General features: G+C 65.9%; 52 protein-coding genes, 1 tRNA gene, 2 pseudogenes and 1 riboswitch (2 of these 56 only partly in view). Of the genes and pseudogenes, 32 read left to right on the top strand and 23 right to left on the bottom strand.

The features are described 5' to 3' along the window. The 7 genes from VGT77_RS06755 to tkt form a co-directional block, all read right to left on the bottom strand. On the bottom strand, positions 1–314 hold the 5' portion of the coding sequence (locus VGT77_RS06755; protein WP_327460832.1) for a hypothetical protein. The gene continues 52 nt to the left of window position 1, outside the view; 314 of the gene's 366 nt are visible here — the first part of the coding sequence; it begins with the start codon at positions 312–314; its stop codon lies beyond the left edge, outside the window. Beyond that, complete coding sequence (locus VGT77_RS06750; protein ID WP_327460830.1) at positions 311–1,216, bottom strand: fructose bisphosphate aldolase; 906 nt, start codon at positions 1,214–1,216, stop codon at positions 311–313. Before VGT77_RS06750 ends, VGT77_RS06755 begins: the two co-directional genes overlap by 4 nt. Before the next feature lie 23 nt (positions 1,217–1,239). Continuing rightward, positions 1,240–1,566 (bottom strand): type II toxin-antitoxin system PemK/MazF family toxin, encoded by a 327-nt coding sequence (locus VGT77_RS06745; protein WP_327460828.1) that lies wholly within the window; start codon positions 1,564–1,566, stop codon positions 1,240–1,242. 321 nt (positions 1,567–1,887) lie between these two features. Continuing rightward, positions 1,888–3,069 carry a phosphoglycerate kinase gene (locus VGT77_RS06740; RefSeq protein WP_327460826.1) on the bottom strand — a complete coding sequence of 394 codons (1,182 nt, stop codon included), beginning with the start codon at positions 3,067–3,069 and terminating at the stop codon, positions 1,888–1,890. Continuing rightward, a complete protein-coding gene (locus tag VGT77_RS06735) occupies positions 3,066–3,587 on the bottom strand; it encodes an MOSC domain-containing protein (protein ID WP_327460824.1) in 522 nt (173 codons plus the stop codon). Before VGT77_RS06735 ends, VGT77_RS06740 begins: the two co-directional genes overlap by 4 nt. A gap of 49 nt (positions 3,588–3,636) precedes the next feature. After that, entirely contained in the window at positions 3,637–4,644 is a 1,008-nt protein-coding gene (gene gap, locus VGT77_RS06730; RefSeq protein WP_327460822.1) for a type I glyceraldehyde-3-phosphate dehydrogenase, read from the bottom strand. Positions 4,645–4,760: 116 nt separating this feature from the next. Beyond that, on the bottom strand, positions 4,761–6,731 hold the full coding sequence (tkt, locus tag VGT77_RS06725; protein WP_327460820.1) for a transketolase: 1,971 nt from the start codon (positions 6,729–6,731) through the stop codon (positions 4,761–4,763). A 140-nt stretch (positions 6,732–6,871) separates the two neighbouring features. Here tkt and VGT77_RS06720 point away from each other — a divergent pair, with 140 nt between their 5' ends. The 3 genes from VGT77_RS06720 to VGT77_RS06710 all read left to right on the top strand — a co-directional run bounded on the left by VGT77_RS06720 (position 6,872) and on the right by VGT77_RS06710 (position 8,132). Then, the gene (locus VGT77_RS06720; RefSeq protein ID WP_327460818.1) at positions 6,872–7,063 is read left to right on the top strand and encodes a hypothetical protein; all 192 of its coding nucleotides are present in this window, start codon (positions 6,872–6,874) and stop codon (positions 7,061–7,063) included. A 25-nt stretch (positions 7,064–7,088) separates the two neighbouring features. Then, positions 7,089–7,412, top strand: coding sequence for a cell division protein ZapA (locus VGT77_RS06715; RefSeq protein WP_327460816.1), 324 nt, complete (start codon positions 7,089–7,091; stop codon positions 7,410–7,412). Positions 7,413–7,616: 204 nt separating this feature from the next. Further along, positions 7,617–8,132 (top strand): PepSY-associated TM helix domain-containing protein, encoded by a 516-nt coding sequence (locus tag VGT77_RS06710; protein ID WP_327460814.1) that lies wholly within the window; start codon positions 7,617–7,619, stop codon positions 8,130–8,132. Here the strand turns inward: VGT77_RS06710 and VGT77_RS06705 are convergent, their stop codons facing one another. Further along, entirely contained in the window at positions 8,133–9,008 is an 876-nt protein-coding gene (locus tag VGT77_RS06705) for an SPOR domain-containing protein (protein ID WP_327460812.1), read from the bottom strand. A 5-nt stretch (positions 9,009–9,013) separates the two neighbouring features. Between VGT77_RS06705 and VGT77_RS06700 the strand changes: the two genes are divergently transcribed. From VGT77_RS06700 to VGT77_RS06670, 7 genes and pseudogenes are all read left to right on the top strand, one after another. Then, on the top strand, positions 9,014–9,916 hold the full coding sequence (locus VGT77_RS06700; protein WP_327460810.1) for a histone deacetylase: 903 nt from the start codon (positions 9,014–9,016) through the stop codon (positions 9,914–9,916). 84 nt (positions 9,917–10,000) lie between these two features. Continuing rightward, positions 10,001–11,875, top strand: coding sequence for a 2-oxoacid:acceptor oxidoreductase subunit alpha (locus VGT77_RS06695; protein ID WP_327460808.1), 1,875 nt, complete (start codon positions 10,001–10,003; stop codon positions 11,873–11,875). Between the two features lie 75 nt (positions 11,876–11,950). After that, positions 11,951–12,985 (top strand): 2-oxoacid:ferredoxin oxidoreductase subunit beta, encoded by a 1,035-nt coding sequence (locus VGT77_RS06690; RefSeq protein WP_327460806.1) that lies wholly within the window; start codon positions 11,951–11,953, stop codon positions 12,983–12,985. Between the two features lie 45 nt (positions 12,986–13,030). Next, positions 13,031–13,425: pseudogene (locus VGT77_RS15605) on the top strand (GxxExxY protein). A gap of 40 nt (positions 13,426–13,465) precedes the next feature. Then, on the top strand, positions 13,466–14,845 hold the full coding sequence (locus VGT77_RS06680; protein ID WP_414713363.1) for a cryptochrome/photolyase family protein: 1,380 nt from the start codon (positions 13,466–13,468) through the stop codon (positions 14,843–14,845). A gap of 10 nt (positions 14,846–14,855) precedes the next feature. Beyond that, a complete protein-coding gene (locus VGT77_RS06675) occupies positions 14,856–16,121 on the top strand; it encodes a cyclopropane-fatty-acyl-phospholipid synthase family protein (RefSeq protein WP_327460804.1) in 1,266 nt (421 codons plus the stop codon). 1 nt (position 16,122) lies between these two features. After that, the gene (locus tag VGT77_RS06670; RefSeq protein ID WP_327460803.1) at positions 16,123–17,292 is read left to right on the top strand and encodes a serine hydrolase domain-containing protein; all 1,170 of its coding nucleotides are present in this window, start codon (positions 16,123–16,125) and stop codon (positions 17,290–17,292) included. A gap of 12 nt (positions 17,293–17,304) precedes the next feature. On the opposite strand, the gene VGT77_RS06665 is transcribed toward VGT77_RS06670, so the two are convergent. After that, complete coding sequence (locus VGT77_RS06665) at positions 17,305–17,673, bottom strand: YkvA family protein (protein WP_327460801.1); 369 nt, start codon at positions 17,671–17,673, stop codon at positions 17,305–17,307. A 108-nt stretch (positions 17,674–17,781) separates the two neighbouring features. On the opposite strand from VGT77_RS06665, the gene VGT77_RS06660 reads away from it, so the two are divergent. Then, a complete protein-coding gene (locus VGT77_RS06660; RefSeq protein ID WP_327460799.1) occupies positions 17,782–18,294 on the top strand; it encodes a DUF4236 domain-containing protein in 513 nt (170 codons plus the stop codon). Between the two features lie 125 nt (positions 18,295–18,419). On the opposite strand, the gene VGT77_RS06655 is transcribed toward VGT77_RS06660, so the two are convergent. Together VGT77_RS06655 and VGT77_RS06650 are read right to left on the bottom strand one after the other, a co-directional pair. Beyond that, positions 18,420–22,028 carry an AAA domain-containing protein gene (locus VGT77_RS06655; RefSeq protein ID WP_327460798.1) on the bottom strand — a complete coding sequence of 1,203 codons (3,609 nt, stop codon included), beginning with the start codon at positions 22,026–22,028 and terminating at the stop codon, positions 18,420–18,422. Then, positions 22,028–22,990 carry a hypothetical protein gene (locus tag VGT77_RS06650; RefSeq protein WP_327460796.1) on the bottom strand — a complete coding sequence of 321 codons (963 nt, stop codon included), beginning with the start codon at positions 22,988–22,990 and terminating at the stop codon, positions 22,028–22,030. The genes VGT77_RS06655 and VGT77_RS06650 overlap by 1 nt, the downstream gene beginning before the upstream one ends. 202 nt (positions 22,991–23,192) lie before the next feature. Here VGT77_RS06650 and VGT77_RS06645 point away from each other — a divergent pair, with 202 nt between their 5' ends. From VGT77_RS06645 to VGT77_RS06590, 12 genes and pseudogenes are all read left to right on the top strand, one after another. After that, on the top strand, positions 23,193–23,777 hold the full coding sequence (locus VGT77_RS06645) for a TerD family protein (RefSeq protein WP_327460794.1): 585 nt from the start codon (positions 23,193–23,195) through the stop codon (positions 23,775–23,777). Positions 23,778–23,881: 104 nt separating this feature from the next. Then, positions 23,882–24,922, top strand: coding sequence for a TerD family protein (locus VGT77_RS06640; protein ID WP_327460922.1), 1,041 nt, complete (start codon positions 23,882–23,884; stop codon positions 24,920–24,922). An 11-nt stretch (positions 24,923–24,933) separates the two neighbouring features. Continuing rightward, positions 24,934–26,004, top strand: coding sequence for a DUF475 domain-containing protein (locus VGT77_RS06635; protein ID WP_327460792.1), 1,071 nt, complete (start codon positions 24,934–24,936; stop codon positions 26,002–26,004). A gap of 24 nt (positions 26,005–26,028) precedes the next feature. Continuing rightward, positions 26,029–26,607 carry a TerD family protein gene (locus VGT77_RS06630; protein ID WP_327460790.1) on the top strand — a complete coding sequence of 193 codons (579 nt, stop codon included), beginning with the start codon at positions 26,029–26,031 and terminating at the stop codon, positions 26,605–26,607. Between the two features lie 158 nt (positions 26,608–26,765). Continuing rightward, positions 26,766–27,356: a hypothetical protein gene (locus VGT77_RS06625; protein WP_327460788.1), complete on the top strand. Its 591-nt coding sequence runs from the start codon at positions 26,766–26,768 to the stop codon at positions 27,354–27,356. Next, complete coding sequence (locus VGT77_RS06620) at positions 27,349–27,939, top strand: hypothetical protein (RefSeq protein WP_327460786.1); 591 nt, start codon at positions 27,349–27,351, stop codon at positions 27,937–27,939. The genes VGT77_RS06625 and VGT77_RS06620 overlap by 8 nt, the downstream gene beginning before the upstream one ends. Further along, a pseudogene (locus VGT77_RS15600) lies at positions 27,917–28,935 on the top strand (PGN_0703 family putative restriction endonuclease). The gene VGT77_RS06620 and the pseudogene VGT77_RS15600 overlap by 23 nt, the downstream one beginning before the upstream one ends. 53 nt (positions 28,936–28,988) lie before the next feature. After that, complete coding sequence (locus VGT77_RS06610) at positions 28,989–30,191, top strand: hydrolase (RefSeq protein ID WP_327460782.1); 1,203 nt, start codon at positions 28,989–28,991, stop codon at positions 30,189–30,191. Next, positions 30,188–31,207 (top strand): arginine N-succinyltransferase, encoded by a 1,020-nt coding sequence (locus VGT77_RS06605; protein WP_327460780.1) that lies wholly within the window; start codon positions 30,188–30,190, stop codon positions 31,205–31,207. The genes VGT77_RS06610 and VGT77_RS06605 overlap by 4 nt, the downstream gene beginning before the upstream one ends. A 90-nt stretch (positions 31,208–31,297) precedes the next feature. Further along, positions 31,298–32,545: an N-succinylarginine dihydrolase gene (locus VGT77_RS06600; protein ID WP_327460778.1), complete on the top strand. Its 1,248-nt coding sequence runs from the start codon at positions 31,298–31,300 to the stop codon at positions 32,543–32,545. A 59-nt stretch (positions 32,546–32,604) separates the two neighbouring features. Further along, the gene (locus VGT77_RS06595) at positions 32,605–32,826 is read left to right on the top strand and encodes a hypothetical protein (protein WP_327460776.1); all 222 of its coding nucleotides are present in this window, start codon (positions 32,605–32,607) and stop codon (positions 32,824–32,826) included. 9 nt (positions 32,827–32,835) lie between these two features. Then, on the top strand, positions 32,836–33,576 hold the full coding sequence (locus VGT77_RS06590; RefSeq protein WP_327460774.1) for a DUF72 domain-containing protein: 741 nt from the start codon (positions 32,836–32,838) through the stop codon (positions 33,574–33,576). An 89-nt stretch (positions 33,577–33,665) separates the two neighbouring features. On the opposite strand, the gene VGT77_RS06585 is transcribed toward VGT77_RS06590, so the two are convergent. Both VGT77_RS06585 and alaS read right to left on the bottom strand, forming a co-directional pair. Then, entirely contained in the window at positions 33,666–35,246 is a 1,581-nt protein-coding gene (locus tag VGT77_RS06585; protein WP_327460772.1) for an NAD(P)/FAD-dependent oxidoreductase, read from the bottom strand. A gap of 130 nt (positions 35,247–35,376) precedes the next feature. Then, complete coding sequence (gene alaS, locus VGT77_RS06580; protein WP_327460770.1) at positions 35,377–38,025, bottom strand: alanine--tRNA ligase; 2,649 nt, start codon at positions 38,023–38,025, stop codon at positions 35,377–35,379. 54 nt (positions 38,026–38,079) lie between these two features. Continuing rightward, positions 38,080–38,258: riboswitch (cobalamin riboswitch) on the top strand. Positions 38,259–38,353: 95 nt separating this feature from the next. Between alaS and VGT77_RS06575 the strand changes: the two genes are divergently transcribed. The 3 genes from VGT77_RS06575 to VGT77_RS06565 are packed head-to-tail and all read left to right on the top strand — an operon-like array spanning position 38,354 to position 41,771. Continuing rightward, the gene (locus VGT77_RS06575) at positions 38,354–40,261 is read left to right on the top strand and encodes a TonB-dependent receptor plug domain-containing protein (protein WP_327460768.1); all 1,908 of its coding nucleotides are present in this window, start codon (positions 38,354–38,356) and stop codon (positions 40,259–40,261) included. Positions 40,262–40,275: 14 nt separating this feature from the next. Then, positions 40,276–40,797, top strand: coding sequence for a hypothetical protein (locus tag VGT77_RS06570; protein WP_327460766.1), 522 nt, complete (start codon positions 40,276–40,278; stop codon positions 40,795–40,797). Beyond that, positions 40,797–41,771, top strand: a complete 975-nt coding sequence (locus tag VGT77_RS06565; protein WP_327460764.1) for a cobalamin-binding protein — start codon at positions 40,797–40,799, stop codon at positions 41,769–41,771. The genes VGT77_RS06570 and VGT77_RS06565 overlap by 1 nt, the downstream gene beginning before the upstream one ends. Here the strand turns inward: VGT77_RS06565 and VGT77_RS06560 are convergent. Both VGT77_RS06560 and VGT77_RS06555 read right to left on the bottom strand, forming a co-directional pair. Beyond that, positions 41,684–42,409 carry a 3'(2'),5'-bisphosphate nucleotidase CysQ gene (locus VGT77_RS06560; RefSeq protein WP_327460762.1) on the bottom strand — a complete coding sequence of 242 codons (726 nt, stop codon included), beginning with the start codon at positions 42,407–42,409 and terminating at the stop codon, positions 41,684–41,686. The genes VGT77_RS06565 and VGT77_RS06560 overlap by 88 nt on opposite strands. Next, positions 42,406–43,008 (bottom strand): NAD(P)H-dependent oxidoreductase, encoded by a 603-nt coding sequence (locus VGT77_RS06555; RefSeq protein WP_327460760.1) that lies wholly within the window; start codon positions 43,006–43,008, stop codon positions 42,406–42,408. The genes VGT77_RS06560 and VGT77_RS06555 overlap by 4 nt, the downstream gene beginning before the upstream one ends. Positions 43,009–43,033: 25 nt before the next feature. Between VGT77_RS06555 and VGT77_RS06550 the strand changes: the two genes are divergently transcribed. Further along, positions 43,034–43,900: a CoA ester lyase gene (locus VGT77_RS06550; RefSeq protein ID WP_327460758.1), complete on the top strand. Its 867-nt coding sequence runs from the start codon at positions 43,034–43,036 to the stop codon at positions 43,898–43,900. Positions 43,901–43,992: 92 nt separating this feature from the next. Here VGT77_RS06550 and VGT77_RS06545 read toward each other — a convergent pair whose 3' ends face one another. After that, positions 43,993–45,849, bottom strand: a complete 1,857-nt coding sequence (locus VGT77_RS06545) for an acetyl/propionyl/methylcrotonyl-CoA carboxylase subunit alpha (RefSeq protein WP_327460756.1) — start codon at positions 45,847–45,849, stop codon at positions 43,993–43,995. Between the two features lie 98 nt (positions 45,850–45,947). On the opposite strand from VGT77_RS06545, the gene VGT77_RS06540 reads away from it, so the two are divergent. Further along, entirely contained in the window at positions 45,948–46,496 is a 549-nt protein-coding gene (locus VGT77_RS06540) for a PEPxxWA-CTERM sorting domain-containing protein (protein ID WP_327460755.1), read from the top strand. Between the two features lie 12 nt (positions 46,497–46,508). On the opposite strand, the gene VGT77_RS06535 is transcribed toward VGT77_RS06540, so the two are convergent. The 5 genes from VGT77_RS06535 to VGT77_RS06515 all read right to left on the bottom strand — a co-directional run bounded on the left by VGT77_RS06535 (position 46,509) and on the right by VGT77_RS06515 (position 51,713). Then, on the bottom strand, positions 46,509–48,116 hold the full coding sequence (locus tag VGT77_RS06535) for a carboxyl transferase domain-containing protein (RefSeq protein ID WP_327460753.1): 1,608 nt from the start codon (positions 48,114–48,116) through the stop codon (positions 46,509–46,511). Between the two features lie 76 nt (positions 48,117–48,192). Continuing rightward, the gene (locus VGT77_RS06530) at positions 48,193–49,356 is read right to left on the bottom strand and encodes an isovaleryl-CoA dehydrogenase (protein ID WP_327460751.1); all 1,164 of its coding nucleotides are present in this window, start codon (positions 49,354–49,356) and stop codon (positions 48,193–48,195) included. Next, positions 49,353–50,189: a CoA ester lyase gene (locus tag VGT77_RS06525; protein ID WP_327460750.1), complete on the bottom strand. Its 837-nt coding sequence runs from the start codon at positions 50,187–50,189 to the stop codon at positions 49,353–49,355. Before VGT77_RS06525 ends, VGT77_RS06530 begins: the two co-directional genes overlap by 4 nt. Continuing rightward, positions 50,186–50,644 carry a MaoC family dehydratase gene (locus VGT77_RS06520; protein ID WP_327460749.1) on the bottom strand — a complete coding sequence of 153 codons (459 nt, stop codon included), beginning with the start codon at positions 50,642–50,644 and terminating at the stop codon, positions 50,186–50,188. Before VGT77_RS06520 ends, VGT77_RS06525 begins: the two co-directional genes overlap by 4 nt. Before the next feature lie 10 nt (positions 50,645–50,654). Next, entirely contained in the window at positions 50,655–51,713 is a 1,059-nt protein-coding gene (locus tag VGT77_RS06515; RefSeq protein ID WP_327460747.1) for a YeiH family protein, read from the bottom strand. A 158-nt stretch (positions 51,714–51,871) separates the two neighbouring features. Here VGT77_RS06515 and VGT77_RS06510 point away from each other — a divergent pair, with 158 nt between their 5' ends. Both VGT77_RS06510 and VGT77_RS06505 read left to right on the top strand, forming a co-directional pair. Further along, positions 51,872–53,707: an AI-2E family transporter gene (locus tag VGT77_RS06510; RefSeq protein WP_327460745.1), complete on the top strand. Its 1,836-nt coding sequence runs from the start codon at positions 51,872–51,874 to the stop codon at positions 53,705–53,707. Between the two features lie 19 nt (positions 53,708–53,726). Beyond that, positions 53,727–54,578 carry an OmpA family protein gene (locus VGT77_RS06505; RefSeq protein ID WP_327460744.1) on the top strand — a complete coding sequence of 284 codons (852 nt, stop codon included), beginning with the start codon at positions 53,727–53,729 and terminating at the stop codon, positions 54,576–54,578. A gap of 12 nt (positions 54,579–54,590) precedes the next feature. Here the strand turns inward: VGT77_RS06505 and VGT77_RS06500 are convergent. Next, positions 54,591–54,667, bottom strand: a tRNA-Met gene (locus VGT77_RS06500). Positions 54,668–54,777: 110 nt separating this feature from the next. Between VGT77_RS06500 and VGT77_RS06495 the strand changes: the two genes are divergently transcribed. Further along, a complete protein-coding gene (locus tag VGT77_RS06495; protein WP_414713360.1) occupies positions 54,778–56,007 on the top strand; it encodes an NAD(P)/FAD-dependent oxidoreductase in 1,230 nt (409 codons plus the stop codon). On the opposite strand, the gene VGT77_RS06490 is transcribed toward VGT77_RS06495, so the two are convergent. Then, positions 56,004–56,504, bottom strand: a complete 501-nt coding sequence (locus tag VGT77_RS06490) for a 2'-5' RNA ligase family protein (protein ID WP_327460742.1) — start codon at positions 56,502–56,504, stop codon at positions 56,004–56,006. The two genes, VGT77_RS06495 and VGT77_RS06490, sit on opposite strands and share 4 nt — an antisense overlap. A gap of 23 nt (positions 56,505–56,527) precedes the next feature. On the opposite strand from VGT77_RS06490, the gene VGT77_RS06485 reads away from it, so the two are divergent. Then, positions 56,528–56,850 carry the start of a glutathione S-transferase family protein gene (locus VGT77_RS06485; RefSeq protein WP_327460740.1) on the top strand. The gene runs 343 nt beyond the window's last position, so 323 of the gene's 666 nt are visible here — the first part of the coding sequence; its start codon is at positions 56,528–56,530; its stop codon lies beyond the right edge, outside the window.

The raw sequence follows: 56,850 nt of genomic DNA, 5'->3' as shown, positions 1-56,850 counted from the left end.
GCCCCGGCCAGCATCCAGACGCCGGGAAAGCCCCAGCCGACCGCGCCGCTGACGAGCAGGGCGGCGCCAGCCGGAAGCAGAGCCAGGATCAAGGCGAGCGTCGCGGCCGGTCCCGAGGGACGAGCGGCAACGAATGCCCAGACCAGCGCAACGACCAGCCAGTCGAGCGACGGCAAATACCAGAGCGCCTGCAGCATCTCGCCGCGCTGGCCGGTGAGCCAGCTTGACACCATGCTGCCGCCGCTGCCGTGGAACAGCGCGGTCGCCAGCAGCAGGACGGCCGCCAGCCCGAGCAGCCCCCGGCCCAGCTTCACGCGTCGACCAGGCTTTTGTTGGTTGAGGCCTGATGGATTTCGTCGATGGCGCTGCCCAGCGACGCGCCGAACTCCTCGTCGCTCATCTGGTAGCGCAGGTCCTCGAGCAGCGCGCGGCTGAAGCTTGCGATCATGCCGCGGTTCTTGGCGAGTTCGGCACAGGCTTCAGGGCGGGCAAAGCCACCCGATAGTGCGACCACCCGAAGCACGCGCGGATGATCGACCAGCGCATCGAACAGTCCGGGCTGAGCCGGGATCGACAGCTTCAGCATCACCTTGTCGCTACCGGGCATCGCATCGAGCGCCTTCAGCAGCTCGTCGCGCAGCATCTCGTCCGCCTTGGCGCGCTCCGGGCTCTTGATGTTCACTTCCGGCTCGATGATCGGCACCAGGCCGTGGGCGAGCACCTGCTGGCCGACTTCGAACTGCTGGCGGACGATCGCGGCAATGCCCTCGCGGTTGGCGAGGTTGATCACCGACCGTTCCTTGGTGCCGAACACGCCCAGGCCCTTGGCGCGGGTGAGCAACTGGTCCAGCTCCGGCATCGGCTTCATCAGCTGAACGCCGTTCGCTTCCGCCTCCAGCCCCTTGTCGATCTTGATGAAGGGCACCACGCCTTTCTCGATCAGCGCCTGCGGCACCGGCTTGCCGTCCACCTGGCCGTCCATGGTCCGCTCGAACAGGATCGCGCCGATCACCTTGTCGCCGTTGAAGCACCCGGCCTTGATGATCCGCGAGCGCATGTCGTGGATCAGCGCGAACATCTCCTCGTCGCTCGACCAGGCGCCTTCCTCGATGCCATAGCCCTTAAGCGCCTTGGGCGTGGACCCGCCGCTCTGGTCCAACGCGGCGATAAAGCCATTGCCCGCGGCGATTTTCGCAGTCATCTCGGCAGTGTTCATGTCGTTCGTCCCTGAGTTGATTGTTAGAGCGCCAGCCATCGGCGCAAGGCGATGTCGATTGCCTGCATGGTGGCGACATCGAGGCTTCCAATCACGCCATCGATGCGCTCGACCGGGTGGGTGTAGATAAGGTCCACTTGCACCTCGCTCGGCAGGCGCAGGCCGTTGGCGGCAGTCGGTGCGACAAAGGGCCGCTGCCCCTCCGCACCGCGCAAATGCGACGTAAGCGGGCACCCGGTCACCCTGATCGGCGCGTCGAGGGCACTATCGCGCTGGACGACGACATAGGGGCGCGGCTTGCCCGCCGGCGTGTTCGGTTCCCGCACAAGGATCAGGTCACCTCGCTTCATCGTACTGGCGGTGGACCTTCGGGACCCCAATCATACCCACCGTCCTCAGCGTCAAGGAGCCGCGAAAAGGCATCGCTCGCCGCCTCCGCCACTCGACGATCTGCGTCGGTGGCATGCGCTGCATGGAGCGCTGCGGCGCGACGTATCTGCTCGTCAACCTCTTCACGTTCGAGACGGTCCAAAATCCAGTCTCGCGCGACGACGCTCTTAGGCCGACCGGCCTCACGCGCATGACGAGCCAATCGCCGCTCCGCATCTTCGCTAAGCCTGATCCCCAGCATCTTCGCCTCTGTTAAACATGTTCAACATAAGCATGCGACATCACGGGGTCAACGCCGCAACTCCTGGCAGTTCCTTGCCTTCCATCCATTCCAGGAACGCGCCGCCCGCGGTCGACACGAAGGTAAAGTCGTCCGCCACGCCGGCCTGGTTCAGCGCCGCGACCGTGTCGCCGCCGCCGGCGACCGACACCAGCGATCCCTCCCGGGTCAGCGCCGCCGCCGTCCTGGCCAGGCTGACCGTCGCCGCGTCGAACGGCGGCGTCTCGAAAGCGCCGAGCGGGCCGTTCCAGACGAGCGTGCGGCAGGTCTTCAGCACGTCCGCCAGCGCCTCGGTTGCGGCGGGGCCCACGTCGAGGATCATCTCGTCGGCGCCAACTTTATGGACGTTGACGGTGCGCGTCGGCGGGTTCGGCCTGAACTCGGTCGCGACCACCACGTCGTACGGCAGATGCACCGTGCAGTTGGCGCGCTCCGCCGCCTCGAGGATCTGCTCGGCGGTGCCGGTCAGGTCATGTTCGCACAGCGACTTGCCGACATTCACTCCCCGCGCCGCCAGGAAGGTGTTCGCCATGCCGCCGCCGATGATCAAATGATCGACCTTGGTGACCAGATGCGTCAGCACGTCGAGCTTGGTCGAAACCTTCGCTCCGCCGACCACCGCCGCGACCGGATGTTCGGGATTGCCCAGCGCCTTCTCGAGCGCGGCAAGCTCCGCCTCCATCTGCCGCCCGGCAAAGGCGGGCAACTTGTGCGCCAGCCCCTCTGTCGAGGCATGCGCCCGGTGCGCAGCCGAAAAGGCGTCATTGACGTAGAGGTCGCCCAGCGCCGCGAACCGGTCGATCACCGCCGGATCGTTCTTCTCCTCTCCGCCGAAGAAGCGGGTATTCTCCAGAAGTGCCACGTCGCCCGGCTGCAGGTCCGCCACGGCGGCGGCCGCATCTTCCCAGTCGACATATTGCACCGGCCGCCCAAGCACCGCCTCGAACGGCTTGGTCACCAGCGCGGTCGAGAATTCCGGCACGGGCGCCTTGGGCCGTCCAATATGGGCGAGCACCAGCACGATCGCGCCCTTGTCGGACAGCTCCGCCACGGTTGGCACCGCGGCGCGCAGCCTTGTATCGTCCGTCACCTTGGCTTCGTTGAGCGGCACGTTCAAATCCTCACGGACCAGCACGCGCTTGCCCCGGATGTCGCCCATGTCGTCGAGCGTCTTGTAGGTCATTGCTCACCTTCGATGATGATCGGGTCCCCCACCCGGATTTCCCCGTCGCTCAGCACACGGCCCAGCACGCCGCCGCGCCAGTCGGGCTTCAGCGCTTCCATCAGACCGGACGCGACCTGTTCCATGCGGATGCAGGGATCGCATTCCATCGTGGTCTCGATGCGTGCGGTGTCGCCGATGCGAATGAAGGCGCCGGCGCGCTGCGGCAGGTCGAGGCCGTCAACCAGCAAATTTGCGCGCCTTTCCTGCCAGGGCACATCTGCACCGATCTCCGCCGTCGCCGCTCGCCAGTCGCCAAGCTCCATGAGCGAGACCTGGCGCTTGTTCTTGCCGTTCTTGACGATCCCCCGCGCGTCGCCGGTTACGCCCATGGCGGTCGAGAGAAAGGCCCGCTCGATCACCTCCATGGGCGCGCCTGGATACGCCTTGCGCGCGATACCTTTGAGCGTGCCAACCGCACTCGCTTCGTCATCCCCGCGAAAGCGGGGACCCAGCTCTTTCTCTTCCGTTCCGGTCATAAGCCATTGGGTTCCCGCTTTCGCGGGAATGACGAGGTAGGCAGCATCTTTACCCCAAGCGCGCCATCGCGGTCGCCGTGTCGACCATGCGGTTGGAGAAGCCCCACTCATTGTCGTACCAGCTGACGACGCGGACGAGCTTGCCGTCGATCACGGCGGTTTCCAGGCTATCGACAGTCGACGATGCTGGCGTGTGCATCAGGTCGATCGAAACGAGCGGCTCGTCGGTGTAATCGAGCACGCCCTTGAGCGCGCCTTCCGCAGCCGCCTTCAGCAGCTGATTGACTTCTTCCTTCGTCGTGTCGCGCTTGGGCGTGAAGGTCAGGTCAACCAGGGACACGTCCGGCACCGGCACCCGAATGGCGGAGCCGTCGAGCTTGCCCTTAAGCTCCGGCAGCACCTCGCCGACGGCGCGGGCGGCGCCGGTGGTGGTCGGGATCATCGACATCGCCGCGGCGCGGGCGCGGCGCAGGTCGGAGTGGATCTGGTCGAGGATCTTCTGGTCGTTGGTGTAGGCGTGGACCGTCGTCATCAGGCCCCGTTCGATGCCGATCGAATCGTTCAGCACCTTGGCGACCGGCGCCAGGCAGTTGGTGGTGCAGGAAGCGTTGGACACGATCGTGTGCCCGGCCTCGAGCTTGTCATGGTTGACGCCATAGACGACGGTCAGGTCGACTCCCTTGCCCGGCGCCGAGATCAGCACCTTCTTCGCGCCGGCCGCGATGTGCTTCTCGCACGCCGCACGATCGGTAAAGAAGCCGGTGCATTCCAGCACCAGATCGACGCCATTGTCCTTGTGCGGCAGGTTGGCCGGATCCTTCTCTGCTGTGACGCGGATGCGCTTGCCGTCAATCACCAGGTCATTGCCGTCGGCCGCCACTTCGCCCGGATACTTGCCATGCACGGAGTCGCGCTTGAACAGCCAGGCGTTCGATTTGGCATCGGCTAGGTCGTTGATCGTGACCAGCTCCAGCTCACTCCCGCCGCGCTCCAGCATCGCTCGTGCGACGAGGCGGCCGATGCGGCCGAATCCGTTGATGGCAACTCTGACGGTCATTCACGTTCCTCCAAACCAACTCCGCTCGGCCTGAGCTTGTCGAAGGCCTGTTCTTGTTCTTCGCCCGGCAAAGAAGAACAGGGCTTCGACGGGCTCAGCCCGGACGGGAAAAAGCCTCATCCTTGTTTCAATCGCTCCAAGACTTTGGGCGCGATCGAGTCGGGGGCGAGCCCGAAATGCTTGTAGAGGTCGGCCGCGGGCGCCGACGCGCCGAAGCCGTCGATGCCGAAGTTCAGGCCGTCCGGCCCGGTAAACCGTTCCCAGCCCAGAGTCGTTCCGGCCTCGATAGAGACCTTGAGCGCGACGGCTGGCAGCAGCTCCGCGCGATATTCCGCCGGCTGGGCCATGAAGAGTTCCCAGCTCGGCATCGACACCACATCCGCGCCGACTCCTTCGGCTTCCAGGCGCTCCCGAACGCTGACCGCGACCTCGACTTCCGAACCACTTGCGATCAGCACCACGCGCCGCGGCTTTTCCGCCTGCTGCAGGCGATAGCCGCCCTTCGCTGCCTCCATTCTTCCGCTGGTACGAAGCTGGGGCAGGTTCTGCCGGCTCAGTGCGAGCACCGTCGGCCCATCCTTGCGCCGGACCGCGAGCGACCAGCATTCCGCCGTCTCGACCGCATCGCAAGGGCGATAGACATGGAGGTTGGGGATCAGTCTGAGGCTGGTCAGATGCTCGACCGGCTGGTGGGTCGGCCCATCCTCGCCGAGCCCGATCGAATCGTGCGTCAGCACGTAGATCACCCGCACCCGCTGCAGGGCGGAGAGGCGGATGGCATTCCGCATATAGTCGGCGAACACGAGGAATGTGCCGCCATAGGGTATGACGCCGCCGTGCAACGCCATCCCGTTCATGGCCGCCGCCATCCCGAACTCGCGAATGCCGTAATAGAGATAGCGGCCCGAATAGTCGTCGCGCGTCAGCGGCTTGGTTGCCGCCGTCTTGGTGTTGTTCGAGCCAGTCAGGTCCGCCGATCCGCCGACCAACTCGGGGATGACGACGGTCATCGCTTCCAATGCCATCTCGGACGCCTTCCGCGTCGCGACCTTCTGCGGGTTGGCGAGCAGGCTCTCGAGATAGGCATTGCGCTTTTCGTCGCCGCCCGGAAGGCCGCCGCGCATCCGCCGCTCGAACTCGTCGCGCTGGGAATGCCCGCTTAGGCGCGCGGTCCATTCGCTCCGGACCGCTTCCCCGCGCTTGCCCGCCTGCAACCAGGCGTCGCGGATCGGCTCGGGCACCACGAATGGCTCGTCGGTCCAGCCGAGCGTCTGGCGCGCGGCCGCGACCTCCTCGGCACCCAGCGGCGAACCGTGCGTCTTGGAAGTACCCTGCTTGTTCGGAGCGCCCTTGCCGATGATCGTGCGGCAGCCGATCAGCGACGGCCGCGGATCGGCCAGCGCTTCGTCGATCGCGCGACGAATGTCCGCCGGATTATGGCCGTCGCAGGCGACGAAATGCCAGCCCGACGCCTGATAGCGCGCGCCAATGTCCTCGCTGGTCGACAGCTCGGTGCCGCCGTCGATGGTAATGCGGTTATCGTCCCAGAAGACGATCAGCCGGCCAAGCCCCAGATGCCCGGCAAGGCCGACAGCTTCGTGGTTGATGCCTTCCTGCAGACACCCGTCGCCGGCGATCACCCAGGTGCGGTGATCGACCAGATCGTCGCCGAAGGTCGCGTTCAGATGACGCTCGGCAATGGCCATGCCGACCGCCATGGCAAAGCCCTGTCCCAGCGGCCCTGTCGTGCACTCCACACCAGGCAGCTCGAAATTCTCGGGGTGTCCGGCGCAAGGCGAACCCAGCTGGCGGAAATTGCGGATGTCCTCGATGGTCGGCCGCGCATAGCCGGTCAGGTGCAGCAGCGCGTAGATCAGCATCGATCCATGACCCGCCGACAGCACGAAGCGGTCGCGATCGGCCCAGCCGGGCTCTGCGGAATCGAACTTCAGATATTCCGTGAATAACACGGTCGCCACGTCGGCCATGCCCATCGGCATGCCGGGGTGACCCGAGTTCGCCGCTTCGACTGCATCCATGGCCAAGGCGCGGATCGCATTGGCGAGCTGATCGTGCGAAACGGTCATGTGCGGTCCCGGGGACGTGAAGGAACGAACGCTTGAGTCGCGTCCAGGCGCGGGTGCTTTGCGTCCTTCGCTGCGGTGCGTCAACCGCTGGGCTAGCCGCCAAGTTTGCGCCGGAGCTTATCCGTGCTAGTTAAGATTCCGTGGCAAATGATCGGCTCGCCAAGGCAATCAAGCGGCTCGACGCTGCGCTCGTCCGGGTCGAGCGCGCGTCCGAGCGCGTCGCCGCCAAGCCGGACCCTGAGTTCGCCCGGCTGGCGCAGCGGCACGCGCGACTGAGGGAGCGGGCGCAGGAAGCGATCCGAGCCATCGACCGGCTGACGGGCACAGCCTGAAGCCGAAGCTGATCGCGGGGGGAAGATGGCCGAAGTGACGATCGAAGTCGGCGGGCGCCGCTATGACGTAGCCTGCCGGGACGGTGAGGAAGAGCAGCTCCGCCATCTCGCCCGCCTGTTCGACGAAAAGGCGAACCAGGCGCGCGCCGCGGTCGGCGGGGTCAACGAGGCGCGGCAGCTGCTGATCGCCGGACTGCTGCTGGCGGACGAGTTACAGGACATGCGCAACGCTTCCCATGCGCCACTGTCCGAAGACGCCGACGCGGCGCTGGCCGGCGCCGTCGAGCAGCTCGCCAGCCGGGTCGAAACACTTGCCGAACATCTTGAGAGCCGGGCCGCCAGCGCCTAGATTGAAGGCGACGGGTACTGCTTGGTGCGAGCCTCAGCATTATCCCTGGGCCGATTACGAATCCTCGGGGGCTGTCCCTGGCCGGACCCTGGTCCGATCCATATGGTCCCCACCTGACGTTTGGGCGTCAGAGGATATTCCTGGCCAACGGCCTATGCGGTCCCGTCACTTCCGCCCTTTGCCCGGCTCTGTTAGGCGTCGCGCGTGTCCGCCGCCCGCCTGTTCCGCAAGATTCATTATTGGGCGTCGCTGCCCCTCTTCCTGACCATCTTCCTGATCGCGCTCACCGGTGCGACGCTGGCGCTCAAGAAGGATGTCGCGGCGCTGCAGCCGCCGACGCGCGACGGGACGCGTCCGGGAGACCTGTCGCGGCCGGTCGCCGATCTGGTTGCCGCGGTTCGGACGGTGCCGCGCTATGGCGGCGTCGATTGGCAGGAAGTGGAGCGGATCGACATCCGTCCTGGCGATGGCATTGCCAAGGTCATCCTCCACGACCGCACCGAAGTTCAGGTGGACCTTGCGACCGGCCGCGCGCTGCAGGTCGGCTACCGCACCTCCGACTGGCTGGAGACGATTCACGATTTCAGCTTCCTCGGCGGCTGGGCCAAATATCTCTTCTCGTTTGGATCGGGCCTGGTGTTGCTGCTGATGGCCGGCACCGGCGTCTATCTGTTCCTGCTGCCCATGCTCGCACGACGCGGCAAGCGCCGCGGCCGATAATCAGCCTCTCCTGCGGACTTCCAGGCAGTCGCGATTGCGCCGGCGCTGCTCCGCGCAAAAGCGCCTTGCGGCCGTACGGGAAGGGAATGGTTCGATGCGGAGCCGGGTCAATGCTCCGTCTTTCGGGAAGGAAGCGTGCAACTGCGCCTGTGTTTCCCCCTTGATGGTCCGCCACATCCGCTGAGCATTGGCGGGCACTGAAAAGGCTCCGAGCTGCACCTGCCAAGACGACCTCACCGAATCGACTTGGATTGCTGGCTTCGGAACTCCCGGCTTGACCGGCGCGACGGTGACGATCTCGTAAGGACGCCGAACTTCCGGCTCCGCAGCCGAAGCGCTCTTCATGACCGCCAGAGCCTCGATCGCCGCCGGCAGACCGGACTTGGCGGCCCGCGTCATCCAGAGTCTCGCCTGAGCGGGATCACCCGGCACGATCTTGCCCGCAAAATAGATCGTCCCCAGCGCATATTGCGCGCGGGCGTCGCCGCGCTCCGCCGCCGGCCGCAGCCAGGGCAGCGCCTCCTGCCCCTTACCGTCCTGATACAGCACCAGTCCGAGTTCGGCGCCTGCGCGCTCATGACCGAGCTGCGCCGCCTTTGTCAGCCAGCGCGCCGCTTCGCTGGTGTCGAGCGGCACGCCGTCTCCAAGCTTATAGGCTCTTCCGAGCACGAACGCGGCCTCCCGGTCGCCCGACTGGGCGCTGCGGATCAGCTGTTCCTTCGACAGCGGGCTTGTTTCACCAGGCTGAGCGGCCATGACAGCGAGGATCAAGGCCAGCGAGCGCGCCTTGCGGAAGCTCCCACCCGCCATGATCTGCAGCTTGATCGTCGAGCTCTCCCGCTCCTCGTCGCTGCTCCGCCGAAAGGCTAGGCTCACCTTTGATGCTCCATATCGTTCATCACCCAGGCTATCTCACTGCGCCGCCGCCGTCAGGTGGATTTCCGGCGAGCAAATATCATCTTCTGATCCAAGAGCTGGACGGGCTCCCCGCACCTCAGCAGCGTCACCAGCCGGAGCCGATGCCGCGTAACTGGCTCGATGCCGTGCATGATCCCGCCTATGTCGCCGAGGTGCTCGCTTCTGCCGTGCCGCCCGAGAAGGAGCGCCGCATCGGCTTTCCGGTGACGGAGCTCGTCTCTCGCCGTGCCCAGCTGACGCCCGGCGGCACCTGGCTGGCGGCGAGGCTGGCGCTGGAACATGGCTATGCCGCGAACACGGCCGGCGGCAGCCACCATGCGCTACACGACACGGGCGCCGGCTATTGCGTGTTCAACGATCTCGCCCTCGCCGCGCATCGGCTGCTCGCGGACGGGGACGTACGGCGTGTCCTCATCGTCGATGTCGACGTGCATCAGGGCGACGGCACCGCTTCTCTCCTCGCGGGCCGGGAGGCTGCCGCTACTTACTCGATCCATGCCGAAAAGAACTTCCCCGCACGGAAGGCGCGCTCGTCCTTGGATGTGCCGCTCCCTGACGGTACAGGCGACCAGGCCTATCTGGAGGCCCTCGCCACGACCCTGCCACCCATGATGGAGCGGGTTCGCCCGGACCTGATCCTCTACCAGGGCGGCGTCGACCCGCATGCCGACGACAGGCTCGGCCGCCTCGCGCTCACTGACGAGGGGCTAACAGAGCGCGACCGCTTCGTAGCCACCCTCGCCCGCCGCCACGGCATCCCCCTCGCGAGCACGCCAGGCGGCGGCTATGGACTGGACAAGGCGGTGATCGCAAGGCGTCATGCCAGCACGATCACCACTCTTTATGAGGCGATGTTCGAAGCTTGATTGCGCTTGGCCGCAGATTTTCTACATTGGCCCGATAGCCCCGGCGACCTACCTCGCCCGCTCTGACAGCGTAGGACAGACACAATGGCCACAGCCGCCCATCAGCTTACTCACGAGGAGGCGAGCGCACACCCGCCTGCCGAAAGCGTGGTCGTGCGCTTCGCGGGCGACTCCGGCGACGGCATGCAGCTGACGGGCGGCCAGTTCACGCTCTCGACCGCACTCGCCGGCAACGATCTCGCGACCTTCCCCGACTTCCCCGCCGAGATCCGAGCGCCGCAGGGCACGACCTTCGGCGTCTCCGCGTTCCAGATCAACTTCGGCTCGACCGACATCGAGACCGCCGGCGACGCGCCCGACGTGCTGGTGGCGATGAACCCTGCCGCGCTGAAGGTGAACGTCAACCAGCTGAAGGACGGCGGGCTGATCATCGCCGACGAAGGCGAGTTCGGCGCCCGCAACCTCGCCAAGGCCGGCTATGAGACCAACCCGCTTGAGGACGACAGCCTCGGCCGTTGGCAATTGCTCAAGTTCAACATCTCGCAGCTGACCCTCGACGCCGTGAAGCCGTTCGGGCTCGGCAACAAGGAAGCCTTGCGTTGCAAGAACATGTGGACGCTGGGTCTGGCGCTCTGGATGTTCGACCGCGATCGCGAGCCGCTGATCCAATGGCTCAAGGAAAAGTTCGCCAAGGCGCCGACGCTCGCCGAAGCGAACATCGCCGCGCTCAATGCCGGCCATGCCTATGGCGAGACCGCCGAACTCGCGGGCCCGCTCAAGCAGCACCATATCGCCGCCGCGCCTGCGGAGCCCGGGCTGTACCGCACCGTTACCGGCGCTGAATCCATCTCGCTCGGCCTCGTCGCGGGCGCGCAGCTTGCCGGGCTGCCGATGTTCTTCGGCGGTTATCCTATCACGCCGGCCTCCGCGATCCTCCACCATCTGTCGCGGCTGAAGGAATATGACGTCACCACCTTCCAGGCGGAGGACGAGATCGCGGCGATCTGCTCGGCCATCGGCGCGTCTTATGCGGGCAAACTCGGCGTCACGTCGTCGTCCGGTCCCGGCATTGCGCTGAAGGGCGAGGCGATGGGCCTGGCGATCATCACCGAGCTGCCGCTGGTAATCGTCAATTCGCAGCGCGGCGGCCCCTCTACGGGCCTGCCCACCAAGACCGAGCAATCCGACCTCTACCAGGCCGTCTATGGCCGCAATGGCGATGCGCCGATGCCGGTGATCGCCGCCCGCTCGCCCGCCGACGCCTTCGACTGTGCGATCGAGGCTGTGCGTATCGCAACGCGCTACATGACGCCGGTCATGCTGCTGACCGACGGCTATATCGCGAACGCCGCCGAGCCCTGGCGCGTGCCCGACATGAGCGGCTACACGCCCTTTCCCGTCCAGTTCCTGGAACAAGCGCCCGAAGGTGGCTTCCAGCCCTATGCGCGTGACGAGAAGCTCGCCCGCCCCTGGGTCAAACCCGGCACGCCCGGTCTGCTCCACCGGATCGGCGGCATCGAGAAGGCCAATCTCACCGGCAACATCGATTACTCGCCCGCCAACCACCAGCTGATGACCGACTTGCGTTCCGAGAAGGTGCTGGGCATTGCCGACGACATTCCGGACCAGGAAGTCACATTGGGCGAGGAAGGCGGCAAGCTCGCGATCGTCGGCTGGGGCTCGACCTTTGGCCCCATCCACCAGGCCGTCCGCCGCCAGCGCATGCGCGGCCGCGACGTTCATCACATCCACATGCGCCACATCTGGCCGATGCCGAGGAATTTGGGTGTCCTACTCAAGGGCTATGAGCGTATCCTCGTGCCCGAGATGAACACCGGCCAGCTGAAAACCGTGTTGCGCGACCAGTTCCTTGTCGACGCCAAGCCACTGAACAAGGTCTCCGGCCAGCCGTTCCGCATCTCGGAGATTGAAGACGCTATCGAACGGGCGCTGGCGTGAAGGTTCACGATCTTCACGTGTCGCACACGTCACGTCTCGTGACCTTTGTTACCTTTATGAAGTTCGGGTGATCCGATGAACGACATGACTCCCATCAAGACGACCATCAAAGACTGGGAGACGGACCAGGAAGTCCGCTGGTGCCCGGGCTGCGGAGACTATGCGATCCTGAAGGCCGTGCAGCGGACAATGCCGGAAATCGGCGCCGATCCGGCCAAGACGGTGTTCGTGTCGGGCATCGGCTGCTCCAGCCGCTTCCCCTATTACATGGAAACCTACGGCTTCCACACGATCCACGGCCGGGCGCCGGCGTTCGCGACCGGCATCAAGCTGGCCAATCCGGAACTCGACGTGTGGATCATCACCGGCGACGGCGACGCGCTTTCGATCGGCGGCAACCACACGATGCACCTGCTCCGCCGCAATCTCGATTGTCAGATCCTGCTGTTCAACAACGAGATCTACGGCCTCACCAAGGGCCAATATTCGCCGACCAGCCGCGTCGGCACCCGCTCGCCCTCCACGCCGTTCGGCTCGGTCGACCGGCCGGCGAGCCCCTGCAGCTTTGCGCTCGGCTCGGGCGCGCGGTTCATCGGACGGGGCATCGACGTGCACAAGAACCTGCCGGCGGTGCTCAAGGCCGCACACGCGCACAAGGGAGCGAGCTTCGTCGAGATTTTCCAGAACTGCATCGTCTACAACGATGACGTATTCGCGCCCTTCACCGAGAAGGCGAATGCCGCGAACGCGCAGCTGTGGCTGGAGCATGGCGCCCCGATGCTGTTCGCGAACGGTACGCGGGGCTTGAGCCTCAACCGCGACGAACTCCGACTCGAAGTCGTCGAAGTGGCGGACGGCGACTGGCAAGGCGCGGGCGTGATCGTGCACGACCAGACCAACAAGGGCATCGCCCAGATGCTGATCGACATGGAACAGTCGGCCGGCTTCCCGGTCGCCCTGGGCGTCATCTACAACCACCCCCGCCCCACCTTCGAACGCGCCGTCGTCGAACAGGAACGCGCCGCCGCCGAGGGCAAGAAGCCCGACCTGCAGAAGCTCGTAGCGAAGGGGCAAACCTGGATGGTCGAAAAACAGCCCCACGAGATCTGAAGAAAAGGTTGTTCTCACAAAGAGCACAAAGGGCACGAAGCGATCATGCGCGACGTTGAGGGTTTAGCGCGCGTCGCCGTCGATTGTGGGCTGAAGCTTCATCAGACGCTCGGTCCGGGCCTGCTGGAGGCCGCATACGAAGCATGCCTGGCTCATGACCTCGCATGCGAGGTCTGGCTATAGAGAGACAGCGAACGATCCCAATCTACTATGACGGTGTTCAGGTGGATGCCGGTTTCCGAGCCGACCTGCTGGTCGAGAACACACTTTTGATCGAGCTGAAATCAACCGAACGGATTGCCCCGGTCCACACAAAACAAGTGCTAACCTATCTGAGGCTGATGAGGCTTCCGCTCGGGCTGCTGATGAACTGTGGAGCGGAGACCTTCAAGGAAGGCTGCCGGCGCGTGGCGAACGATTATTTTGCCGAGCACCGATGAACCTTCGTGCCCTTCGTGCTCTTTGTGAGAACAACCTTTTCTGGAGAGAAATCTGAGGGACACCGCGACCATCCTCTGGCTGCGGCAGGATCTGCGGCTGGCAGACCAGGCGGCGCTGATTGCGGCGGCTGAGCAAGGGCCTGTCATCCCGCTCTACGTGCTAGATGACGAGACGCCCGATCAGTGGCGGATCGGTGGTGCGCAGCGTTGGTGGTTGCACCATAGCCTTGCTGCGCTCGATCGGGCACTGCGGGCGAAAGGGTCCAGGCTAATCCTGCGGCGGGGGCGTGCAGCGGAGGTCGTCGCGCAGGTGGCAGCGGAGGCCCACGCCGCCTCGGTCCACGCTCTCCGCCACTATGAACCCTGGTGGCTTGAGGCGGAACGGGAGTTGGCGGCGACGCTTGAGCTGGTGCTGCACGACGGTAACCAGCTTGCTCCGCCCGATGCAGTGCGGACCGGTAGCGGCGGTTTCTTCAAGATCTACACGCCCTTTTGGCGCGCTCTCTCGGCGATGATGCCGCCGGCCGAGCCACTCCCCGCTCCGGAGCGCATTCCAGCGCCCGAGCACTGGCCGAAGAGCGATGCGCTCGACGATTGGGGGCTGCTTCCCGTGCGGCCCAACTGGGCATCGAAGTTCGACGAGTTCTGGGCACCCGGCGAGACGGGGGCGCAGGACGCACTCGACAGCTTCGCCGACAAGGTCGGGCGCTATCACGAGGCACGCAACCTGCCGTCGGAGCCCGGCAGTTCGCAACTCTCACCGTACCTGCACTTTGGCGAGATCCCCCCCGCTCAGGTGTGGCACCGTCTGGATCAAGCAGGCGCAGGACTCGACACCTTTCGCAGCGAACTCGGTTGGCGCGACTTCACCACCGGTGTGATCGCCCGATCACCTGACTATTCGGCCCAACACGGCCGCGACACCTTCGATCGGTTCCCGTGGAGAACCGGTAAGGCCGCCCAAGCCGATCTGCGCGCCTGGCAGCAAGGCCGCACCGGCTATCCGATCGTCGATGCCGGCATGCGCCAGCTCTGGTCCATCGGCTGGATGCACAACCGCGTTCGGATGATCGCCGCGTCCTTCCTCGTCAAACACCTGCTGATCGATTGGCGCGAAGGCGCGCGCTGGTTCTGGGACACGCTCGTGGACGCCGACTACGGTAACAACAGCGTCAACTGGCAATGGGTCGCCGGCACCGGCGTCGACTCGAGCCAGTTCGTTCGCATTATGGCCCCGCTCGTCCAGTCGGAGAAATTCGGCGCCGCAGACTATATCCGCCGCTGGGTGCCGGAACTGGCGCATCTTCCCGACGCCCACATCCACGACCCGCCGGAGCCGGTCGCCGGCTATCCCGAAAAGCTGATCGGTCACCGCGAGGCGCGGGAGCGGGCGCTGGCGGCGGCGCGGTCGCTCCGCTAGTCTCCACCGCATGACGGCTCACCCGCCCGATCGCGGCCGGCAATTCCGCTCCGGACAGCCTTCGAACGGCTTCTGGATGAGGATGGTCGCCGCGCCCTTTCACCGCGCGCTCGACCGCATCGACGCCGGGCTTCATCAGGGCGCGATCGAGGCGTGGCTGCCCGATGGCAGCTACCGAATTCTCGGCGGCCGGGGCGCGGGACCCGTCTGCGAAGTCGAGCTGAAGAGCTGGCGGGCGCTGATCCGCCTCTCACGCGACGGGTCGGTCGGCTGGTATCAGAGCTGGGCCGCGGGCGAATGGTCGAGCCCCGATCCGGTGCCTCTGTTCGACCTGTTCATGCGCAATGCCGTAACGCTTGGTGATGCGGCGCGTGCACGGGGCCTCAGCCGCTGGACGAAGAAGCTGCGCCACTGGCTGCGCGACAATTCACCGAGCCGCGCCCGCAAGAACATCGCCTACCACTACGATCTCGGCAACGACTTCTATGCCGAGTGGCTGGACGAGACGATGACCTACTCGTCCGCGCTTTTCCAGGAGCCGATCAGTGCCGACGAGGAGCTCGCCTATGCTCAGCTCAACAAGGTCCGCGCACTGCTCGACCGTCTCGAGCTGAAGCCGGACCAGCACCTGCTGGAGATTGGCTGCGGCTGGGGCACGCTCGCCGATATCGCCGCCGACGAATATGGCGCCAACGTCACCGCGCTGACCCTGTCAGAAGAGCAGCGGGACCATGCGCTCGATCTCAACCGCTGCAACGTCGCTGCCGGTCGCGTACGCATCCAGCTGCGCGACTATCGCGAGGTGCGCGAGCAGTATGACGCGATTGCCAGCGTCGAGATGGTGGAAGCCGTCGGCCAGCGCTGGTGGCTGGCCTATCTGCAGACGATCGCGGCCGCGCTAAGGCCCGGCGGACGCGCTGCCATCCAGTATATCGCGATCGAGGATGCGCTGTTCGAGGATTATGCCGCGAGCGCCGACTTCATCCAGACCTATGTCTTTCCGGGCGGCATGCTGCTGTCGGAAAGCCGCTTCCGCCGCATCGCCGAAGCCGCCGGCCTCAGCTGGACCGACCAGCGCGACTTCGGCCTCCATTATGCCGAGACGCTCAAGCGTTGGCGCGAGCGCTTTGACTTGGCCGCCGCCGAGGGACGGCTGCCGGCTGGCTTCGACCAAAGCTTCGTCAATCTATGGCGCTATTATCTGATGTACTGTGAAGGCGGCTTTCGCGGCGGCGGCATCCGCGTCGCGCAAGTCACGCTGATCAAGGGGGAGTGAGATGAGGAAGTTGGTGCTGCTTGCCGCGGCCACATTGCTCGCCTGCGGCCCCGCGCCGGCGCAGAGGCAAGGGCCGGTCAAGCTCACCGCCGACAATTCGGACCGCATCCGCCAGGCTGGTGGCGAGATATTGTTCTGGGATCAAGCCCAGCGCGACCGCAACTTTCCGGCGATGGAGAAGCTCTTCCCCGGCACGATCGCTCAGGCGCCGCGCCGGCCCATCCCGCTCCGCGCCGGCAAGCCGCTTCGGCTCGAAGGCGTCGAGACCTTCATGGCGGCGAACAACACAGCGGGGCTTATCATAGTGCAGGACGGCCGCATCAGGCTGGAGCGTTATGCCCGAGGTTATTCGCGGAAGGGCCGGTACACCAGCTTCTCCGTGGCGAAGTCGCTCACCTCCACCCTGGTCGGCGCAGCCGTTCGCGACGGCTTCATCAAGTCGGTCGACGATCCGGTCACCCGCTACATCCCCGCACTGGCCGGCAGCGCCTATGAGGGCGTCACGGTCCGCCAGGTGCTGACCATGACCTCCGGCGTCAAATGGAACGAGGACTATACCGACCCGAACTCCGACGTCGCGCGGATGTATGCCAAACCCGTGCCGTCCGGCGTTGATCCCACCGTCGCCTATCTCCGCACCCTGACGCGCGAGGCGGCGCCCGGCAGCAAATGGGTTTACAAGACCGGCGAGACCAACCTGATCGGCGTGCTCGTCACCAAGGTCACGGGCAAGAGCCTGACCGACTATGCCGAAGGGAAGATCTGGCGCCCGTTCGGCATGGAGCGGCCGCTGTTCTGGATGATCGATCAGTCAGGCCAAAATATCGGCGGCTGCTGCCTCTCGGCCTCTCTTCGGGACTATGCCCGTATCGGCCTGTTCGCGCTCGGCGGCGGCAAGGGCGTGGTGCCTGAAGGCTGGTTTGCGGACGCGACCAAGGCGTGGTCGCCAATCGGAAGCGGCCGTGGCTATGGCTATCAATGGTGGATCGAGCCCGAAGGCTCGTTCCAGGCCCAGGGCATTTTCGGCCAGATGATCCATGTCGATCCGAGCCGCCGGCTTGTCATCGCCCTCTCGAGCGCATGGCCCCGCGCCACCGGCCGCGACCTGTCCGTCGCCCGCGCCGAGTTCGTCCAGCGGATTAAGGCCGCCATCGACGCCGAACGACGGTAGGATCCCGGGCCTTCAGCTTGGGTAGAGCAGCCAGGCGGCCAGCCCGGCTGCTGCCAGCCACGTTGCGATAATAAATGCGAGCCCAAGCTTCGACGGTCCAGGCCGCTCCAGCGCCTGCTCACGCAGCTCCGCCAACACGGCCGCGGGGATGAGCCTGACGGCCACCATGATCCCAAGCGGAAGGATCAGCAGATCGTCGACATAGCCGAGAATGGGAATGAAATCAGGGATGAGGTCGATCGGCGACAAGGCATAGGCAGCGACCATTGCCGCCACCGCTTTGGCAAACCAGGGTAGGCGCGGGTCTCGCGCTGCCAGCCACAAGGCGCCGATGTCGCGCTTGATCGCACACGCCCAGACCCTCACCCGCTCCAAATGCATCGGAACGGGTCTGCGCCGGATGCGGGACCTCGCAAAGTCCATTTTGGAGTGAATGGCTCTGGCGCCGCGGCCGGCGACGGGCCAGTCTGGGCTGCTGGGGGATCACAGATGGGCTTTCGCTTTCGCCGTTCGGTCAAGCTGCTACCCGGCGTCAGGCTCAACTTCAGCACACGCGGAATCAGCACGAGCATCGGCGGACGTGGCGCGACGATGAACATCAGCCGCCGCGGCGTTCGCTCGACATTCGGCATCCCTGGCACGGGCCTTAGCTATACGACGCCGGTCCGGCGCTTCTCCGGTTCTGCCAGCGGCAGCGAACCCGGGGTCCCGGCGACGGGTTCGGCGGTTCTCGGCTGGATCGTGATCATCGCCGCGTTACTGCTGATCGGCAGCTGCATCGCCAGTCTCGATAGCGAATCAGCGGGGCCGGCAATCGCGAACCCAGTTCCCGTCACCAGTCCAGCTTTCCCCACCCGCACCGTCTCCGGCTCAGCCGTCAACTGCCGTGCGGAGCCTCGAACCGGTGCGGTGCTGACCAGGCTCAAACAAGGCGATGAGTTGGTAGTGCTTGCGCAGTCGAACGGGTGGTCCAAGGTTGCGCAGACCGGCGGCTTCTGCTGAGTCTCGGAGACGTTGCTGCGCTGAGAGAAAACAGAGCGGCAGCGCGTTCCCCGGCGAAGACCGGGGCCCAGAGTTCGGCGGAGCTGGACCCAGGCCTCCGCCGGGGAACGACTGGAAACTTGGACCTACTCCGCAGCCACCGGCAACAGTGTTTCGAACGGGTCTGCAGGCACCAGCCAGGCATAGGGCACCGGTTCGCCCGCTTCATCTTCATAGACCGCGCGCCAGGTCCGCTGTTCGGTGAACCGGCTCGGCGGCGCCTGGTCGGTGGCCATCGGCACGATGCCGAGCGCGTCCAGGGTCTCGATCAGCTCCTGCATCACGACGTCCCGGTCCCGCACGAAACGTGAGGCGAAGCAGCGCCACACGGTCCAGCCAGCGCGTTCGAGCATCCGCTGCCGCGCCATGTCGTCGGGCCAGCGATCCGGCCCATGATAGGCGTCGCCATCGCATTCGATCGCCAGCCGCCGGTCCTCGCCGCCTTCGACGACCAGGTCGATCCGCTTATGGCCGACCGGCACCTGCGTATCGACCCGGTAGCCGCGTGCGACCAGCAAATCGAACATCTCCTCTTCGAACGGTGACTCGCAGCGCTTGCGCCTGTCCTCGTTCAGCTTGGTGTCGGCGGCGAACGGCGCGCGGAAATGCTGGATAAGGGCGCGCCGGAGCTTGTCCGCCTGGCTGAGTTCTTCGGGCTCGACCGACCGCACCAGCACCATGCGGTCCCGCGCGCGTGAGGCGGCGACGTTGAACCGCTGTTCGAAGGCCAGTCCGGACAAAGCGCCCGGCTTGGCGCCCACGACCATCGAAAGGAACATGATGTCGCGCTCGCCGCCTTGGAAGGCGGAGGGATCGCCCACCCGAATGTCGTGGCGCAGCATGACCTCCGGCCCCAACTCCTGCTCGATCGCTTCGGTGATCAGCATGGCCTGCTTCTGGCCCAGCAAGGTAGTGACGCCGATCGTTCGCTTCCCCATCAGCGGGTCGACGGCGATGCGGCCGATCTCGTCCAGAATGCAGGCCACTTCCGCCCGGTTGACGTCACCGCTGCGGGCACCGTCCTCGACGAAGATGTCGACCAGCGGCGGATCGAGCCGCTCCGACGCCGAAGGGAGGCGCAGCGGTTGCAGCTTGTGATCGTAGAACTGCGCCTTCGAGAATTCGATGATCGGCGCAACGCAGCGGAAATGCTCCTTCAGCATGATCGCGCCGCCCGCGAACACGACCGAGCCGAGATCGTACAGCGACTTGTCCTCGCGCAGCGCCGCACGGAAATCCTCGACCTGGCCACCGAGATAGCGGCGCGACAGCTCGATCAATTTGTCTTCGCTGCGGAAGCCCGCATCCGGGCTGACCTGCTTGTCGTCGCCGACGATCAGCACCTGCTTTGCCCGCAGCAGCGCCGGTAGGGCGGCGATGGTCGATTGCGACGCCTCGTCGACGATCACAAGGTCGAACAGCCCGAGTTCGGCCGGCAGCGACTCCGAGACGCGGTAGTGCGGCATGATCCAGCACGGCAAAGCGTTCTTGGCGCGATCGGCGGCGGCTCGGGCATCCTGGCGATAGCGCGCTGCCCTGATGCCGGTGCCCCGCCCTATCCTCCGCATCGCCTGAGCATAGGAGGTGAGCGCGGCCCGCACCTGGTCCGTCGCCTTTTCGGCGAGCGCGCACCAGGTACGCACCTCGATCACCTCTTCATAGGCGCGGGCGAGCTGCATCTCGAGTTCGGAGCGCTTGGCGGCAAGAGCGCGGATGCGGTCATGCGCGTCGATCCGGTCCAGCCACGTGGCAAGTCGCCGCAGCCGCCAGCGCTCGCGCCAATCGCCGGGCGTGAGAGCGTCCTCGACGCCGGTGACCGGTGTCTCGCGCAGTTTCCGGGCCCAGCGCGGGGCGCCGCTTTCCTCGATCTCGCGCGTGATCGATGCGATCGTCATGAAGGCCGGCGCCATCCGGCGCAGCTCGCCCAATTCCTCGACCGTTAGCCGCCACTCGCGGCTCACATCGGCGGCCGTCTCACCCACCCGACCGATGCAGTCGTGGGCAAGGGTGCGGAAACGATCGCCGAGCATGCCCGGCAGAGCAGCCAGATCTCCCTGTACGGCCGCCAACCGGCGGCGTCCTTCCGCCAGTCGCGTGCGGCGAAGATGCCGATCGATGATGGCGCGGACATCTTCGAGGCCAGACGCGACCGGCTTGCTCCAGTGCGGCAGCAGTGCCGACATGGCGCGCTCCGCCTCCCGCTCACACTCGACCGCCGCACGGGCAAGCGCCAGTGCCTCCAGCTGCGCCTTCATCTGCTCGGCACTGCGCAGCCCATTGTCACTGACAGGCGAGAGGATCGAGGCGGATGCCGCATGGTTCCAGACCGAGACCAGCTCGCGCGCGGCATCGCCGGCTTCCAGATAACGCTTCACTTCGGTCCAATCCGCGGCGCTGTTCGGCACTCGGCCGGCAATGCGGACCGCCCCGAGGCGCTGCTTCACCTGACGCGCGAAAAGTGAAGTGAAGATGCCAAGCTCACCGCGCACGGCGAGATTGGCGATTGGATCGCGAAACTCGCGCTCGTCCGACCCTTCCGGCAGCGTCACCGGCAGGGTGAGGAAGTGCCGGGCCTCCTCGCATAACGCTTCGATCCGCGGCGCAAGGCCTTCGATCGCTTCGAGCGCCACATCCCGCCGGCTCCGCCGTAGCAATGCCAAAGCTTTATCCAGCCAGTCGAAACCGTGCTCTTCGGCCCGGCTTCGCGCATCCGCGGCAGCATCGAGCCGCGATGCACCGAGCGCCAGCGCCTCCGCCGTGGTGCCATCAGCTAGACGCTCGGGCGGCGAGATGGCGCGCTCGAGCTGCTCTGCTTCGCTCAGATCCTCATGGAGTTGCTCGATGGCGTCTGGCGAGGGCAGCGCCTCCGGCGGCGGCAGCGTCGCGCCCACATATGCGATCCGCTCGCCGACCTCCTTTCGCGCCTCCCGAAGCTCAGCGATGTCCTCGTCGGAGAAGCTCGGGTCGTGCGAGCGGATCACGTCCAGCGCATCGTCGAACCATGACGGGAGATCGCCGGCTGCGGCCAGCGTCCGTGCCGCCTCCACCGGAGCGACACGCCGCCCGTCCAGCTCGACCGAGCTCAGTCCCTCGCGGCCGAGCTGATCGACCTTGCGGTCGAGCGCGGCGAGTTCGGCATGGATGCGGTCGATGCGCGACTGAAGTTCGGCGATTTGGCGCTGCGCCTCCCGCGGCTTGATCCGCTGCAGCCGGGCGGCGATCTCGTTCACCGACTCCTGGAACTGCTGCAGCCCTTCCCGGTCGCTGTCGAGCAGGCTGACCGCAAGCGGCCGGACGCCCAGCGGTAGCTTGTCGCGAAGGACGCGCAGCGCCGGCGCCTTCTGCGAGGTGACCAGCACGCGTTTGCCCAGGGCCAAATAGTGGCTGACGACATTGGCGATGGTGTGGGTCTTGCCCGTGCCCGGCGGACCCTGCACCACCACGCCCGCACGGGCTTCCAGCCGCTGGATGACCTCGACCTGCTCGGCATTGAACGGCTTGGGAAAATAGAGGTCGGCACCGGTTCCATCCGAAGTGGTGACACCTGGCACGGTGGACACGCCGCGAAACGCTTTTGGCGTCTCATCAGGAATGGCATCGCTGGGATCGCTGACGACGGCCAGAACCGCGCCGGGAAGCGTTTCCGAGTCGTTCACCTCGGCAACCGCATCCGTTAAGCGCTGCAGGTCTGCCATCACCTGTGTCGCCCGGCGCGCACGCGAGAGATCAGCCAGGAAGGTCCGACGTGGAGCGAGTCCGGGTCCGGCTGCTGCCCCTCGCGCAGATCGGGCAGATAGACGCCGCTTGGGTCGAGCAGCTGCACTGCCTTGCGCAACACGGGATCGAAGCCGTCGGCCGCGAAGGGGGAAAGGCCGCTTTCAAGCCCCTCCAGATAGGGAATGGTGAAGCGGCGCCATTCGTCGACACCGGCGATGTCCAGCTTGTCGAGCGTGTCGCTTTCGACGCCCGGCGGCGATTCGCTGCGTGGGCGCAGCTCGATCGCATGGCTCGCCTCCTCGATCGAGACTTCCAGCTGCACGGTCAGCAGCGGGTAGGAGAGCCGGCCCAGCGGGCGCTTCCACTCGGCCATGCCGATGCCGCAGACCAATTCAGCCGGCGTGTCGCTGCTGCCGTCGAGCGCCAGCCGGAGCGCGAACAGGTCGTTGTAAAGCTTAATGGACCGTCGCCGCGCCCGCTCCTCGTCGGCCCAGGGCGTCCACACTTCACGCACGAACGCGTCTAGGTGACGCCTCAGCCTCTCCAGCCCCGGATAGGCGTTCAGAGGCATGGACGCCGGTTCGCCAGCCACGGGCGAGCCTTCGATCAGTCCGGCAGCCCGCAGCACCGCGATCGGTACTTCGCTCTTCAGCGCAGGCTTGCGGTCGGGGTCATCCGCCACATCCGCCCAGAGGCCGAGTTCGGCATCGGCCAGGCGCGGCGGCTTTACCTTGGTGAGCCGCTCCACCCGCACCCAGAGCGGATCGCCCTCACCGCCGCCATTGAGCTGGACGCCCGGCAGCATCATCAGCTCGGATCCGGCGATGCGAAAGCCTTTCTCGCCCGCGACGTCGGTCGGAATGGCGAGCTTGTCCCGCTCTGTCGCCGCTACATAGTCGAGCAACTGCTTCAGGCGCGCGACGGCGTCCGTTCCGCTCATGATCGCTGCCCCTCCCCCATTCCCGCAGAACGACAAGCATAAGCTGGATCAAGGGCTTCCGCCGAGTTTCGGCGGCGCACGAATGCATCCGAAATGGACCATGTTCAGCCTATCGCGGCGCCCTCCCCTCGGCATGCTTAGCGCCGAGTCACGGAGCGGGCGGGGGTCCGATGCGCCGCCCCGTGGCCATCGGGAGGGGCACATGGTCAGTCTGCAAAAGGGTCAAACTGTTCGCCTGGAAAAGAGCGGCGGCGGGGCATTGACGCAGGTTGCGATGGGGCTGGGTTGGGACGTGCGCAAGCCCAAGGGCCTGCTCGGCGGCCTGTTCGGCGGCGGCGGCGGCGATATCGACCTGGACGCCTCTTGCCTGTTGTTCAACGGATCGGGAGAGCTGGTCGACCAGGTCTGGTTCCGCCAGCTTGCGAGCGACGATGGCAGCATTGTCCATAGTGGAGACAATCTGACCGGTGCCGGAGACGGCGACGACGAGACGATCAATGTCGACCTGACACGCCTGCCCGCCTCCGTCCAGGCGCTGATCTTCACGGTCAACAGCTTTCGCGGCGACACCTTCGACCGCATCGACAATGCCTATTGCCGGGTGGTCGACAGCTCCGGGGGCAAGGAGCTGGTCCGTTACGACCTGACCGGCGCCGGCTCGCACACCGGCCAGGTCATGGCGCGGCTGAAGCGCGCGAATGGCGGCTGGGAGTTCACCGCCATCGGCAACCGCACCAACGGTCGCACCTTCCACGACATGATGCCGCAGATCCAGGCGGCGCTCTGATGGACCTGCAGCAGGGGGCGAATGCGCCGGTCTCCGGCAGTCAAGCGATCGTCAGCTTCGGCTGGCGCGCGCCTGCCGGCCTTGAGGCCGACGCGTCCGCCTAACTGCTGACCGCATCGGGCAAGGTCCGCGGCGACCAGGACATGATCTTCTACAACCAGCCGGAAGGCGGCGACGGCGCGGTGCGCTTTTCCGCCGACGGGCCCGGCCGCTTCGACGTCCAGCTCGGTCGCGTGCCGGACTCTATCGAGAAGATCGTCTTCTGCGCCACGATCAACGAAGCCGTCGCCCGCAACCAGACCATGGCGATGCTGCAGGACGCCCATATCGCCGTCGCGGGAGACAGCCCTTTGCGCTTTTCCCCCGCTCTGTCCGGCGCGCGCGAAGCGGCGATGGTGTTCGGCGAACTCTACCGCCGCCAGGGCCAGTGGAAGTTCCGCGCCGTCGGCCAGGGCTTCAACGGCGGCCTTGCGCCCCTCGCCCGCTCCTTCGGCATCGACGTAGCGGAGAGCGCAGAGCCCGCCCCGGCGCCTGCTCCGCCCTCCCCTACTCGCGTTAGCCTCAGCAAGGTCACGCTCGAAAAGCACAGCCCGACGGTCAGCCTGGAGAAGAAGGGCAGCTCGTTCGGCGAGATCACGATCAATCTGAACTGGTCCCGCGCCCGGGGGTGGTTCGCGGGCAGCGCCGTCGATCTTGACCTCGGCTGCCTGTTCGAGCTCGCCGATGGCCGCAAAGGTGTGGTCCAGGCGCTCGGCAATGTGTTCGGCGATTTCGATTATCCGCCGTACATCGAACTGTCCGGCGACGACCGCACCGGCGATGTCAGCGACGGCGAGACTTTGCGGATCAACGGCGCGCATTGGCATGAGCTGAAGCGCGTCTGCGTCTTCGCCAACATCTATGACGGCGCGCCCAACTGGCAGAAGACCGATGGCGTGGTGCTCGTCACCATGCCTGACCAGCCGCCGATCGAGGTGCGGCTGAGCGAAGGCCGCAACGACCAGCGGCTCTGCGGCATCGTCATGCTCGAAAATGACGGCGGGCGGCTCAAGGCCACGCGCCTCGTCGAATATGTCCGCGACCAGGAAAAGCTGGACCAGCGCTTCGGCTGGGGCCTGCGCTGGCGTGCGGGAACCAAGGATTAGGGGGAGAAGCCATGCTCGGCCATTTCAAGGGATCGTTCCTGTTCACCGCCTTGTGCATGGCGGCGGCCGCCTGGCTCGGCTGGACCATGACCGGGTCGCTGCTCGGCACGTTAGGCATCGTCTGGATCTTCGCCGTGCTGGGCGTGCTCGAGACCTCGCTGTCGTTCGATAATGCGGTCGTCAACGCGACGGTCCTGAAGGACATGGACCCGGTCTGGCGCCGGCGCTTCCTGACCTGGGGCATATTGATCGCGGTGTTCGGGATGCGGATCGTGTTCCCGCTCGCGATCGTCGCGGTGGCTGCCAGCCTCGATCCCTGGTCGGCGCTGCGGCTCGCGGTCGCCGAACCCGCCGAATATCAGCGGATCATCGAAGGCGCGCATATCGGCATTTCCGGTTTCGGCGGCGCCTTCCTGGCGATGGTCGGCCTGACCTTCTTCCTGGGCGAAGACAAAGAGACGCACTGGATCGGCTTCGTCGAAAAGCCTCTCGGCCGTCTGGCCGGCGTCGCCAGCCTGCCGCTCGCCATCGTTCTGGTCGCGCTGGTCGGCATATCCCGCCTGCTCCCGCCTGAAGAGGTTTCCACCTTCCTGCTCGCCGGCGTCTGGGGCCTGGTCGCCTATGTGGCGGTCGACAGCGTCGGCGACCTGATCGGCGGCGGCGACGACGAAGCGGCCAAGGTCGCCCGCGCCGGTGTCGGTGGCTTCCTCTATCTCGAGCTGCTCGACGCCAGCTTCTCCTTCGACGGGGTGATCGGCGCCTTTGCGCTGTCCAACAACCTGTTCATCATAGCGCTGGGCCTCGGCATCGGCGCGATGTTCGTGCGGTCGATGACGGTGATGCTGGTCGAGAAAGGCACGCTCGCCGAATACCGCTTCCTCGAACACGGCGCCTTTTACGCAATCGTCGCCCTCGCCGCGATCATGCTGCTCTCGGCCCGCTATCACATTCCGGAGACGGTCACCGGGCTGATTGGCGCCGGCTTCATCGGCATCGCCTTCCTCTCTTCCGTCTGGAGCAAGGAGGAAGAGGAAACACCGGTCCTCGCCGGCGCCGTGTCGCCGTCCGGCGAAGCACTCTGATCACCAGCATAAGGGGGTAATCTCATGTCCATCAGCCTTGCCAAGGGCGGCAATGTCAGCCTGTCGAAGGAAGCGCCGGGCCTCACCAAGATCATGATCGGCCTGGGCTGGGACGCGCGCGCGACCGACGGCGGCGATTTCGACCTGGACGCCAGCGCCTTCCTGCTGGGCGCCGGCGACCGGGTGCGCGGCGACCATGACTTCATCTTCTACAACAACCTGCAGTCGAGCGATGGCTCCGTTCGCCACACCGGCGACAATCGCACCGGCGACGGCGACGGCGACGACGAAAGCATCGAGGTCGACCTTTCGAAGGTCCCCGCTGACGTGCAGAAGATTGCCGTCACCGTGACGATCCACGAAGGCGAGGCGAATCGCCAGAATTTCGGCATGGTCTCGAACGCCTTCGTCCGCGTGGTCGATCAGCTGAGCGGGCGCGAAATTACCCGCTACGACCTGAACGAAGACGCCTCGGTCGAGACTGCGATGATCTTCGGCGAAGTCTATCGCCACAACGGCGACTGGAAATTCCGCGCCGTCGGCCAGGGCTTCAAGGGCGGCCTGGGGCCGCTGGCGAGGAATTATGGGGTGAATGTGGGGTGAGGCCGAGAAGACGGTCAGCCTCGCTAACGACAGTCGACCTGATCCGCGCCATTCCGAGAAGAGAGTTCGTTTTTCGTCCCGATTTGCTCGCGCGTTGGGGGGAGCGGATCCAACGATCTCTTCGCCAATCCTTGTCTCTTGGCGAGCGCTACCGTCCGGTGGGCGTGGACGCCGTCATACGCTTTTACGGTCTCGGACACAGCAACCATTCATTCGATCACTCGCCTTACGAGTGGCTTTGCATGACCGAAGTGCAGGCGACGAAGGGATTGGCTCATTTCCTGGAACAAGATCCGGAGCGCATTCAATCTTTCCTCCAGGCGCTCCTCCCCGGCTGGGGAATCTGGTCTTGCCTGGAAGACCTTCGAGCGCAGGCAGAAGTGCCTGCGGGCACGGGCCGGATCGACCTGCTGATAACCGGAAAGGCAAACGGAGGAATCTGGGGCGCGGTGATCGAGGCCAAGTTCGGTCACAAGCTGAAGACGAACCGGCTGAACGACTATGCGCAATATGGCGCGGACATCGGGCTCCGCTTCGATGGGCCGCAGCCCACCGGAGCCCTGCTTATTCTGGGACGATCCTCGGGCAAGGACGTGCGGTCGCGTCTGTCTCGGCTACGTAAGTGGAAGTGGCGCTTCGTTGATTGGTCTACGCTTCTGCGCCGTTGGGAACAACGTCCGTCTCCACTCACCGGCGACCAGGAATTCGGCCGCTTCCGTCGCACCCTTTGGGAGACCGCTCATGCCTGATGCTCGCCTGCCTGAGTCAGTCCGCACTTACCTTGAAGAGACAGGGGTAAGAGTTGCGGTCGACGCGCTTCTAGCGATCAGGCCGGCCCGTCTGCCAGCCGATCTGACGTTGGCGGAGCTGCCGGACTATGTGGCCGCCCGCGCACAGGCCGAGTTGACAAGGTGGGAGTTCGCCCAAGCATGTCTAGACCTTTGGTCGTCGATTTGGAGTCCGCTGCTAGAAGAATGGCAAGCAGGTCCATTGTCGGCCATGCTCGCCAGTGGTCTGAATGCAGTCACGCCCGAGGCTATCTGGAACGAGAGCGGGCTCAATGTCTGGCATCATCGTGGCGACCTGTTCCTATATACCGCAGTAGAGCTGACCCCGGAAGCGACCACGATAGCATTTGGGCTGGAGCGCGACGACGAGCCGCTGCTGACGGAAATGCCGGGATTCAACTGGCGCAATGATGAGGATTCGGAAAGCTGGCTGACGCACGAGCAAATTCGCGTTCCTGCGGCCTTTGGCTCTGAGCTGGACAAGCTTCAGGACCTTGCACGCTTTGCGATGGCGCAAGTCAATGCGCAGGTCGGATCTGAATAGATCATTTTGCGGGAGCTTTTGGACAGTGCCAAACTTCTTCACCGATCAGCTGGCTCGGCAACAGAGTTGGAGAGACAAGACGGCGAGCCTGAGCGACGATCAGCGGCTCGGTCGTAGGGGTGGCCGATTTCTCTCCGGCCGCTACTCCGGCATCTTCGACGCGGAGCGTTCCGGCATCGAAGCCTATGTGGACGATCAAGGATTAACGCCACACCGGCACCTGGATCATTTGCTGAGTTCGCAAGCCTTCTGTTTCAACTTTCTCGCGCCATTCCGACACGTCCCGCGGCGCTTGCCGACCTGCTGAAGCCGATAGTCGGCGGACACGTCACGCCGGTTTGGTTGCCAGGTGAAGACGGCTTTGTCGCGTTCGAGTATATTTCCGGTCCCGATTATCTGAACGAGGGCGGCAAGCGCACCCGCGGCGCTCAATGCACCAGTGTGGACGCGGCGATGGGGTTGGTGCGCGAAGGACGGCGGGAGCTGTTGCTGATCGAATGGAAATACACTGAAAGCTACGGAGCGCCGCTGGAGAACAAGGCCCGATCAGGCGCTAAGGATGGATTGAATACCTCCAACGATGTGCGACGCAGCCGCTACTCACCTTGGTTCGAGAAGGTCATCGACACTGATGGCGGCGACCGCGGGATCGATTTGTTCTTTGCCGAGCCCTTCTACCAACTGATGCGGCAGCAGATGCTCGCCCACGCCATCGAGAGCGACACGACAGACCCGCGCTCATTCTTTGATCGCGTAACGCTTTGTCATGTCTCGCCAGAGGGGAACAGCAAGCTCAAGCGGGTGACAGTCGAGGGCCTGGCTGAGGCAATCGGCAGCGAGAGCGCCTGCGGCGGCTGGGGAAGGCTGCTGCGGCAGCCTGACCGGTACAAGCCGGTGTCCGTCGAGGATCTGTTTCGGAGCTTCCCGATCGAGGGGCATCCCGACCTGGCCGAATGGCATGCCTATATGCGCGAGCGTTACGCCTTTCTGGCCTGACGAGAACCTTTGCTGGTGTTGGCATCGACTCCGGGGATCGTTACACGGCCGGCATGCCGCTTATCCCTATCGAACAAGAGGCTTGCGAGGTCGCGGGCGGGGCGCCGATGCTGGAGCAGGTGCTTGAGTGGAGCGCGGTCAATAGCGGGTCGCGAAATTTTGCGGGCTTGAAGACGATGGCGGGGTTGCTCGCCGACGCTTTCGCCGCGCTGCCGGGCGAAGTGGCTCTAGTGGCGCCGGGGCCGGTCGAGATCGTCGCGGCGGACGGCACGGTGGCTCAAGTCGAGCATGGCGACCATCTACTCTTGACTGTGCGCCCGGAGGCGCCGGTGCAACTACTCTTCACCGGCCACTACGACACGGTGTTTGGGGCCGATCACCCGTTCCAGACGACGCGCACGCTAGACGGACGCATCAACGGGCCCGGAACCGCCGACATGAAAGGCGGGCTGGCGCTGATGCTGGCGGCGCTGAAGGCGGTAGAGACCACCCCGCTCGCCGCGCGCATCGGTTATCAGGTGCTGATCGACAGCGACGAGGAGCTGGGCTCCCCCTCCTCCGCTGCGCTGATCGCCCGCTGTGCACAGGGCAAGGCGGCAGCCTTTACCTATGAGCCTTCACTTCCCGACGGCACGCTCGCGGGCGCGCGGGCGGGATCCGGCAATTTCTCGATCGTCGTCACCGGGCGCTCGGCCCATGCCGGGCGCAATCCGGAAGAGGGCCGCAATGCGCTGCTCGCCGCCGCCGACCTGGCGCTGCGGCTGGAAAAGGCGATCGGGCCCCGCCTCTCCGTCAATCCGGCGCGGATCGATGGCGGCGGGCCGAACAATGTCGTGCCCGATCATGCCGTGCTGCGCGTCAACTTCCGCCCGCACACGCCCGAGGACGAGGCGCGCGCGCGGTCGCATCTGGAGAGCGCGGTAGCGCTGGTGGCGGCGCAGCGCGAAGTGTCGATCCATGTTCATGGCGGCTTCGGACGTCCGCCCAAGCCGCTCGATGCGGCCGCCGAGCGGCTGTTCGGTCTGGTCAAGGAGTGCGGCGCCGATCTTGGGCAGGCGATCGGCTGGCGCGCGACGGGCGGCGTCTGCGACGGCAACAATATCGCGGCGTGCGGCGTGCCCGTGGTCGACACGATGGGCGCGCGTGGCGGCGCCATTCACAGTGCGGAGGAGTTTCTGATCCCGGAGTCCCTGCCCGAGCGGGCGATGTTGTCCACCCTCGCGATCCTTCGGATTGCGGAGCGCGGCCGGCCATGAGCTGCTTTCTGCGCCCGGCCACCCTCGACGATCTCGATGCGCTGTACGAACTCGCCAAGCTGACCGGCGGCGGCTTCACCAATCTGCCGCCTGACCGCGCTTCGCTCGCCAAGAAGCTGGAGCGCTCCGGCACTGCGCTCGCCCGGGACGAAGACGCGCATGTCGACGACCTGTTCGTCTTCGTGCTGGAAAATGGCGCAACCGGCCAGGTCCGCGGCACCTGCCAGATCTTCACCATGGTCGGCCAGCATTGGCCCTTCTACTCTTATCGCATCGGTACGCTCACCCAGGTGTCGAAGGAGCTCGACCGCACGTTCCGCGCGGACATGCTGACGCTGTCGACCGACCTGGAAGGGGCGAGCGAGGTCGGCGGGCTGTTCCTCCACCCTCGCGAACGGGCGGGGGGGCTGGGCATGCTGCTCGCCCGCAGCCGTTATCTGTTCATCAAGGCACACCGGCCGCGCTTTTCCGACCGGACCATCGCCGAGCTGCGCGGCGTGATCGACGAAGCGGGCGGGTCGCATTTCTGGGACGGGCTGGCCGGCAAATTCTTCGGCATGAGCTTTCAGGAAGCGGACGAGTTCAATGCGGTGAACGGCAACCAGTTCATCGCCGACCTGATGCCCAAGCATCCAATCTACACCGCCATGCTGCCGGAAAGCGCCCGCGCGGTGATCGGCGTGCCGCACCCGAGCGGCCGCGCGGCGATGCGGATGCTGGAGCATGAAGGCTTCACCCACGACAAATATATCGACATTTTCGACGGCGGCCCGACCATGGTCGCGCACACCGACCGCATCCTCTCGATCCGGGATTCGGTGGAAAGCCGGGTGGCGCGGATCGGCGAGGTAGCAGGCGAGCGGCGGCTGTGCACCGCGGGGCGGCTAGCCGGGTGGCGCGCGGCCTATGGGCAGGTCGAGATGCTGGACGGCGGCGAGATCGCGATCGATCAGGACTGCGCGCGGCTGCTGCAGGTGAGCGAAGGCAATACCGTGATGCATGTGGGGCGGTCCTAGCGCCGCCCTCCCCGTTCGTGTCGAGCGAAGTCGAGACACGGGTCCGGGCTAGCGTTTCTCGACTTCGCTCGAAACGAACGGAGTGCAGGGTTGCTGCAGGAAATCAACTTCGACGGCATTGTCGGACCGAGCCATAATTATGGCGGGCTCAGCCTCGGCAATCTCGCGTCCGCGAAGAACGCCAATCACACCAGCTACCCGCGCGCCGCGGCGCTGCAGGGGCTGGACAAGATGCGGCACAATCTGCGGCTGGGGCTGGCGCAGGGCATCCTCCTCCCCCACCCGCGGCCGGACTGGCCATGGCTGGAGAGCCTGGGCGCGTCGATGGAGAGCAGCCCTCCCCTCCCCGCCTGGGCGATGAGCGCCTCGCCGATGTGGACGGCCAATGCCGCGACGGTTTCTCCGGCGCCGGACACGAAGGATGGCAAGTGCCACCTGACCGTCGCCAACCTCGTCACCATGCCGCACCGCAGCCATGAATGGCCGAACACGCTGAAGCAGCTGCGGCTGGCCTTTGGCGGGCCCAGCTTTGCGGTGCACGGACCGGTGCCGGCGCCGTTCGGCGACGAGGGCGCTGCCAACCATATGCGGCTGGCACCGTCGCATGGCGAGCCGGGCGTCGAGATCTTCGTCTATGGCCGCTCCGGCGGGCGCTTTCCGGCGCGGCAGCACCGGATGGCGGGCGAGGCCGTCGCCGCGCACCATGGCCTCGATCCGGCGCGCACACTGCTGGTCGAACAGGCCGAGGAAGCTATCGCCGCCGGCGCCTTCCACAATGATGTAGTCGCCGTTGCCGACTGCCTGACCCTGTTCGCACACGAACAGGCCTTTGCCGACCGGGCGAGCTTTTACTCCGAGTTGGAGCGGCTGGTGCCCGAGGTGCGCATCGTCGAGGTGCCTGCGTCGCGCGTGAGCCTGGAAGACGCCATCGCCAGCTACCTGTTCAACGCGCAGCTGGTGACTTTGCCTTCGGGCGAGCAGGCGCTGATCGTCCCGAGCGAAGCGCATGCGGTGCCGTCTGTCCGCGACTATCTGGAAGAGCTGGTCGCCGGCAACGGACCGATCCGCGCCACCCATTTCGTCGATGTGCGTCAGTCCATGGCCAATGGTGGCGGCCCTGCCTGCCTCCGCCTGCGGGTCGTCGCCGATCCCGCCGAGGTAGACCAGCGCTTCATGATCGACGAGGCGAAGCTCGACAGGGTCGGGGAGGTGATCGCCGAGACCTGGCCGGAGACGATCGAGTCGGCGCATCTCGCCGATCCAGAGCTGCACAAGCGAATCGCCCAGGCGCGCGCGGCGCTGCTGGAGACGCTAGAGCTTGGCCGAGAGGACCTCTGACGAAGCGTTAACCCTTTATTTACCTTGTCCGCTCGGCCGCGCTGCGCGTTTATGCGGACATGTTCGAGAAGATCAAAAGGCTGTTCACGATCACCACGCGCTTCGAGGCGTTTCTGGTGATCTATGCGCTGGCATTGGGCGCATGCGAGCGGGGCATCCATTATCTCGAGCAGTATCCCGGCCCTGGCGGCGTACTCCTCTTCCTCGCCTGCACCGGTAGCGTGTTCATCGCGGGCGGCATGATCCTCGACAATCTGGCGCTGAGGCGGGCGCTCCGCTAAGCCCCTCCCATGATCAGGGTGGGCGTCGGCGGCTGGACCTATGAACCGTGGCGCGGCACTTTCTACCCGTCCAAGCTGCCCCACGCCAAGGAGATCGAGCACGCCACGCGCGCTCTGACGGCGATCGAGATCAACGGCACCTACTACCGCCGGCAGAACCCCAAGACCTTCGAAAGCTGGCGAAAGGCGGCGCCCGACGGCTTCATGTACACGGTAAAGGCAAGCCGCTTCTGCACCAACCGCAAGAACCTGGCTGACAATGAAGAAGGCATGCGCAACTTCTTCGATCAGGGGCTGGTCGAGCTTGGCGACAAGCTCGGGCCGATCCTGTGGCAGCTGATGGGCCCGAAGCAGTTCGACCCGGATGAGATCCGCGCCTTCTTCGCCATGCTCCCGAAGGATTGGGGCGGCGTAAAGCTGCGACATGCCTTCGAGCCGCGCCATGAGAGCTTCCGCAATGCGGAGTTCTTCGCGCTGGCGAGGGAAACAGGCGTCGCCATCGTCTATGCCGAGGCAGACGATTACCCGAACTTTGCGGACCAAACCGGGCCGTTCACCTACGCGCGATACCAGCAATGCCGCGAGGATGTTGAGGCCGGCTACGGGCCCGGCGAGCTTGACCGGATCGCCGATCAAACCCGCGGCTGGGCAGAGGGCGGCCGGGATGTGTTCGCCTTTTTCATCGCCGGCGCCAAGGTGCGCGCGCCCGCCGCGGCCATGGCCCTGATCGGGCGTGTGGGACGGCACTGATTCGTCATTGCGAGGAGCGCAGCGACGCGGCAATCCAATGTCGCAGATGCCACAGCTGGATTGCTTCGCTGCGCTCGCAATGACGAGGGTTACAGAGCCCTCAAAATCTCCCGCGCGCAATTATGCCCCGGAGCCCCGGTGACGCCGCCGCCGGGATGGGTGCCGGCCCCGCACATCCAAAGGTTCTTGATCGGGCCGGCATAGGCGCCGTGGCCGAGCACCGGGCGTGCGGCCCAAAGCTGGTCGATCGACATGGCGCCGTGCATGATGTCGCCGCCTGCTAGGCCGAACCGCTCCTCCAGATCGAAGGGGCTGAGGGACAGCCGGCCGAGCACCGACGCCTTGAAGCCGGGCGCGAACGCCTCGACCGTATCGATGATGGTGTCGGCGGCCGCCTCGCGCTCGTCCTTCCAGCTGCGGCCGTCGGGCAGCACCGGGGCGAATTGCTGGCAGAAGAGGCTGGCGACATGCGCGCCTTTTGGTGCCAGCGTGTCGTCGAGCGTGGACGGGATCAGCATCTCGACGATCGGCCGCTTCGACCAGCCATGCGCGCGCGCGTCGGTGAAAGCCTGATCCATATAATCGAGCGTGGGGGCGATCACGATGCCGCTCGCGAGGTGCTCGCCGGGCTCCTGCAGGCAGGTGAAGCGGGGAAGTTCGGACAGCGCGACGTTCATGCGGAAAGTGCCGGAACCCGCCTTAAACATCCGCATCCGCCGGGCGAAGTCGGCGGGCAGATCGGCTTCGTCGACCAGCCTGCCGTAAAGCAGTTTCGGTCCGACATTCGCGACCACGCGCCTGGCGAACAGCTCCGAACCGCCCTCGAGCGCAACGCCGACAGTCTTGCCATTGTCGACCAGCACCTTGGCGACCATCGCATCGGTCGTGATCTCCACGCCCACAGCTTCGCACGCCTTGCGCATCGCCTGGGTGATCGCGCCCATGCCGCCGATCGCATGGCCCCAGGCGCCTTTCACGCCGTTCACTTCGCCGAACACATGGTGGAGCAGGACATAGGCCGAGCCCGGCGTATCGGGGCTGGCGTAATTGCCGACCACCGCATCGAATCCGAAGGCGGCCTTGATCTCGTCGCTTTCGAACCAGCCGTCGAGGAAGGTGCGCGCGGACTTGGCGAACAGGTCGAGCAGGTCGCGCTGCGCTTCGATCCCCAGCTTGCGCAGGCCCCAGCCCTGCGTCGCCGCCCGGATTAAGTCCTGCACGCCGCCGCCGGCATTGGGCGGCGTCTTGAGCGCCATGTCGCGGAGCACATCGGCGATCCGCTCCAGCGCGTCATAATAGGCCGGAAGCGTCTCCGCGTCCTTGGCGGAGAATTTCCGTACTTCGGCTTGGGTGCGTTCGAGCGAGCCGCCCAGCTTCATATAGCGCGTATCGTCGAACGGTAGGAAGTTGGAGATGGGGCGGTGGACGACGCGCAGGCCCCAATCATGGAGCCGCATATCGGCGATCACTTTCGCCTGGAGAAGGCTGACCGTGTAGCTCGCGGTCGAGTTGCGAAAACCTGGGTGAAACTCTTCGGTGACGGCGGCGCCGCCGACGATCGAGCGGCGTTCAAGGATGCGGACCTTGAGGCCAGCGCGGGCCAAATACCAGGCGCAGGTCAGGCCGTTATGCCCGCCGCCAATGATCAGTGCGTCGTAAGTGGAACTCAAGGCTGTACACCCCCACCGGTTTGGGCTGAGCCTGTCGAAGCCCTCCCTTCCTTCTTCCGCGAACCAGTAGAGAAGATGGGAGGCCTTCGACAAGCTCAGGCCAAACCGGGTGTTGGGGCCACGAGCGGGTTCAGGCCGCTTCGGCCATCTCGCCTAGCGCAGCGCGTACCGCCGCGACCGCGTCCTGAGCCTTGGCGCCGTCTGGTCCGCCGCCCTGGGCCATGTCGGGCCTTCCGCCACCGCCTTGTCCTCCAAGAGCCGTGACCGCCAGCTTCACCAGTTCGACCGCATTGCGGCGCGCGGTCAGATCGTCGGTGACTCCCACGGCCACCGATGCACGGCCGTCATTGACCGCGACCAGCACCGCCACGCCCGAGCCGACGCGTCCCTTCAGATCGTCCACCGCACCGCGCAGGCCTTTGGGATCGAGGCCCTCGACCACCTGGCCGATAAAGCCGTGTCCGCCGACCTGCTCCGGCCCGGCCGCTTCCGCCTTACCGCCCCCGCCCAGCGCCAGCGCCTTTCTGGCTTCGGCAAGTTCGCGCTCCAGCCGGCGCCGCTCCTCGATCAGCGTGGCGACGCGGGCGGGCACTTCGTCAGGGCTCGCCTTCAGCGCGGACGCCGCTTCGCGCAGCCGCTCCTCGCGGGCATTCAGCCACAAGCGCGCCGCTTCGCCGGTCAGCGCCTCGATCCGGCGGACGCCGGAGGAAACGGCGCTTTCCGACACGATCTTGAACAGCGCGATGTCGCCGGTCGCGTTGACGTGCGTGCCGCCGCATAGCTCGACCGAATAGGCCTCGCGGCCCATGGTCAGCACGCGCACCTCGTCGCCATATTTCTCGCCGAACAGCGCCATGGCGCCGGCCGCAATCGCGTCCTCCGGCGTCATCAGCCGGGTCGAGACCTGCTCATTGTGGCGGATATGGGCGTTCACCTCGGCCTCGACATCGGCGATCTCCTGCGCGGTCAGCGCCTGCGGATGCGAGAAGTCGAAGCGGAAACGGTCTGCCGCGACCAGTGAGCCCTTTTGCGTCACATGACCGCCCAGCCGCTTGCGCAGTGCCGCGTGCAGCAAGTGCGTGGCAGAGTGATTGGCGCGAATCCGGTCGCGGCGCTCGGCGTTGACGGAGAGGTGCACGGGATCGCCGATCGCGACCTCGCCATTCTCGATCACCAGATGATGCGCATGCAGGCGGCCGAGCGGCTTGGACGTGTCCTCGACCCGGCCTCTCAGCCCCTTTTCCGACGTGACGGTGCCGGCATCGCCCATCTGGCCGCCGCTTTCTGCATAGAAGGGCGTCTGGTTTGTCAGCAGCACAACCGTCTCACCGGCCGAGGCGCGATGGACCGGCGCACCGTCCTTGACGATCGCGACCACCTCGCCCTCGCCTTCGGTGCCCGAATAGCCGATGAACTCGGTCGAGCCATGCGCTTCGGCAAGGTCGAACCAGACATCCTCCGACGCCTTGCCGCCGGACCCCTTCCAGGCCGCCCGAGCCGCTGCCTTCTGCTCGGCCATCGCCTTGTCGAAGCCGGATCGATCGACCTGCAGGCCCTGCGTTCGCAGCGCGTCCTCGGTCAGATCATAGGGGAAGCCATAGGTGTCGTAGAGCTTGAACGCGACTTCGCCGGGAAGCGTATCGCCAGAGGTCATCGAACCGGTCGCTTCGTCCAGGAGCTTGAGGCCATTGGCGAGGGTCTGGCGGAAGCGAGTTTCCTCCTGCTTCAGCGTCGCCTCGATCAGCGGCTGGGCGCGGACCAGTTCAGGGAAGGCCGCGCCCATTTCCGCGACCAGCGACGGCACAAGGCGGTGCATCAGCGGGTCGCTGGCGCCGAGCAAATGCGCATGGCGCATGGCGCGGCGCATGATCCGGCGCAGAACGTAACCGCGCCCCTCGTTGGCCGGCAGCACGCCGTCGGCGATCAGGAAGCCCGACGCGCGCAGATGGTCGGCGATGATGCGGTGGCTGGAGGTCGCATCGGCTGAGTTGTTGCTGGTCAGCTCGGAACTCGCCGCGATCAGCGCCTTGAACGTGTCCGTGTCGTAATTGTCGTGCACGCCCTGGAGCACGGCGGCGATCCGCTCCAGCCCCATGCCGGTATCGATCGACGGGCGCGGCAGATCGCGGACGATCTCGTTCGCTTCCTGCTCATATTGCATGAAGACGAGGTTCCAGATCTCGACGAAGCGGTCGCCATCCTCGTCCGGGCTGCCGGGAGGACCGCCCGGTATGTGATCGCCGTGATCGTAGAAGATTTCGGAACAGGGTCCGCACGGGCCGTTGTCGCCCATCGCCCAGAAATTGTCCTTGGTGGCGATGCGGATGATCCGCTCTTCGGGCAGGCCGGCGATCTTCTTCCACAGCGCGAAGGCTTCGTCGTCGGTGTGATAAACGGTCGCGGTTAGCCGGTCGGGCGAAAGGCCGAACTCGCGCGTCAGCAAGGTCCAGGCATGGGTGATCGCCTGTTCCTTGAAATAGTCGCCAAACGAAAAATTCCCCAGCATCTCGAAGAAGGTATGATGCCGGGCCGTGTAGCCGACATTGTCGAGATCATTGTGCTTGCCGCCCGCACGCACGCATTTCTGCGAAGAGACCGCGGTCGAATAGGGCCGCGATTCCAGGCCGGTGAACACATTCTTGAACGGCACCATGCCGGCGTTGACGAACATCAGCGTCGGGTCGTTATGCGGCACCAGCGGTGCCGAGGGGACGCGGGCGTGCCCCGCGCGCTCGAAATAGTCGAGGAAAGTGCGCCGGATGTCGTTCGTCGAAGTCATGCACGGCATGTAAGTCAGGGCGAACAGCCGGGCAACTATGTTGCGTTGCAGCAGCAAAGGGCTATGCTGACGGGGTGACGGGTCAAGGGAACGCGGTCAAATGCCGCGGCTGCCCCCGCAACTGTAACCGGCGAGCTTTCGCGCCACCATGTCACTGGGCTTCGTACCTGGGAAGACGGCGCGACCAGCATTGACCCGGGAGCCAGGAGACCTCCCCGCCACCGTCGTTCCTCTGGCCGGGCGGGGTGCACCGGGCGGACGAAGCAGCGCATGGGCGCTGTCCTTCGCAAGAACGGCATTGAACGTTGTTGCGAAAGGACTTGGAATCATGCGCTTTTCTCTCCTGACCCTGACGGCGCTCTGCGCCGCTCCTGCCGTCGCGCAAGGCGGCGATCCGGCTGAACCCGACGTCGTCGTCACCGCTTCCCGCTCCGGCGATCCGACGCCCATCCGAGACTTGGGGGCGTCGATCACTCTGCTTTCGCCAGAGAGCCTGATCGAGCGGCAGACGCGCACCGTCGCCGACATTCTGCGCGACGTGCCCGGCCTGGCGGTCAACCGCACGACCGGCCTGACCCAGTTGCGGCTGCGCGGCAGCGAGGCAAACCAGACTCTGGTCCTGATCGATGGCGTCGAAGCCTCGGACCCGTTCCTCAGCGAGTTCGACTTCGGCAGCTTGGCCGCCGACGAGAATGCGCGCATCGAGGTGCTGCGCGGGCAGCAGAGCGCACTCTACGGGTCCGACGCGATCGGCGGGGTCATTCATTACATCACGGCCAGCGGTCGCGAGGCGCCGGGCTTCAGCGCGCGTGTGGAAGGCGGCACGCAAGCCATTGCAAATGCACTCGTTCGCGCCGCCGGCGTGGTCGGCGATTTCGACTATGCCGCGACCGGCACCCTGCTGACCACCGATGGTGAGCCTGACGCCCGCAGCGGCCGTCGTAACCTCGCCTCCGACACCGTGTCCGCCTCGTTGAAGCTCAACTGGTCGCCACTGCCGAACCTGCGGCTGCGAGCGGTCGGCCGCTTCACCGATGTAGAGCGGGAGTTCAACAACCAGGACTTCGTCCCCGGCAGCGGGACTTTCGGGCTGGTCACCGACTCGCCGGGTGTGCGCTCGCACAACTGCAACTGGAACGGGCTGCTCCGGGCCGAGCTGGACTTGCTGGACGGGCGCTGGACGCATGCGGTGACGGGGCAGCTAACCAATGCCCGGCGGGACACCTTCCGTTTCGCCGATCGCACCAGTGGCAGCACCGGCGAGCGGCTGAAGGGCAGCTACGAGACCGCGCTTCGCTTCGACACTGGCGACGTGCGCCACCGCGTCACCTTCGCTCTCGACGTGGAGCGGGAGCGTTTCCGCAACCGCGACCCGAGCAACTTCGGCTTCGACGGCCGGCGCCAGATCGAGAATACCGGCCTTGTCGGCCAATATGAGCTGTTCTTCGGGGATCGCGGTGGGTTCTCCGCTTCGGTGCGGCGAGACGAGAACAGTCTCTTCGCCAACACCACGACATATCGCGTCCAGGGCAGCTATGACGTGCTTCAGGGCACGCGTCTGCACGCGGCGGCGGGATCGGGCGTCAAAAACCCGAACCTGTTCGAGCTCTACGGCTTCATCGACGGCCGCTTCATTGGCAATCCCGGCCTGAAGCCTGAAAAGTCGGAAGGCTGGGAAGCGGGCCTGGAGCAGCGGCTGTTCGGCGATCGCCTGACTGTCGGCGCGACCTGGTTCGAGAATGTGCTGAGGGACGAGATTTATACCGACTTCCCGCCGCCGACCTTCACGCCCACTTCGCTCAACCGCACCAGCAAGTCGCGGCAGCGGGGGATTGAGGCGGCCATGGCGGCGCGGCTCGGCGAGGCGTGGCGGATCGATGCGTCCTACACCTGGCTACGCGCGCGGGAGAATGGCGTCACCGAAGTGCGCCGCCCGAAGCACATCGCGAGCGTCGCCGCGACCTGGAGTGCGCCGAATGACGCTGCCTCGGCGACACTGGTTGTTCGCTACAACGGCCGGCAGCTCGACCAGGCCTTTCTGGACCCCAGCTTCGTGCCCACGATTGTCAGACTCGCCGATTATGCGCTGGTCAATCTGAACGGTCGCGTGAAGCTTAACGAGCGCTTCGAGCTGTTCGGACGCGTCGAGAACCTGTTCGACGAACGCTATGAAGACGTATTCTCTTTTGTTAACCCCGGCCGCAGCGCAGTCGCCGGCGTACGCGTCCGGTTGTGAGGAGATTGAAAGCCATGACCACCCTCTCCAATCGCCTGGCCTGGCCGGCCTTGCTTAGCGCCGGCACTGTCGGCGGCACCTTGCTCGCTGCCTGCATGTTCCCGTTCGGTGCCTTCGCCGCGGTTGCGGCGCTGACCATGGACCTGCGCCGCGGACTTATGGCCGTCGGCGCCGTGTGGCTGGCGAACCAGATCGTCGGCTTCGGGCTGATGGATTACCCGACCGACCCGCTGACCGTCGCCAAGGGTCTGGCGCTGCTGGCCGCCAGCCTGTGCGGCTATGTCGCCGCACGCGCAGTCGCCGGGCACAAGGCTGCGATCGTGGCGGCTCCGCTGCTCGCCTTTGCCGGTTACGAGTTCTCGCTATGGCTGCTCACCCACCTGACCGGCGGGCTTGAGACCTTCGCGCCGGAGATCGTGCTGATGGTCGCGCGCAACGACCTGTTCTGGTTTGCCGGACTGATGGCGGCGCGCTTCCTGCTGACCCGCACTGCTCCGGCGCTGTTCGGACGGCAGACGACGCTCCAGCCGGCCTGATGGCCGCACTACGGATCGTCTCGCTGCTACCCAGCGCGACAGAGATCGCCGTCGCGCTCGGTCTCGGTGAGGCACTGGTCGGGCGGTCGCACGAGTGCGACTTCCCGCCCGAAGTGGAGCGCCTTCCCGCGCTTACCGCGACCAAGATCCCCAAGGGCATGCGCTCCGAAAAGATCGACCGCACCGTCAAGTCGATTATCGAAAGCGGTCTCTCGGCCTATTCGGTCGACGCAGAGCGGCTGCGGGCGCTCCGGCCCGACGTCATTCTGACCCAGACGCAATGCGCGATCTGCGCCGTCACGCCGCGCGACCTGGAAGAGGCGCTGGCGGACTGGACCGGCACGCAGCCCCTGATCCTGTCGCTCGCGCCGGACACGCTCGACGATGTGTGGAGCGATTTCGCAAAGGTCGCCGCAGCGACGGGCTGCGATGCGGTGCCGGTCGTTACGCAGCTTCAGGAGCGCCTTGCTGCCCTGCCCGCCGTGGCAGAGAAGCCGACCGTTGCCGCGATCGAATGGATCGAACCGCTGATGATCGCGGGCAACTGGATCCCGGAGCTGGTAAAGATCGCTGGCGGCAAGCCATTGCTGTGCAAGAGGGGCCAGCATTCACCGTTCATCGAATGGGAGCATCTGAGGGCGGCCGATCCCGAAGTGATTGTCGCAATGCCCTGCGGCTTTCAGGTGCCGCGCACGATGGAAGAAATGCCGCTGCTCGACTCGCTGCCCGGCTGGCGCGACCTCCGCGCGGTAAGGGATGGCCGCGTGTTCGTCGCCGATGGCCATCATCTCTATAATCGGCCGGGCCCGCGCCTGGTCGAGTCAGCCGAAGCGCTGCACGCGATGATCCACGGCGGCAGCCGCCATGCCGGGCGCTACTGGGCGCGCTACGAGCCGAGCGCCGCCCTCACCCGCTCTTCCCATTCGGGCGCGCAGATCAGCAGGTCGGGGAGCAAGGTTTCCGGCGCATTATAGGTGCAAGGCGAGCCGTCGACCCGCGTCGCGACCATGCCCATGCCGAGCGCCACAGCGACCGGCGCGGCATTGTCCCATTGATGCTGGCCGCCGGTGTGGAAGTAGATGTCGCCCTGGCCCAGAATGACCGCCATAGCCTTGGCACCGGCCGAGCCCATCGGCACCAGCTCCGCGCCAAGCCGCTCCTGCAGCACTGCGCATTCGGGCGGCGGCCGCGTGCGGCTGACCAGGATGCGGGGGCGATCAGGCCGCTCGACCCGCGGGGCGGGCTGGTCCGAGCGGAGCACCCGATCCTGCGCCGGCAGCGCCACCGCGCCGACTGCGGCATGACCATCGATGCTGAGCGCTACATGCACGGCCCAGTCTTCGCGCGCTTCCGAATATTCGCGCGTCCCGTCCAGGGGATCGATGATCCAGACGCGGCTCTTCTCCAGCCGTGACAGATCGTCGACGCGCTCTTCGGACAGCAGCCCGTCTTCGGGCCTGAGCGCCTGCAGCGCCTGTACCAGATAGGCATTGGCGGTCGCGTCGGCGATATCGCCGAGCGTCTTGCCGGATGCCGTGCCGCTGTCGCGCAAGGTCGTCAGCAGCTTGCCCGCGGTTTGGGCGAGCAGCGCCGCCAGATCGGCGTCCGTCACTCCTCGACCGGCCCGGTGCTGAGGATCGCCGGCGCTGCCTTGCGCAACCGTGCGAACTCGACGACCTGTTTGCCGACCAGGTCCAGCTGCATCGCTGCGCCGGGATCGGAGCACTGCCCGTCCTTGAACATGCCGGACACGCTTCGGATCGCGGCGCCGAGCGGGGTCGGCCAGCCGCGCAGCGCGTGGACGATTGAGCGCATTGTGGCGAGCGTCGATCCGGTCGCCTGCCAGCCATAGGCGGTGACGATCAGCCCGACCGGGAGACCGTCGAGATAGACGCGGTCGTCCTTCGACGTTTCCTCGACATAATCGATCGCGTTCTTGACCAGGCCGGAGATGGAGCCGTGATATCCTGGGCTCGCGAAGATCAGACCATGCGCTTCCCTGACCGCAGTGACGAGCCGCCGCCCCTCGTCGGAGCGGTGGAGTACGCCCGGCGCATAATGCGGCAGCGCGCACAAGCCCGAGCCGTCGAACAGGGTCACGTTCGCACCTTCGGCTTCGGCGGCGCGCAAGGCGATCTGCAGCGCCTGCTCGGTCGAGGAACCGGGCGAGGTGGTGCCGCCAATGCCGACGATGGACAGCTTTTCAGGCATAGGTTCTCCCCGCTACAGCCGGGGCATGCCTAATCACATTCGTCCCCGCCGGTCGATGCTCTATGTGCCCGGCGACAAGCCGCGCGCTCTGGAGAAAGCGCGAACGCTGCCATGCGATGGAATCATCCTGGACCTGGAGGATGCGGTTGCCCCGGAGGCGAAAGGAGAGGCGCGCCAGTGCATCGCCGAGGCGCTGCAGGCAGATTACGGCGCGCGAGAGCTGATCCTGCGGGTCAGCGCGTTCGACTGCGCTCCGGATTTCGCGCTTGCCGAGCGGCTGCCGATCCATGGCGTGCTGGTGCCAAAGGTCGACAGTCCGTCGGTTGTCCGCGCCGCCAGCGCCCGCACGCGACACCCGATCTGGTGCATGATCGAAACACCGTTGGGCGTGCTCCGCGCCACCGAGATCGCCGGCGCAAGCGACCGGCTCGCCGGGTTCGTCGCGGGAACGAACGACCTGACCAAGGACCTGCGCGCACGGCACGTTGCGGACCGCACGCCGCTTCTCATCAGCCTGTGCTTGATGCTGCTGGCGGCGCGGGCGCATGGGCTAGCGGCGCTGGACGGTGTGCATCTCGGCCTCGACGATCTGGCCGGCTTCGAAGCCAGCTGCCGCCAAGGCGTGGAGCTCGGCTTCGACGGCAAGACCCTCGTGCACCCGAGCACGATCGATATCGCCAATCGGGTGTTCGGCCCCTCCGCCGAGGACGTGTCTAAGGCGCGCGAGATCGTCGCCGCTTGGGATCAGGCCCGCGCCGAAGGCAAGGGCGTGGCGCGGATCGGCGGCGCCATGGTGGAGCAATTGCACGTCGACGAAGCGAAGCGGCTGATCGCAATGGCGGAGTCCTTGGAAGCTCCTCCCCGGAACGGGGAGGGGGACCACACGCGATAGCGTGTGGTGGAGGGGGCCTCGGAATTCGGCACGACGCAACGGGGCCCCTCCACCAAGCTGGGCTTGGTCCCCCTCCCCGTCCCGGGGAGGATTTACTCGGCCGCCGTCTCCACCCGAACCAGCAACGTGCCTTCGCTGACCTGGGCGCCGGCGTCGGCGTTCAGTTCGGCAACCGTGCCGTCGAAAGGCGCGGTCAGCGTATGCTCCATCTTCATCGCCTCGAGCGTGACCAGCTTCTGTCCCTTGCTGACTGAGGCGCCGGCGGCGACTTCTACCGCGATGATGCGGCCCGGCATGGGCGCGATGATCGCCCCGTCGGCAACGGCGCCAGCGGCCTTGCCATAGGCGCGATAAGCTTCGACCAGCCAGCTCTGCCCCGCCTCGCTCAAGATGATGGGCTCCAAGTCTGCCGACGCGGTTAGAAGGTCACCCTCCTCTTCGGCAGCTGCGAACCGGACCTGACGGGGTGCGCCGTCGACCGATAGCACCAGTTCGCGGCGGGACGGCGCGTTGAGGCGGAAGCCGGACAAGGGCTGAGCCGCGAGATCTGCAGCGATATCGGCCAGACCCTCGTCCGACGGCGCAGCGTCGGGCATCAGCGTGTCACCCTCGCGCGCGATCAGGCCGGTGTCGATCGAACCGGCGGCAAAGTCCGGATGCTGCAACGCCTTGACGAGAAAGCCGGCATTGGTGCGGACGGGCCAGACCACGGTTTCTTCCAGCGCCTCGGCCAGCCGCTCGCGAGCCTCGTTCCGGTCCCAGCCGGTGGCGATCATCTTGGCGATCATCGGATCGTAGAAGGGCGAAACCTCCGCCCCCTCTTCCACGCCCGTGTCGATGCGCACGCCGCCGCCAAGTTCGAATGCTTCCAGCCGGCCGATACTGGGCAGGAAGCCTTTGGCAGGGTCTTCGGCATAGAGCCGCGCTTCCATGGCCCAGCCATTGATCTCCAACTCTTCCTGCCGCCTGGGGAGCGGCTCGCCTGAGGCGACGCGGAGTTGCCATTCGACCAGGTCCTGGCCGGTGATTTCCTCCGTCACCGGATGTTCGACCTGCAGCCGCGTGTTCATTTCCATGAACCAGACGCGGTCGGCGCGCAGGCCCTCACTCGCATCGGCGATGAACTCGATCGTGCCGGCGCCTTCATAGTCGACCGCCTTGGCCGCCCGAACGGCGGCGCCGCACACCGCCTCGCGGGTGGCCGCGTCCATGCCCGGCGCCGGCGCTTCTTCGATCACCTTCTGGTGGCGACGCTGGAGCGAGCAGTCGCGTTCGAACAGGTGGACGATGTTGCCGTGACTGTCTCCAAACACCTGCACTTCGATGTGTCGCGGCGAGAGGATGTATTTCTCGATCAGCACGCGATCATCGCCGAAGGACGAGGCGGCCTCGCGCTTGCACGAGGTGAGCGCGTCCTGGAACTCGGCCGCGCTCTCGACCCGCCGCATGCCCTTGCCGCCACCGCCGGCGACCGCCTTGATCAGCACCGGATAGCCGATCGCGTCCGCCTCGGCCTGGAGCCGGTCAGGCGACTGATCCTCGCCGAGATAGCCGGGCGTGACCGGCACACCCGCTTCGGCCATCAGTTTCTTGGCTGCGTCTTTCAGCCCCATCGCACGGATCGAATGCGGCTTCGGTCCGACCCAGATCAGCCCGGCATCAATTACGGCTTGAGCAAAGTCCGCGTTCTCGGAGAGGAAACCATAGCCTGGGTGGATCGCCTCGGCGCCCGACGCCTTAGCGGCAGCGATAATGCGCTCGCCGACCAGATAGCTTTCGCGCGCCGGCGAAGGCCCGATATGCACCCACTCGTCCGCCTCGCGCACGTGCAGGGCATTGGCATCGGCATCCGAATAGACGGCAACTGTCCGCACGCCGAGATGGCGCGCGGTGCGGATGATCCGGCAGGCAATCTCGCCCCGATTGGCGATCAGAAGAGAGCTGAGCATGTGGAGGCTCTAATGCGGACTTGGCAAAGGCGCGAGTCTGGGCGAAACCCTCAACAGGCGGGAAGCACGGGGCTCTTTGTACAAGGAGAACAGGGGTGATGCTGAAAGCTTGGACCGGCGCCGCTGCGGCGCTGTTGACAGTGGCGCCGGCTGCCGCGGTGGTAATCCAGACGGGCTCCTATGATGCCGGAAGGTTCGATGGCACGGCCGGCGCGACACTCGGGCCTGGCCGCTATGTGTTTTCGCTGCAGCTGACGACGGTCGTACCCTTCATGGACGGCTATGCGGAAAAACAGACATATTCCGCTTTCTTCTGCCGCGACCCCGATATCAGCCCCGACGAATTCCCCTGTGGCGGCAACAACGTGCCGACCCAGCCCCTTTGGGATCCGGTGACTCCGACGCTGTGGCAGGCTGCGATCACGGTCAATCCGGACCAGACCGTGCTCACGCCGAACGACTTCATCGTGCGCTACTACGAGTTCGACGATTGCTGCACTTTCCAGTTCGGCTGGGAAAGCGACGCCGCGGGTCGGTATGTTCTCTACTATGCACAGGTTCCGGAGCCAGCGAGCTGGGCGCTGATGATCGCGGGGTTCGGCCTGCTCGGCGCGGGCGTGCGGCAGAGGACAGCCATTCCGGCTTGAGACCAGCGTCCGCTACATCCGGAACACGCCGAATTGCGGCCGCTCGGGGATCGGCGCGTTCAGGGTAGCCGCAAAGGCGAGGCCAAGCACGTCGCGGGTCTGCGCAGGATCGATCACGCCATCGTCCCATAGCCGGGCGGTGGCGTGATAAGGATTGCCTTCGTCCTCGTACTTCTGGCGAATCGGTGCCTTAAAGGCTTCCGCTTCTTCCGGGCTCCACCGATCGGCGTCGCGGTGGACGGTGGCGAGCACCGAGGCTGCCTGTTCGCCGCCCATCACGCTGATGCGGCTGTTCGGCCAGGTAAACAGAAAGCGAGGCGAGTAGGCCCTGCCGCACATGCCGTAATTGCCGGCGCCAAAGCTGCCGCCGATCAGGACTGTGACCTTGGGCACAGTTGCGGTGGCAACGGCGGTGACCAGCTTTGCGCCATGTTTCGCAATGCCTTCCGCCTCATACTTGCCGCCGACCATGAAGCCTGAAATGTTCTGCAGGAACAGCAGCGGAATGCGACGCTGGCAGGCGAGTTCGATGAAATGCGCGCCCTTCTGTGCCGACTCGCTAAACAGGATGCCATTGTTGGCGATGATGCCGACCGGAATGCCCCAGATATGGGCGAAGCCGCAGACGAGGCTGGACCCGTAGAGCGACTTGAATTCGTGAAACTCCGACCCGTCGACGATGCGTGCGATCACTTCGTGCACGTCATAGGGTGCGCGCACATCCTCGGGGATGATGCCGTAGAGGTCCTGCGGGTCGTATCTGGGCGGGCGCGGATCGCGCGCCTGAAAAATAGGGACTGTCCCTATTTTCTCGCCGAGGTGGCTGACGATATCGCGGACGATGGTCAGCGCATGCTCGTCATTGTCGGCGACATGATCGACGACGCCGGATTTACGCCCGTGCAGGTCGCCGCCGCCCAGGTCTTCGGCAGAGATCACTTCGCCCGTCGCCGCCTTCACCAGCGGCGGGCCGGCGAGAAAGATCGTGCCCTGGTTGCGAACGATCACCGTCTCGTCGGACATCGCGGGGACATAGGCGCCGCCCGCGGTGCAGCTGCCCATCACGCAGGCGATCTGCGGGATGCCCTTGGCCGACATATTCGCCTGGTTGAAGAAGATGCGGCCGAAATGGTCGCGGTCCGGGAAGACCTCGGCCTGGTGCGGCAGGTTGGCGCCGCCTGAATCGACCAGATAAATGCATGGCAAACGATTCTGCTCGGCAATCTCCTGCGCGCGGAGATGCTTCTTGACGGTCATCGGATAATAGGTGCCGCCTTTGACCGTCGCGTCGTTGCACACGATCATCACCTGCCGTCCGGAAACGCGGCCGATGCCGGCGATCATGCCGGCGCCGGGGACTTCCCCTTCGTACATGTCGCAGGCGGCAAGTTGGCCGATCTCGAGGAATGGCGAGCCTGGATCGAGCAGCCGCTCGACGCGGTCCCGGGGGAGCAATTTGCCGCGTTCGGTATGACGAGCGCGCGACTTCTCGTTGCCGCCAAGCGCGGACGCCGCGACGCGGGCACGCAGTTCCTCCGCAAGCGCGCGATTGTGCGCAGCGCGGGCGCGAGTCTGCTCGGCTTCCGGCTGATAGGCGGTGGTGAGGACGGGAGCGGTCATGGGCAGCGCGTGCTCCGGCGAAGGCCGGAGCCCTGAGGCGCAGAACTCCGGCCTGCGCCGGAGCACAATGCGGCCTTCATTGCCCACCCCCAATCAATTCGCGGCCGATCAGCATGCGGCGGACTTCATTGGTACCGGCGCCGATGTCGAGCAGCTTCGCGTCGCGGGCATAGCGTTCGACCGGCCAGTCCTTGGTATAGCCGGCGCCGCCCAGCGCCTGAATGGCCTCCAGCGAGACGCGAACGGCGTTTTCGCTCGCCAGCAGGATCGCGCCGGCGGCGTCGAAGCGGGTGGTCTGGCCCGCGTCGCAGCTCTTGGCGACGGCATAGGTGTAGGCGCGTGCCGACTGCAGCGCGACATACATGTCCGCGACCTTGGCCTGCATCAGCTGGAAGGTGCCGATCGCCTTGCCGAACTGCTTGCGCTCGCGGACATAGGGGATGACGGTGTCGAGGCACGCCTGCATGATGCCGAGCTGGACACCGGCGAGCACCGCGCGCTCATAATCGAGACCGGACATCAGCACGCCGACGCCGCCGTTCAGCGGGCCCATGACGTTTTCCTCGGGCACTTCGCAGTCGTCGAACACCAGCTCGGCGGTGGGCGAACCGCGCATGCCCATCTTGTCGATCTTTTGGCCAATCGAGAAGCCGGGCATGTCCTTTTCGATCAGGAAGGCGGTGATCCCGCGGCTGCCCTCGCCTGTTTTCGCATAGACGACGAGCGTGTCGGCATAGGCCGCGTTGGTGATCCAGAATTTCGTGCCGTTCAGCACATAGCCGCCCTGCACCGCATCGGCCCTGAGCTTCATCGAGACGACGTCGGAGCCGGCGCTCGCCTCTGACATGGCAAGGCTACCGACATGCTCGCCGGAGATGAGCTTTGGCAGATACTTGGCCTTCTGCTCATCATTCGCCCAGCGGCGGATCTGGTTGACGCAGAGGTTCGAATGCGCGCCGTAGCTGAGACCGATCGAGGCGGATGCCCGGCTCACTTCTTCGACCGCGATGACGTGCTCGAGATAGCCGAGGCCGAGGCCGCCATCGGCCTCGTCGACGGTGATTCCGTGCAGTCCGAGCGCCCCCATTTCGGGCCACAATTCGGTCGGGAACCAGTCCTCGGCGTCGATCTTCGCGGCGAGTGGCGCGATCCGCTCGTCCGCGAAGCGGCGAGTCGTCTCGCGGATCATCTCGGCGTTTTCGCCGAGCTGGAAATCGAACTCAGGGGTGGCAACGCTCATGCTTGTTCCGCTCTTTCGAGAATGCGCCGGGCTTGTTTGAGATGGGGTGCGTCGATCATCTTGCCGTCGATCTGCAGCGCGCCGGCACCGGGGTTCTTGTCGAACGCTGCGACGATTGCCCGGGCTTGCACGACCTGAACTTCGGTGGGCGTGAAGGCGGCATTGATCACCGGCACCTGCGCAGGGTGGATCGCCATCATTCCGGTGAAGCCGTCGCGGGCCGCCGCTTCCGCGACGCGCTTCAAGCCGTCCAGGTCCTTGATGTTCGGGTACACCGTCTCGATCGGGTTCACGCCCGCGGCGGCCGCTCCGAACAGGGTCAGGGCGCGCACTATCTGGTAAGGCGGCAGATAGGCGCCGCTTTCGTCACGCGAGGCAGCGGCGCCTATCGCGGCGGGCAGGTCCTCGGCACCCCATGTCAAGCCGCACAGCTCGTCGGCGACGTCGCGATAGTCGCCGAGCCGGAACACGGCCGCAGGTGTCTCGCTGGCGATCGGCAGGATCGGCACGCCCGAGCGGTCGGCAAGTCGCCGGACCGAGGCTGAGCCCTCCGCCTTGGGCAGGACCAGCGCGTCCGGAAACGAACCGAGCACGCCGGTCAGGTCGCCGACGAAATAGTCGCTGTCGAGCGGGTTCAGCCGGACGAACAGCTTGGGGCCGGTCCGCTCCGTTCGCTCCAGAAACTCGGCGATGGCGCGGCGGGCGGCGGGCTTGTTCGCCGGCGCGACCGAGTCCTCGAGGTCGAGGATCAGCGCATCGGCGCCGAGGCCCAGCGCCTTCTCCATCCGCTCCGGCCGGTCGCCGGGTACGAACAGCAGCGATCTCAGCCTCACTTCTTCGGGCTCCGGCGCTGCACCAGCGCGGTGCGCTGGCAGCGGCAGACGAGCTGGTTGCGCTGGTTGAACATGAGGTGCTCGAAGGTGACGATGCCGGCGTTCGGGCGCGACAGGCTCTCGCGCAGCTCCAGCACTTCCGTCTCGGCGCGCAGCGTGTCACCGATGAAGACCGGCGACGGCATCGTCACCTTGTCATAGCCAAGATTGGCGACGAGCGTGCCGAGCGTGGTGTCGCCCACCGACACGCCGACCATCAGCGCGAACGTGAAGGTACCGTTCACGACCACCTGGCCGAACTCGCTCGCGCGCGCATATTCGGCGTCCAGATGCAGTGGCTGCGGATTATGCGTCAGGGTCGAAAGCAGCAGATTGTCCGTTTCGGTCACGGTGCGCCGAATCTCGTGCGAGATGCGGTCGCCGACCGTCCAATCCTCGAAATAGCGTCCGGGCATGAACCCGCCCCTAGAACAAGAGAATGGCGGCTCCAAGGGCGAGCAGGAAACTTACCAACGTCGCTGCCACGACGGGCATGGAAGCGCGCCAGCCCTGCTGCAGCAGCAGGTGCATCGGCGAGCGGATACCGGTCGCGACCACGGCCAGCAGCAGCAGGGCAGTGGTGCCGAGCTTGGCCAAGCGCGCGACCTCGGCGGGCAGCACCATCATGGAATTGACCGCCGTCAGCACCAGAAAGGCGACGATGAACCATGGCACAGGCGGCGCGCCGGGTTTGGCCTCGCCATCCTTCGGGATCATCAGCATGACGATGAGGAGGGTCGGCGCAAGCAGCGCCACTCGGGTGAGCTTGACGATCGCCGCGGTCTGACCCTCCACTTCGCCGAGCGAATAGCCGGCGCCCAAGGCTTGGGCGACGTCGTGGATCGAGGCTCCGAGCAGGAAGCCTGCTGCCTCCGGTGACAGCCCGACTGCCTGCGACAGCAACGGATAGGTCGACATAGCGAGCGCGCTCGCCGCCGAGACCGCGACTAGCACCAGCGTGAGCTGCGCCTGATTGACTCGCTTCTCACCCAGCGCGGTGGATAGCGCCAAAGCGGCCGAAGCACCGCAAATGGCGACCGAACCGCCCGCCAACGTGCCGAAGGCAGCGCCCAGGCCAAGGCTGCGCGAGACGAGCGTGCCCGACCCCATCACCAGCAGGATCATCGCGCCAATGACCGCGAAGCTGGTCCAGCCGAGCGCAGCGATCTGCCACACCGTGACCTGAAGCCCGACCAGCACGATGCCCCAGCGCAACAGGGTCTTGGATGCAAAACCCAGCCCGGCGTGCAGCCGCGTGTCGGCGTTGAGGAAGTTGAAGGCGAGGCCGATCAGCAGGCCCATCAGCATCAGCGGCGCGCCGTAATGGTCGCCGAGCCAGGCCGCGGCGAGCGCCGCCATGCCGGTGACGCCCAGGCCGGGCAGATACTCGAGCGCTTTAAGACGCGGCCTCTGCTGGGTGCGCGGGCTCTCGACCTCCAGCAAGTCGCCGAACAGGTCGGCGGCGGCGGGCAGCTGCCTGGGCATGCGTGGCGGCGGTAGTTCGAACTCCCCCATGGCGGCAGCTTATGACAGCGTTGGCAGGTGCCGACTAGGCCGCATCGACTCCGCTCGTCCCGAGCGAAAAATGGAGCTTAGAGCACGGAACAGCAACTCCCTCCCACCGTTCTGCCAGCGTCACGAACATGGCCAGCCCTGCCCCTTTCGACAAGCCGCCTACGGTGCCTCCAGTCCAGGGGCCTCGGCCCTCGAGCCTGGTGCCGCTGGTGACCGGCGTTGTCGCGGTCGCGGCCCTCTATTTCGCCAAGGACGTGCTGGTGCCGATCGTCATGGCGGTGCTGCTGGCGTTCGTCGTCGCGCCGTTGGTCGGGCTGCTGCGCAAGCTGTGGATCGGCCGCACTTTGTCCGTCGTCATCGCCATGCTGACGGCGCTGGCGGTGGTGGGCGTCACCGGCGCCGTGATCGGCCAGCAAGCGGCCGGGCTCGCCCCCGACCTGCCACGCTATGCCGAGCGCATCCAGAAGAAGGTGACAGCGCTCGGCCGTGCCGACTTTCTCGGCGAACTGCCCAATCAGCTCAGCCGCGCCGCGCGGCGTTTCGAGACCGCGCCGGCGAGCCCGCCGGCCCCGCGCCTTCAACGCCGCGCCAAGCCGATCCCCGTGGAAGTCCATGAGCCGCCCGAGACGGGTCTGCAGACCGCGCGCCGGCTGCTCGGCCCCATTGTCGGTCCGCTCGAGACGTTCATCATCGTCATTGTCGTCGCGATATTCATTCTGCTGCAGCGCGAGGATTTGCGCGACCGGGTAATCCGCCTGTTCGGCTCGTCCGACCTGCACCGCACTACGCGCGCGATCGACGACGCGGCAGGGCGGCTTTCGCGCTACTTCCTTACCCAGTTGCTGCTGAACGGCCTGTTCGGGGCAGTCATCGCGGCAGGGCTCTACTGGATCGGCATCCCCTCGCCTCTGCTCTGGGGACTGCTCGCAGCGCTGATGCGCTTCGTGCCTTATGTCGGAGCGTTCCTGGCCGCACTGCCGCCGCTGCTGCTGGCGATCGGCGGCGAACCGGGGTGGACAACGGCGATCATGGTGGCCGGCCTGTTCCTCTTCACCGAGCCGGTCATGGGCTATGTCATCGAGCCGCTCGTCTATGGCCATTCGACCGGGCTGTCGCCGCTCGCCGTCATCGTCGCCGCGATTTTCTGGACCTGGCTGTGGGGCCCGATCGGCCTGCTCCTTTCGACGCCCCTCACCTTGTGCCTGGTCGTGCTCGGCCGGCACGTGCCGCAGATGGAGTTCATCGACGTGCTGTTCGGCGACCGGCCGGCGCTGACCCCCGTCGAGAGCTTCTACCAGCGCATGCTGGCGGGCGACGCCGACGAAGTGCAGGACCAGGCCGAGCAGCTGCTCAAGGAGCGCTCGCTCTCTTCCTATTATGACGAAGTCGTGGTGCCAGGCCTGAGGCTGGCGCTGACCGACCGCCGCCGCGGCGCCATTTCGGGCGAGTGCCTGAACGGCATCGTCGATTCGACGTGCGAGTTGGTCGGAACACTCGAGGGACATGACGATGTCGATCCGGCGAGTGAGGAAGCTGCCGCTGAGCCCGCACCCCCGTCGCTGGCGGAACAGGCACTGCCCGCGGAACCTCCGCCCGAGATGCCGGCTACGAACGCCACCGTAATCTGCCGGCCGGGCCCCGGCCCCGCCGATCCGGCGCTCGCGGCGATGCTCGTCCAGCTGCTCGTCAAGCATGGGCAGCATGCCGCGGCCGAGACAGCAGAGGAGCCGGCCCTGATCTGCCTGATCGGCGCGGAACTCCGCTCCTCCTCGCCCCGCTGGCGCGCGCTCGAGACACAGGCTCGCCACCGCTGGCCCGGCGCGCGCATCGTCAAGGGCCTGCTCCGCCCTGCCCGCGAGGGCGAAGGCGATTGCTGCCGTAGCCTGCGCGACCTGGTCGAACTCTGCGCGGAGGTATCACGGGAACGAAATGGAAGGTCGGAGACTTTCGCCACCGTCAAATAAATCAGGGTTGGAGCATCCGATGGTCCAAGCGCACGAGATTCGCCCCGGCATGAACGTGATCACGCCGGACGGGCAACGGATCGGGCAGGTCGAGGAGTCCGACGTGTTCGGGCTGAAGCTAGCCGCGAACAGCACGCCCGACGGCAAGCATCACTATGTCGCGGCCGATCTCGTGGATCATGTCTCGGCCGACTCCGTGCACCTGAACCGGAGGGCCCAGGCGATCATGCAGGGCGCCAATCGGCCCCACCGGTCTGCCGGCGGGAGCATCGACCGTCGGCACCTGATTCCCTGGCTGATCGCCGGCCTACTTGGGCTGCTCGTGCTCGTGCTGCTGTTACAGGACCGCGACGACGACCGCGCGGTGGCACCGGTCGCGACGGCGACGGACCCGGCGGTTACGGCACCGACGGCGGCGGCGCTCGTCGTCGCTCCGGTCACCCTGCCGGACGGAGAACAGATCGAGCTGGCGCAGGGCACGCTGGCCTACGACGTGCAGGCCTTCCTGGCGTCCCGCGAGGCGACGCCGCGGACCTTCTCCTTCGACGCGCTGAATTTCGAGACCGGGCGGAGCGACATCCGGCGCGAGGAACGGCAGGGCGTTGACGATCTCGCCCGTGTGCTCGCCGCCTATCCGACCGCTCGCGTCCGCGTCGTCGGCTACACCGACTCGCGTGGCGGCGAGCTGCCCAATCAGGCGCTCGCCTATCAACGCGCACGCCAGGTCGCCGAGGCGCTGGAGGATCGTGGCATCGACGAGAACCGGATCGAAGCCGTCAGCGGCGGCGAAAGCGACCCGCTCGCCTCAAACTCCACGGCTCAAGGCCGCTTCGCCAACCGTCGCACTGAACTGATCGTGCTGAACCGTTAGTGCTGTGGGAGATGGTAGCGGAGGAGGGACTTGAACCCCCGACACGCGGATTATGATTCCGCTGCTCTAACCAACTGAGCTACTCCGCCCCAAGGCAGGTGCGGGCCTATAGGTAAGGGGTGCGCGGGGGTCAACAAGGTCCCTTGCACCTGAATGCCGAAGCGGCGAGAGAGCGCGGACGCAGCGGGGGAGAATAGGCTTGCAAGAGTTCGACGTGCTGATCGTTGGGTCCGGGCACGGCGGGGCGCAGGCGGCGATCATGCTCCGCCAGCTGGGCTTTGCGGGATCGGTGGCGATCGTCGGCGAGGAGCCGGAGCTGCCTTATGAGCGGCCGCCGCTCTCCAAGGAATATCTAGCCGGCGACAAGCCATTCGAGCGGCTGATGATCCGGCCGAAGAAGTTCTGGAACGAGCGTGCTGTCACGCTGCTTCAGGACCGCCGCGTCACAAGGGTGGACGCGGAAGAGCATCGGGTCCGCACCGAAGACGGCGAGCAGATCGGCTATGGCACCATGATCTGGGCGGCGGGCGGCCATGCGCGTGCCCTTCCCTGCCCCGGAGCCGATTGCGCCGATGTGCACGCCGTCCGGACGCGAGCGGACGTCGACAGGATTATGGCGAAGCTGGAGCGGGTCGAACGCGTTGCGGTGGTCGGCGGCGGCTATATCGGGCTGGAAGCGGCGGCCGTGCTGACCAAATTGGGCAAGCAGGTGACCCTGTTCGAGGCTTTGCCGCAGGTGCTCGCGCGGGTGGCGGGCGAGCAATTGTCGCGCTTCTATGAGGCCGAGCATCGGGCGCATGGCGTCGACCTCCGGCTGAACGCACAGGTCCAGGCATTTGAGCTGAACTCAGAAGGCACGGGCCTCGCCGGGGTTCGGCTGACGGACGCCGAGATGGTGGCGGCAGACCTGGCGATCGTCGGCATCGGCATCATCCCTGCCGTAGAGCCGCTGCTGGCGGCTGGCGCGACGGCTAGCAACGGCGTCGATGTCGACGCGCAATGCCGCACATCGCTGCCCGATATCTTCGCGATCGGCGACTGCGCCGCGCATCGGAACCGCTTTGCCGGTGGTGCGCGCGTGCGGCTCGAGTCGGTGCAGAATGCCAACGACCAGGCGACGGTCGCGGCCAAGACGATCATGCGTGAGGACGTTGCCTATGAGGCGGTGCCGTGGTTCTGGTCCAACCAGTACGATCTGCGGCTGCAGACGGTCGGCCTCTCGATCGGCCATGACGATATGGTGGTGCGCGGCAAGACGGAGGATCGCAGCTTTTCAGTTGTCTATCTGAAAGACGGCCGGGTGATCGCGCTCGACTGCGTCAATGCCACCAAGGATTATGTGCAAGGGCGCAAGCTGGTCGAAGCCGGAGCCCAACTGGCCCCCGCCGATCTGGCCGACACGAGCCGGCCGTTGAAGGAGCTGGTCTAGCGGAACCGGTGCTCGCTTAAGGGTTCCCACGGCCCTCCCCGATACCACCAGCTGGCAAGGCCGGCGATCTGGAGCGGCCGCGTCGAGAAGCTGGCCTCCAGCTCTGTGAGCAGCGCCTTGGCTTGCTTTGGCACGACCTTGTTCTGGACGGTGATGTGCGGGCGCCAGACTGCCTGGTCCTGCGGCGTCAGCATGCCGGTGAAATGCTCGGCGAGGCGCGCGCGAATCGCTTCGAGATCGGGGCTTTCGACCTGATAGGCGACGCCGCGGCCTAAATGGCGCAGACCCGAGAGGCGTGCGGCGGGCGCCTTGGCGCGGCACTCGGCCTTCAGCTGTTCGCGCACTTCTTCGGCAAGGCTGGGCGGCAGGTGGTGAAAGAGCGTGATGTGCGCCGGTACCTGGTTGCGCTCCGGCGGGAAATGCTTGCGCCTTAGCCCGTCCGCCCAGGCGAAATCGCTTGCGCCGAGCAGGGCGGTGACGATGATCGGTGCAGTCACGAGAGCCTTTCGGAGAGCCGCAGATGATCCACTTCTACACAGCCGCGACGCCCAACGGCTACAAGGTCTCGATCATGCTGGAGGAATGCGGGCTCGAATACACGCCGCACTTCATCGACATGGCGGCGCAGGAACAGAAGACGCCCGAATTCCTGGCGATCAACCCAAATGGCCGCATCCCGGCAATCGTCGATGACGGCTTTCCGGTGTTCGAATCGGGCGCAATCCTGATCTGGCTGGCAGAGAAGACAGGCAAGTTCCTGCCGGTCGAGACGAAGGCGCGCAGCACCGTCGTCCAGTGGGTGATGTGGCAGATGGGCGGGCTCGGGCCGATGATGGGCCAGCT

Source organism: Sphingomonas sp., assembly GCF_035944535.1.
Taxonomy (GTDB): domain Bacteria; phylum Pseudomonadota; class Alphaproteobacteria; order Sphingomonadales; family Sphingomonadaceae; genus Sphingomonas_B.
The sequence above is the reverse complement of the archived record's forward strand: the minus strand, read 5'-3'. Positions and strand labels throughout refer to the sequence as shown.

Coding starts and splice junctions, on each gene's coding strand:
- VGT77_RS06750 (WP_327460830.1), bottom strand. CDS start 1,216: ATGAACACTGCCGAGATGACTGCGAAAATCGCCGCGGGCAATGGCTTT.
- VGT77_RS06745 (WP_327460828.1), bottom strand. CDS start 1,566: ATGAAGCGAGGTGACCTGATCCTTGTGCGGGAACCGAACACGCCGGCG.
- VGT77_RS06740 (WP_327460826.1), bottom strand. CDS start 3,069: ATGACCTACAAGACGCTCGACGACATGGGCGACATCCGGGGCAAGCGC.
- VGT77_RS06735 (WP_327460824.1), bottom strand. CDS start 3,587: ATGACCGGAACGGAAGAGAAAGAGCTGGGTCCCCGCTTTCGCGGGGAT.
- gap (WP_327460822.1), bottom strand. CDS start 4,644: ATGACCGTCAGAGTTGCCATCAACGGATTCGGCCGCATCGGCCGCCTC.
- tkt (WP_327460820.1), bottom strand. CDS start 6,731: ATGACCGTTTCGCACGATCAGCTCGCCAATGCGATCCGCGCCTTGGCC.
- VGT77_RS06715 (WP_327460816.1), top strand. CDS start 7,089: ATGGCCGAAGTGACGATCGAAGTCGGCGGGCGCCGCTATGACGTAGCC.
- VGT77_RS06700 (WP_327460810.1), top strand. CDS start 9,014: ATGCTCCATATCGTTCATCACCCAGGCTATCTCACTGCGCCGCCGCCG.
- VGT77_RS06695 (WP_327460808.1), top strand. CDS start 10,001: ATGGCCACAGCCGCCCATCAGCTTACTCACGAGGAGGCGAGCGCACAC.
- VGT77_RS06690 (WP_327460806.1), top strand. CDS start 11,951: ATGAACGACATGACTCCCATCAAGACGACCATCAAAGACTGGGAGACG.
- VGT77_RS06675 (WP_327460804.1), top strand. CDS start 14,856: ATGACGGCTCACCCGCCCGATCGCGGCCGGCAATTCCGCTCCGGACAG.
- VGT77_RS06670 (WP_327460803.1), top strand. CDS start 16,123: ATGAGGAAGTTGGTGCTGCTTGCCGCGGCCACATTGCTCGCCTGCGGC.
- VGT77_RS06665 (WP_327460801.1), bottom strand. CDS start 17,673: ATGCATTTGGAGCGGGTGAGGGTCTGGGCGTGTGCGATCAAGCGCGAC.
- VGT77_RS06660 (WP_327460799.1), top strand. CDS start 17,782: ATGGGCTTTCGCTTTCGCCGTTCGGTCAAGCTGCTACCCGGCGTCAGG.
- VGT77_RS06655 (WP_327460798.1), bottom strand. CDS start 22,028: ATGGCAGACCTGCAGCGCTTAACGGATGCGGTTGCCGAGGTGAACGAC.
- VGT77_RS06650 (WP_327460796.1), bottom strand. CDS start 22,990: ATGAGCGGAACGGACGCCGTCGCGCGCCTGAAGCAGTTGCTCGACTAT.
- VGT77_RS06645 (WP_327460794.1), top strand. CDS start 23,193: ATGGTCAGTCTGCAAAAGGGTCAAACTGTTCGCCTGGAAAAGAGCGGC.
- VGT77_RS06635 (WP_327460792.1), top strand. CDS start 24,934: ATGCTCGGCCATTTCAAGGGATCGTTCCTGTTCACCGCCTTGTGCATG.
- VGT77_RS06630 (WP_327460790.1), top strand. CDS start 26,029: ATGTCCATCAGCCTTGCCAAGGGCGGCAATGTCAGCCTGTCGAAGGAA.
- VGT77_RS06620 (WP_327460786.1), top strand. CDS start 27,349: ATGCCTGATGCTCGCCTGCCTGAGTCAGTCCGCACTTACCTTGAAGAG.
- VGT77_RS06610 (WP_327460782.1), top strand. CDS start 28,989: ATGCCGCTTATCCCTATCGAACAAGAGGCTTGCGAGGTCGCGGGCGGG.
- VGT77_RS06605 (WP_327460780.1), top strand. CDS start 30,188: ATGAGCTGCTTTCTGCGCCCGGCCACCCTCGACGATCTCGATGCGCTG.
- VGT77_RS06595 (WP_327460776.1), top strand. CDS start 32,605: ATGTTCGAGAAGATCAAAAGGCTGTTCACGATCACCACGCGCTTCGAG.
- VGT77_RS06590 (WP_327460774.1), top strand. CDS start 32,836: ATGATCAGGGTGGGCGTCGGCGGCTGGACCTATGAACCGTGGCGCGGC.
- alaS (WP_327460770.1), bottom strand. CDS start 38,025: ATGACTTCGACGAACGACATCCGGCGCACTTTCCTCGACTATTTCGAG.
- VGT77_RS06575 (WP_327460768.1), top strand. CDS start 38,354: ATGCGCTTTTCTCTCCTGACCCTGACGGCGCTCTGCGCCGCTCCTGCC.
- VGT77_RS06570 (WP_327460766.1), top strand. CDS start 40,276: ATGACCACCCTCTCCAATCGCCTGGCCTGGCCGGCCTTGCTTAGCGCC.
- VGT77_RS06565 (WP_327460764.1), top strand. CDS start 40,797: ATGGCCGCACTACGGATCGTCTCGCTGCTACCCAGCGCGACAGAGATC.
- VGT77_RS06555 (WP_327460760.1), bottom strand. CDS start 43,008: ATGCCTGAAAAGCTGTCCATCGTCGGCATTGGCGGCACCACCTCGCCC.
- VGT77_RS06550 (WP_327460758.1), top strand. CDS start 43,034: ATGCCTAATCACATTCGTCCCCGCCGGTCGATGCTCTATGTGCCCGGC.
- VGT77_RS06545 (WP_327460756.1), bottom strand. CDS start 45,849: ATGCTCAGCTCTCTTCTGATCGCCAATCGGGGCGAGATTGCCTGCCGG.
- VGT77_RS06540 (WP_327460755.1), top strand. CDS start 45,948: ATGCTGAAAGCTTGGACCGGCGCCGCTGCGGCGCTGTTGACAGTGGCG.
- VGT77_RS06535 (WP_327460753.1), bottom strand. CDS start 48,116: ATGACCGCTCCCGTCCTCACCACCGCCTATCAGCCGGAAGCCGAGCAG.
- VGT77_RS06530 (WP_327460751.1), bottom strand. CDS start 49,356: ATGAGCGTTGCCACCCCTGAGTTCGATTTCCAGCTCGGCGAAAACGCC.
- VGT77_RS06520 (WP_327460749.1), bottom strand. CDS start 50,644: ATGCCCGGACGCTATTTCGAGGATTGGACGGTCGGCGACCGCATCTCG.
- VGT77_RS06515 (WP_327460747.1), bottom strand. CDS start 51,713: ATGCCCAGGCAGCTGCCCGCCGCCGCCGACCTGTTCGGCGACTTGCTG.
- VGT77_RS06510 (WP_327460745.1), top strand. CDS start 51,872: ATGGCCAGCCCTGCCCCTTTCGACAAGCCGCCTACGGTGCCTCCAGTC.
- VGT77_RS06505 (WP_327460744.1), top strand. CDS start 53,727: ATGGTCCAAGCGCACGAGATTCGCCCCGGCATGAACGTGATCACGCCG.